Origin of the sequence: Pseudogemmobacter faecipullorum (genome assembly GCF_020539525.1) — a bacterium.
GTDB classification, from domain to species: Bacteria; Pseudomonadota; Alphaproteobacteria; order Rhodobacterales; family Rhodobacteraceae; genus Pseudogemmobacter; species Pseudogemmobacter faecipullorum.
This window is the reverse complement of sequence record NZ_JACDXX010000005.1, coordinates 170,876-225,134: the sequence shown is the minus strand read 5'-3', so window position 1 is coordinate 225,134 and position 54,259 is coordinate 170,876. Positions and strand designations below refer to the sequence as shown.

Annotated in this window: 59 protein-coding genes and 1 pseudogene (2 of these 60 cut by a window edge); 41 read left to right on the top strand and 19 right to left on the bottom strand. The window is 63.3% G+C overall.

Going from position 1 to position 54,259, the window contains the following annotated elements; translation table 11 throughout:
* The 5 genes from H0485_RS07665 to metG form a co-directional block, all read right to left on the bottom strand.
* On the bottom strand, positions 1-43 hold the start of the coding sequence (locus tag H0485_RS07665) for a hypothetical protein (RefSeq protein ID WP_226934774.1). It extends 347 nt beyond the left edge of the window; the window shows 43 of its 390 coding nt (coding positions 1-43); it begins with the start codon at positions 41-43; the stop codon falls past the left edge of the window.
* The gene (locus H0485_RS07660; protein ID WP_226934773.1) at positions 36-338 is read right to left on the bottom strand and encodes a hypothetical protein; all 303 of its coding nucleotides are present in this window, start codon (positions 336-338) and stop codon (positions 36-38) included. The genes H0485_RS07665 and H0485_RS07660 overlap by 8 nt, the downstream gene beginning before the upstream one ends.
* 322 nt (positions 339-660) lie before the next feature.
* Complete coding sequence (locus tag H0485_RS07655; protein ID WP_226934772.1) at positions 661-951, bottom strand: DUF2218 domain-containing protein; 291 nt, start codon at positions 949-951, stop codon at positions 661-663.
* Between the two features lie 113 nt (positions 952-1,064).
* Entirely contained in the window at positions 1,065-1,253 is a 189-nt protein-coding gene (locus tag H0485_RS07650; RefSeq protein ID WP_226934771.1) for a hypothetical protein, read from the bottom strand.
* 418 nt (positions 1,254-1,671) lie between these two features.
* On the bottom strand, positions 1,672-3,390 hold the full coding sequence (gene metG / locus H0485_RS07645; protein WP_226934770.1) for a methionine--tRNA ligase: 1,719 nt from the start codon (positions 3,388-3,390) through the stop codon (positions 1,672-1,674).
* Positions 3,391-3,572: 182 nt separating this feature from the next.
* On the opposite strand from metG, the gene H0485_RS07640 reads away from it, so the two are divergent.
* The 4 genes and pseudogenes from H0485_RS07640 to H0485_RS07625 form a co-directional block, all read left to right on the top strand.
* Positions 3,573-4,613 carry an aldo/keto reductase gene (locus H0485_RS07640; protein WP_226934769.1) on the top strand — a complete coding sequence of 347 codons (1,041 nt, stop codon included), beginning with the start codon at positions 3,573-3,575 and terminating at the stop codon, positions 4,611-4,613.
* Positions 4,614-4,715: 102 nt separating this feature from the next.
* Positions 4,716-5,303: a hypothetical protein gene (locus H0485_RS07635; protein WP_226934768.1), complete on the top strand. Its 588-nt coding sequence runs from the start codon at positions 4,716-4,718 to the stop codon at positions 5,301-5,303.
* Positions 5,300-5,809, top strand: coding sequence for a lipocalin/fatty acid-binding family protein (locus H0485_RS07630; RefSeq protein ID WP_226934767.1), 510 nt, complete (start codon positions 5,300-5,302; stop codon positions 5,807-5,809). Before H0485_RS07635 ends, H0485_RS07630 begins: the two co-directional genes overlap by 4 nt.
* 19 nt (positions 5,810-5,828) lie before the next feature.
* Positions 5,829-6,746 (top strand): annotated as a pseudogene (locus H0485_RS07625) (fatty acid desaturase); the annotation flags it as partial.
* A gap of 135 nt (positions 6,747-6,881) precedes the next feature.
* Here the strand turns inward: H0485_RS07625 and H0485_RS07620 are convergent.
* Together H0485_RS07620 and H0485_RS07615 are read right to left on the bottom strand one after the other, a co-directional pair.
* Positions 6,882-7,478: an NUDIX hydrolase gene (locus tag H0485_RS07620; RefSeq protein WP_226934766.1), complete on the bottom strand. Its 597-nt coding sequence runs from the start codon at positions 7,476-7,478 to the stop codon at positions 6,882-6,884.
* Complete coding sequence (locus H0485_RS07615; RefSeq protein WP_226934765.1) at positions 7,465-7,884, bottom strand: DUF983 domain-containing protein; 420 nt, start codon at positions 7,882-7,884, stop codon at positions 7,465-7,467. The genes H0485_RS07620 and H0485_RS07615 overlap by 14 nt, the downstream gene beginning before the upstream one ends.
* A gap of 276 nt (positions 7,885-8,160) precedes the next feature.
* On the opposite strand from H0485_RS07615, the gene H0485_RS07610 reads away from it, so the two are divergent.
* From H0485_RS07610 to H0485_RS07600, 3 genes are read left to right on the top strand one after another with little or no spacing between them, the layout of a single operon-like run.
* The gene (locus H0485_RS07610; protein ID WP_226934800.1) at positions 8,161-8,769 is read left to right on the top strand and encodes an RNA polymerase sigma factor; all 609 of its coding nucleotides are present in this window, start codon (positions 8,161-8,163) and stop codon (positions 8,767-8,769) included.
* 3 nt (positions 8,770-8,772) lie between these two features.
* Positions 8,773-9,153 (top strand): hypothetical protein, encoded by a 381-nt coding sequence (locus H0485_RS07605; protein ID WP_226934764.1) that lies wholly within the window; start codon positions 8,773-8,775, stop codon positions 9,151-9,153.
* Positions 9,154-9,157: 4 nt separating this feature from the next.
* Positions 9,158-9,676: a periplasmic heavy metal sensor gene (locus tag H0485_RS07600; protein WP_226934763.1), complete on the top strand. Its 519-nt coding sequence runs from the start codon at positions 9,158-9,160 to the stop codon at positions 9,674-9,676.
* Between the two features lie 109 nt (positions 9,677-9,785).
* On the opposite strand, the gene H0485_RS07595 is transcribed toward H0485_RS07600, so the two are convergent.
* Positions 9,786-11,198, bottom strand: a complete 1,413-nt coding sequence (locus tag H0485_RS07595) for a diguanylate cyclase domain-containing protein (protein WP_226934762.1) — start codon at positions 11,196-11,198, stop codon at positions 9,786-9,788.
* A gap of 147 nt (positions 11,199-11,345) precedes the next feature.
* Between H0485_RS07595 and H0485_RS07590 the strand changes: the two genes are divergently transcribed.
* The 3 genes from H0485_RS07590 to H0485_RS07580 all read left to right on the top strand — a co-directional run bounded on the left by H0485_RS07590 (position 11,346) and on the right by H0485_RS07580 (position 14,181).
* A complete protein-coding gene (locus tag H0485_RS07590) occupies positions 11,346-11,627 on the top strand; it encodes a DUF3572 domain-containing protein (protein WP_226934761.1) in 282 nt (93 codons plus the stop codon).
* Positions 11,628-11,795: 168 nt separating this feature from the next.
* Positions 11,796-12,488, top strand: coding sequence for an HAD family hydrolase (locus H0485_RS07585; RefSeq protein ID WP_226934760.1), 693 nt, complete (start codon positions 11,796-11,798; stop codon positions 12,486-12,488).
* A 127-nt stretch (positions 12,489-12,615) separates the two neighbouring features.
* Entirely contained in the window at positions 12,616-14,181 is a 1,566-nt protein-coding gene (locus H0485_RS07580) for a trimethylamine methyltransferase family protein (RefSeq protein ID WP_226934759.1), read from the top strand.
* Positions 14,182-14,186: 5 nt separating this feature from the next.
* Here the strand turns inward: H0485_RS07580 and ribD are convergent, their stop codons facing one another.
* From ribD to H0485_RS07565, 3 genes are all read right to left on the bottom strand, one after another.
* Entirely contained in the window at positions 14,187-15,281 is a 1,095-nt protein-coding gene (ribD, locus tag H0485_RS07575; protein ID WP_226934758.1) for a bifunctional diaminohydroxyphosphoribosylaminopyrimidine deaminase/5-amino-6-(5-phosphoribosylamino)uracil reductase RibD, read from the bottom strand.
* 30 nt (positions 15,282-15,311) lie between these two features.
* Entirely contained in the window at positions 15,312-15,782 is a 471-nt protein-coding gene (nrdR, locus tag H0485_RS07570; protein ID WP_226934757.1) for a transcriptional regulator NrdR, read from the bottom strand.
* A 216-nt stretch (positions 15,783-15,998) separates the two neighbouring features.
* Positions 15,999-16,490, bottom strand: coding sequence for a hypothetical protein (locus H0485_RS07565; RefSeq protein WP_226934756.1), 492 nt, complete (start codon positions 16,488-16,490; stop codon positions 15,999-16,001).
* A 163-nt stretch (positions 16,491-16,653) separates the two neighbouring features.
* Here H0485_RS07565 and H0485_RS07560 point away from each other — a divergent pair, with 163 nt between their 5' ends.
* Positions 16,654-17,559, top strand: a complete 906-nt coding sequence (locus tag H0485_RS07560; RefSeq protein ID WP_226934755.1) for an EamA family transporter — start codon at positions 16,654-16,656, stop codon at positions 17,557-17,559.
* A gap of 58 nt (positions 17,560-17,617) precedes the next feature.
* Here H0485_RS07560 and H0485_RS07555 read toward each other — a convergent pair whose 3' ends face one another.
* A complete protein-coding gene (locus H0485_RS07555; protein WP_226934754.1) occupies positions 17,618-18,577 on the bottom strand; it encodes a ring-cleaving dioxygenase in 960 nt (319 codons plus the stop codon).
* 147 nt (positions 18,578-18,724) lie between these two features.
* Between H0485_RS07555 and H0485_RS07550 the strand changes: the two genes are divergently transcribed.
* Positions 18,725-19,645, top strand: a complete 921-nt coding sequence (locus H0485_RS07550) for a LysR family transcriptional regulator (RefSeq protein WP_226934753.1) — start codon at positions 18,725-18,727, stop codon at positions 19,643-19,645.
* Positions 19,646-19,649: 4 nt separating this feature from the next.
* On the opposite strand, the gene H0485_RS07545 is transcribed toward H0485_RS07550, so the two are convergent.
* The 5 genes from H0485_RS07545 to glmU all read right to left on the bottom strand — a co-directional run bounded on the left by H0485_RS07545 (position 19,650) and on the right by glmU (position 26,227).
* A complete protein-coding gene (locus H0485_RS07545; RefSeq protein WP_226934752.1) occupies positions 19,650-21,152 on the bottom strand; it encodes a VOC family protein in 1,503 nt (500 codons plus the stop codon).
* 64 nt (positions 21,153-21,216) lie between these two features.
* The gene (locus tag H0485_RS07540; RefSeq protein WP_226934751.1) at positions 21,217-21,837 is read right to left on the bottom strand and encodes a glutathione S-transferase family protein; all 621 of its coding nucleotides are present in this window, start codon (positions 21,835-21,837) and stop codon (positions 21,217-21,219) included.
* Positions 21,838-22,052: 215 nt separating this feature from the next.
* Positions 22,053-22,736 (bottom strand): DNA alkylation repair protein, encoded by a 684-nt coding sequence (locus H0485_RS07535; RefSeq protein ID WP_226934750.1) that lies wholly within the window; start codon positions 22,734-22,736, stop codon positions 22,053-22,055.
* A 313-nt stretch (positions 22,737-23,049) separates the two neighbouring features.
* On the bottom strand, positions 23,050-24,873 hold the full coding sequence (gene glmS, locus H0485_RS07530; protein ID WP_226934749.1) for a glutamine--fructose-6-phosphate transaminase (isomerizing): 1,824 nt from the start codon (positions 24,871-24,873) through the stop codon (positions 23,050-23,052).
* Positions 24,874-24,877: 4 nt separating this feature from the next.
* Positions 24,878-26,227: a bifunctional UDP-N-acetylglucosamine diphosphorylase/glucosamine-1-phosphate N-acetyltransferase GlmU gene (gene glmU / locus H0485_RS07525; protein WP_226934748.1), complete on the bottom strand. Its 1,350-nt coding sequence runs from the start codon at positions 26,225-26,227 to the stop codon at positions 24,878-24,880.
* A 97-nt stretch (positions 26,228-26,324) separates the two neighbouring features.
* Here glmU and H0485_RS07520 point away from each other — a divergent pair, with 97 nt between their 5' ends.
* Positions 26,325-27,017 carry an HAD family hydrolase gene (locus H0485_RS07520; RefSeq protein ID WP_226934747.1) on the top strand — a complete coding sequence of 231 codons (693 nt, stop codon included), beginning with the start codon at positions 26,325-26,327 and terminating at the stop codon, positions 27,015-27,017.
* A gap of 14 nt (positions 27,018-27,031) precedes the next feature.
* Here H0485_RS07520 and H0485_RS07515 read toward each other — a convergent pair whose 3' ends face one another.
* The gene (locus H0485_RS07515) at positions 27,032-27,388 is read right to left on the bottom strand and encodes a hypothetical protein (RefSeq protein WP_226934746.1); all 357 of its coding nucleotides are present in this window, start codon (positions 27,386-27,388) and stop codon (positions 27,032-27,034) included.
* 259 nt (positions 27,389-27,647) lie between these two features.
* On the opposite strand from H0485_RS07515, the gene H0485_RS07510 reads away from it, so the two are divergent.
* The 26 genes from H0485_RS07510 to H0485_RS07385 all read left to right on the top strand — a co-directional run bounded on the left by H0485_RS07510 (position 27,648) and on the right by H0485_RS07385 (position 51,064).
* Positions 27,648-28,895: a DegT/DnrJ/EryC1/StrS family aminotransferase gene (locus H0485_RS07510; protein WP_226934745.1), complete on the top strand. Its 1,248-nt coding sequence runs from the start codon at positions 27,648-27,650 to the stop codon at positions 28,893-28,895.
* 657 nt (positions 28,896-29,552) lie between these two features.
* On the top strand, positions 29,553-29,768 hold the full coding sequence (locus H0485_RS07505) for a hypothetical protein (protein WP_226934744.1): 216 nt from the start codon (positions 29,553-29,555) through the stop codon (positions 29,766-29,768).
* A 71-nt stretch (positions 29,769-29,839) separates the two neighbouring features.
* Positions 29,840-30,205 carry an NADH-quinone oxidoreductase subunit A gene (locus H0485_RS07500; protein WP_226934743.1) on the top strand — a complete coding sequence of 122 codons (366 nt, stop codon included), beginning with the start codon at positions 29,840-29,842 and terminating at the stop codon, positions 30,203-30,205.
* On the top strand, positions 30,196-30,729 hold the full coding sequence (locus H0485_RS07495) for a NuoB/complex I 20 kDa subunit family protein (RefSeq protein WP_226934742.1): 534 nt from the start codon (positions 30,196-30,198) through the stop codon (positions 30,727-30,729). The genes H0485_RS07500 and H0485_RS07495 overlap by 10 nt, the downstream gene beginning before the upstream one ends.
* Before the next feature lie 5 nt (positions 30,730-30,734).
* Positions 30,735-31,340: an NADH-quinone oxidoreductase subunit C gene (locus H0485_RS07490; protein WP_226934741.1), complete on the top strand. Its 606-nt coding sequence runs from the start codon at positions 30,735-30,737 to the stop codon at positions 31,338-31,340.
* Positions 31,340-32,593 carry an NADH-quinone oxidoreductase subunit D gene (locus tag H0485_RS07485; RefSeq protein ID WP_226934740.1) on the top strand — a complete coding sequence of 418 codons (1,254 nt, stop codon included), beginning with the start codon at positions 31,340-31,342 and terminating at the stop codon, positions 32,591-32,593. Before H0485_RS07490 ends, H0485_RS07485 begins: the two co-directional genes overlap by 1 nt.
* A complete protein-coding gene (locus H0485_RS07480) occupies positions 32,590-32,871 on the top strand; it encodes a hypothetical protein (RefSeq protein ID WP_226934739.1) in 282 nt (93 codons plus the stop codon). Before H0485_RS07485 ends, H0485_RS07480 begins: the two co-directional genes overlap by 4 nt.
* Positions 32,871-33,926: an NADH-quinone oxidoreductase subunit NuoE gene (gene nuoE / locus H0485_RS07475; RefSeq protein WP_226934738.1), complete on the top strand. Its 1,056-nt coding sequence runs from the start codon at positions 32,871-32,873 to the stop codon at positions 33,924-33,926. Before H0485_RS07480 ends, nuoE begins: the two co-directional genes overlap by 1 nt.
* 22 nt (positions 33,927-33,948) lie before the next feature.
* Positions 33,949-34,173 (top strand): DUF5337 domain-containing protein, encoded by a 225-nt coding sequence (locus H0485_RS07470; protein WP_226934737.1) that lies wholly within the window; start codon positions 33,949-33,951, stop codon positions 34,171-34,173.
* Positions 34,174-34,183: 10 nt separating this feature from the next.
* On the top strand, positions 34,184-35,482 hold the full coding sequence (gene nuoF, locus H0485_RS07465) for an NADH-quinone oxidoreductase subunit NuoF (RefSeq protein WP_226934736.1): 1,299 nt from the start codon (positions 34,184-34,186) through the stop codon (positions 35,480-35,482).
* 68 nt (positions 35,483-35,550) lie between these two features.
* Entirely contained in the window at positions 35,551-35,898 is a 348-nt protein-coding gene (locus tag H0485_RS07460; protein WP_226934735.1) for a hypothetical protein, read from the top strand.
* Positions 35,899-36,011: 113 nt separating this feature from the next.
* Positions 36,012-36,425 (top strand): DUF5333 domain-containing protein, encoded by a 414-nt coding sequence (locus H0485_RS07455; protein ID WP_226934734.1) that lies wholly within the window; start codon positions 36,012-36,014, stop codon positions 36,423-36,425.
* 84 nt (positions 36,426-36,509) lie between these two features.
* Positions 36,510-38,519 carry an NADH-quinone oxidoreductase subunit NuoG gene (gene nuoG / locus H0485_RS07450; RefSeq protein WP_226934733.1) on the top strand — a complete coding sequence of 670 codons (2,010 nt, stop codon included), beginning with the start codon at positions 36,510-36,512 and terminating at the stop codon, positions 38,517-38,519.
* Positions 38,520-38,521: 2 nt separating this feature from the next.
* Positions 38,522-38,923, top strand: coding sequence for a YNQ4 family lipoprotein (locus H0485_RS07445; RefSeq protein ID WP_435531485.1), 402 nt, complete (start codon positions 38,522-38,524; stop codon positions 38,921-38,923).
* Between the two features lie 62 nt (positions 38,924-38,985).
* The gene (gene nuoH, locus H0485_RS07440) at positions 38,986-40,023 is read left to right on the top strand and encodes an NADH-quinone oxidoreductase subunit NuoH (RefSeq protein WP_226934732.1); all 1,038 of its coding nucleotides are present in this window, start codon (positions 38,986-38,988) and stop codon (positions 40,021-40,023) included.
* Positions 40,024-40,027: 4 nt separating this feature from the next.
* The gene (nuoI, locus tag H0485_RS07435; protein WP_226934731.1) at positions 40,028-40,522 is read left to right on the top strand and encodes an NADH-quinone oxidoreductase subunit NuoI; all 495 of its coding nucleotides are present in this window, start codon (positions 40,028-40,030) and stop codon (positions 40,520-40,522) included.
* Between the two features lie 29 nt (positions 40,523-40,551).
* The gene (locus H0485_RS07430) at positions 40,552-41,034 is read left to right on the top strand and encodes a hypothetical protein (RefSeq protein ID WP_226934801.1); all 483 of its coding nucleotides are present in this window, start codon (positions 40,552-40,554) and stop codon (positions 41,032-41,034) included.
* Positions 41,031-41,441 carry a carboxymuconolactone decarboxylase family protein gene (locus tag H0485_RS07425; protein WP_226934730.1) on the top strand — a complete coding sequence of 137 codons (411 nt, stop codon included), beginning with the start codon at positions 41,031-41,033 and terminating at the stop codon, positions 41,439-41,441. The genes H0485_RS07430 and H0485_RS07425 overlap by 4 nt, the downstream gene beginning before the upstream one ends.
* Positions 41,438-42,046, top strand: a complete 609-nt coding sequence (locus H0485_RS07420) for an NADH-quinone oxidoreductase subunit J (RefSeq protein ID WP_226934729.1) — start codon at positions 41,438-41,440, stop codon at positions 42,044-42,046. Before H0485_RS07425 ends, H0485_RS07420 begins: the two co-directional genes overlap by 4 nt.
* 188 nt (positions 42,047-42,234) lie before the next feature.
* On the top strand, positions 42,235-42,540 hold the full coding sequence (nuoK, locus tag H0485_RS07415; RefSeq protein ID WP_226934728.1) for an NADH-quinone oxidoreductase subunit NuoK: 306 nt from the start codon (positions 42,235-42,237) through the stop codon (positions 42,538-42,540).
* A 4-nt stretch (positions 42,541-42,544) separates the two neighbouring features.
* On the top strand, positions 42,545-44,788 hold the full coding sequence (nuoL, locus tag H0485_RS07410; RefSeq protein ID WP_226934727.1) for an NADH-quinone oxidoreductase subunit L: 2,244 nt from the start codon (positions 42,545-42,547) through the stop codon (positions 44,786-44,788).
* Between the two features lie 15 nt (positions 44,789-44,803).
* The gene (locus H0485_RS07405; RefSeq protein WP_226934726.1) at positions 44,804-46,351 is read left to right on the top strand and encodes an NADH-quinone oxidoreductase subunit M; all 1,548 of its coding nucleotides are present in this window, start codon (positions 44,804-44,806) and stop codon (positions 46,349-46,351) included.
* A gap of 12 nt (positions 46,352-46,363) precedes the next feature.
* The gene (nuoN, locus tag H0485_RS07400) at positions 46,364-47,821 is read left to right on the top strand and encodes an NADH-quinone oxidoreductase subunit NuoN (protein WP_226934725.1); all 1,458 of its coding nucleotides are present in this window, start codon (positions 46,364-46,366) and stop codon (positions 47,819-47,821) included.
* A complete protein-coding gene (locus tag H0485_RS07395) occupies positions 47,811-48,542 on the top strand; it encodes a biotin--[acetyl-CoA-carboxylase] ligase (RefSeq protein ID WP_226934724.1) in 732 nt (243 codons plus the stop codon). Before nuoN ends, H0485_RS07395 begins: the two co-directional genes overlap by 11 nt.
* Positions 48,543-48,617: 75 nt before the next feature.
* Positions 48,618-49,391 (top strand): type III pantothenate kinase, encoded by a 774-nt coding sequence (locus H0485_RS07390; RefSeq protein WP_226934723.1) that lies wholly within the window; start codon positions 48,618-48,620, stop codon positions 49,389-49,391.
* A complete protein-coding gene (locus H0485_RS07385; protein WP_226934722.1) occupies positions 49,388-51,064 on the top strand; it encodes a ribonuclease J in 1,677 nt (558 codons plus the stop codon). Before H0485_RS07390 ends, H0485_RS07385 begins: the two co-directional genes overlap by 4 nt.
* A 128-nt stretch (positions 51,065-51,192) precedes the next feature.
* On the opposite strand, the gene H0485_RS07380 is transcribed toward H0485_RS07385, so the two are convergent.
* Positions 51,193-52,155 (bottom strand): hypothetical protein, encoded by a 963-nt coding sequence (locus H0485_RS07380; protein ID WP_226934721.1) that lies wholly within the window; start codon positions 52,153-52,155, stop codon positions 51,193-51,195.
* A 662-nt stretch (positions 52,156-52,817) separates the two neighbouring features.
* Between H0485_RS07380 and H0485_RS07375 the strand changes: the two genes are divergently transcribed.
* Both H0485_RS07375 and H0485_RS07370 read left to right on the top strand, forming a co-directional pair.
* A complete protein-coding gene (locus H0485_RS07375; RefSeq protein ID WP_226934720.1) occupies positions 52,818-53,591 on the top strand; it encodes an ABC transporter ATP-binding protein in 774 nt (257 codons plus the stop codon).
* A 7-nt stretch (positions 53,592-53,598) separates the two neighbouring features.
* Positions 53,599-54,259: the 5' portion of an ABC transporter permease gene (locus tag H0485_RS07370; RefSeq protein WP_226934719.1), read on the top strand. It continues 65 nt past the right edge of the window; the window shows 661 of its 726 coding nt (coding positions 1-661); its start codon is at positions 53,599-53,601; the stop codon falls past the right edge of the window.

The window sequence follows — 54,259 nt, the reverse complement described above, 5'->3', positions numbered from 1 at the left end:
TGCCCTGAACCGGGGCGGAATAGCGGTGAAGGTGCTCAGCCATATTTGCGCTTCCTTCTGGCTGCCCGCGCCTCGTCGAGGAAGCGGATGTCGAGCCCGTACATGAAGTCACGGTCCTCGCGGTAATGGCCGAGCATGGCGACGATTGCGGCGGTGTTAAACATCAGCACCACCGCGCCGCCGACCAGCAGCGCACTGCGCGCCGCAGTGCTGGGGGCGAGGTGCCAGGTCCCGAGCGCAACGAAGATAATGGCAAACCACAATCCTAGAACGAAGGCCCAGGCCACCGTCGTGTCACGCCGGTGCATGGCCTCGATCCGCTTTGACAGATCAGACAAAGTCATTCCTCCCTGAGGCCCTTTTTTAAGAAGGGCGACCCCGGGGCCGTCGGGGGCACCTCGTGGACGTAAGAATATCTTTTTCCCCACAGTGAGCGCAGGCAGTGACATTCTGTCAATAAATCTTTGCGGAGTTTTCCCTGTTTTTATTGGGGAAACCGGCCGTTTTTCCGGCCAGAGCGCTGACAAGACGCTGGGGAATATGGGGAATTCCGGCAGTACCCGCCAAAAATAAAACACCGCCAGCCGGGACGGCGGGCGGTGTTCACAGGCGGTTCAGGGCATATACGCCGGGCGCGGGGCTGTTGCGGCGCGCATGGCTTCAGGCGTCGAGCGTCCAGCTGAAACCTGAAAATCCGTCGCGGAAGGCAAAGGTGACCAGGTGTTTGTCGATGACATAACGCGCTTCGATCACCGCGCGCAGATCCCCGCCCGAGACCTGAACCGTCAGCGCCCCGGCATCGGCCTTCAGCACAGCCGGGCCCTGGTTCAGCATGGCCTGGCCCTGGCTCTCATCATAGCTGACCTCAATTTTATGACCAAAATGCTTCAGCAGCTGCTGCAGATAACGCGAGGCATTCTGCGTCTCAAAACGTGCGGTTGAGGTGAGCATGGCATAATCCTTCTGATTTACTCAGGAATTATGCCGGCAGCGCAGGATTTTCAAGGGGAAGGGGGGCAGCGAAGGGCAGCGGGGCGATCCTTGCGCGGACCGCCCCGCCACGATCAGGGGGCTTCGCTGAAAACCGCCGGGGCTGGTTCCGGTCTGAGGATCTGGCCGGGCAGGGTGCCGGTGATCATATCGCGGGGCATCAGGATCAGCACCATCAGCGAGACCCAGGCGATTGCGAAGAGTAAAATCCCAAGGGAAACAGAGCGCGATGGCGCTGCTGGGATCCGGACTGGTTCGGACATCATCTTCTCCCGTTCTGGCAGCTTAGGGATTCGAGGCCGTGGCCGGATCATGACAGAGAATGGCCGGTCTGTCCTCCCTGGTTCGGCCTTTTGGGCGGAAAATATTCCGGCAGCGGCAGCCTCAGGGGAATTTGTGCCGGGATTACCTTTGGTAAAGCTTAATGCCAGAATATTCTTCGCAGGCGCAGCATATGACATGCAGCCCGGCCGGGACTGATATGGCCGGATAAATCCGCGGCCTGCAGCCGCCGCGGGCGGTGCTGATCCTGCGGCATAGCCTTCCTGTGCTGGCTTTGTGCCGCGAGAGGGGGCCGGGACGCCAGCGCTGTGACCAAAGAAAACCCCGGCGCAGCAACTGCACCGGGGCGATGATCATCGGCTCTCTGGCCTGCAGGATTTCGGCAGGCTGCGGTGTGGATCAGCTGCGGATGCCGGCGAATTGTTCGGCCCAGGCGGCGCGTTCCTCATCGGTGATTTTGCGGAACAGGTTTTCCGGCACGGTGAAATCGTCACCGGCCTTAATCACCGACAAGGCTTCGGCAATATCGCCCGGCCAGGCGCTGTCGTGATTGCCCATGGCCTGCATCATGGCCGCCGAGGCATCGGGGATGAAGGGCGCCGAAAGCACCGCATAGAGCCGCACGAGGTTCAGACCAAAGCGCACGATGGCCTCAGCCGCCACCGGATCGGTCTTGATCACCGACCAGGGCGCAGCCGCCTGCAGATATTCATTGCCGGCAACCCAGATCGCGCGCAGTTCCGCTGCGGCTTTGCGGATCTCAATCGTCTCCATCAGCCGCTCATATTCGCGGATGCGGGCGGTCAGATCCGCGATCAGCGCCGCCTCACGCTCGCCATAGCTGCCGCCGGCAGGCACGGTCTCGCCGCATTTCGATTTGGCGAATTTGGTGATCCGGCTGACGAAATTGCCCAGAACATCGGCGAGGTCCTTGTTCACCGAGACCTGGAAATTATCCCAGGTGAATTCGCTGTCTGCACTTTCGGGCGCATGGCTCAGCAGCCACCAGCGCCAGTAATCCGAGGGCAGGATCGACAGGGCCTGGTCCATAAACACGCCGCGCCCGCGCGAGGTCGAGAATTGGCCGCCATCATAATTCAGATAATTGAACGACTTAAGGTAGTCGACCATCTTCCAGGGCTGACCCGAACCCAGAATGGTGGCCGGGAAGGACAGGGTGTGGAAGGGCACGTTATCTTTGCCCATGAACTGGTAATAGGTGACATCTTCGGCACCTTTGTCGGTGCGCCACCAGCTTTGCCATTCGGCCTCAGCCTTGCCGTTCTTCTCAGCCCATTCGGCGGCGCAGGCGATATATTCAATCGGCGCATCGAACCAGACATAGAAGACCTTGCCCTCCATGCCCGGCCAGGGCTGATCGCCCTTCTGCACCGGAATGCCCCATTTCAGATCGCGGGTGATGCCGCGATCCTGCAGCCCGTCGCCATCATTCAGCCATTTCTTTGCAATCGAGGTGGTCAGGACCGGCCAGTCGGTCTTGCTGTCGATCCAGGCCTCGATCTGATCCTTCATTGCCGACTGGCGCAGGTAGAGATGGCGGGTCTCGCGCAGCTCGAGATTGCCCGAACCCGAGATGGTCGAGCGCGGATTGATCAGATCGGTCGGATCGAGCTGCTTGGTGCAATTGTCGCACTGATCGCCGCGCGCCGAGTCAAAGCCGCAGTTCGGGCAGGTGCCCTCGATATAGCGGTCGGGCAGGAAGCGGGCATCGTCGATCGAATAGAACTGCTGCTCGGAAACCTCGCGGATATAGCCCTGATCGGCGAGAGCGGCGGCGAAGGCCTGGGTCAGTTTATGGTTCTGCGGGCTCGATGAGCGGCCGAAATGATCGAAAGACAGGCGAAAGCCCTTGGCCAGTTCCGCCTGAACCTCATGCATCTCGCGGCAATAGTCCTCAACCGGCTGACCGGCTTTGGCCGCGGCCAGCTCGGCGGGCGTGCCGTGCTCATCCGTGGCGCAAAGGAACATCACCTCATGGCCGCGTCCGCGCATATAGCGGGCGAAAAGATCCGCCGGCAGCTGCGAGCCGACCAGATTGCCCAGATGCTTGATCCCGTTGATATAGGGGATCGCAGAGGTGATGAGGATCCGTGACATGGATGCGCCTTTCGACCGATGTGGCGAGCGGTTTAGCGTGGCTTGACTTAAAGGGCCAGAGCCTGGCTGGTGCCGGGGCGGGTGAAACTGACGCAGAGGGGCGCGCATGGCGGCGATGCCGGCCGCCCGGGGCTTGCCAGCACCGCACCGAGAACCCAAGGCTTGGGCTGAAAGGAAATGATATGCGTATGATTCCCCTTGGCCGCAGCGGCCTGACTGTTTCAGAGATCTGCCTCGGCACCATGACCTGGGGCAGTCAGAACACAGAGGCAGAGGGCCATGCTCAGGCCGATCTGGCGTTTGAGCGCGGCGTGACCTTCTGGGACACGGCTGAAATGTATCCGGTCAATCCGGTGCTGGCCGAGACCGCAGGGCGCAGCGAAGAGATTATCGGCAGCTGGCTGGCGGCACGCGGCGGACGCGAGCGGCTGGTGCTGGCCACCAAAGTCACCGGCAAGGGGCAGATCCTGCGCCCGGGAGAGCCGGTCACCGCCGCCAGCCTGCGCGCAGCGCTCGAAGGCTCGCTGCGGCGGTTACAGACCGATTACGTCGATCTCTATCAGATCCACTGGCCGAACCGTGGCTCATATCACTTCCGGCAGAACTGGGATTTCGCCCCCGAGGGCATCGACCGCGCCGCCGAAACCGCGGCGATGACTGCCATTCTGACCGAGGCGCAGAAGCTGATTGCCGAGGGCAAGATCCGCGCCATTGGCCTGTCGAATGAAACCGTCTGGGGCACGGCGCGCTGGCTGCATCTGGCCGATACGCTGGGTCTGCCGCGCATGGTCAGCAGCCAGAATGAATATTCGCTGCTCTGCCGCCAGTTTGACACCGATCATGCCGAGCTGTCTCTGGTCGAGGATATGCCGCTTCTCGCCTATTCGCCGCTGGCCACCGGGCTTTTGTCGGGCAAATATGCCGGTGATGTGATCCCCGAAGGCAGCCGCCGCGCCCGGGTGCCGGAACTGGGCGGGCGGGTAACGCCGCGGGTCTTCCCGGCGGTGGCGGCCTGTCTCGGCATTGCCGCGCGCCACGGGCTTGATCCCTGCCAGATGGCGATTGCCTTCTGCCGCTCGCGCCCCTTCAGCACCATTCCGATCATTGGTGCCACCACGCTGGCGCAGCTGGAGACCAATATCGGTGCCGCCGGGCTGCACCTCAGCCCGGAAGTGCTGGAGGAAATCGCCATCAGCCATCGCAGCCATCCAATGCCGTTCTGAGGCCGATGCGGCTTGCCCCGGCACAGGGTTTCGGGGCAAGCTGGCGGGGTTGTGAGCAGATCCGGACGGCGGGATAAGCCGGTGTCAGCAGGAAGTGATATCATGCGCTTATGGCGTTGCGCGGCTTACGGGCTGCTGCTTGTCTCTCTGGCGGGCTGTCTTGGCAGCGGCGGAGGATCGGGCGGGGGATCGGGCGCATCCCCAGGCCGCGGCAATCCAATCACCGGCGATGCGATTGCAGTGAGCGCGCTCGGCGCTCCGCCACCGGCTCAGCCTGCCTCTGCAGCGGCCCCGGCTGCGGCACTGGTCGCGCCAGCGCAGGCAGTGGCAGGGCAACCCGGGGCCGGGGCGCCAGCCGCTGAGACCCCTGGCAACGCCCAGACCCCTGGCAAAGCTGAGCCCCCTGGCAAAACAGCGGCGGATCCGGCCCCGCTGCCCGAGGATGCTGCAGTCAAAAGCCCGGGCCAGCTCGCCTGCGAAAAGCGCAAGGGCCAGTGGTCGGGAACCGCCAGCGGCTTTGGCACCTGTGTCAGCTATACCAAAGATGCCAGCAAAAGCTGCAGCCGCTCGGGCGATTGCCAGGGCGAATGCCTTGCCCGGTCCGGCAGCTGCTCTCCGGTGACGCCGCTTTACGGCTGTCATGAAATTCTCGATGCAATGGGGCGGCTTATGACGCAATGTCTGCAATGAAACACAGGATTGCACTGCTGGTGCTTGCGGCTTTGCTGGCGGGCTGCGCCCCTGGCCCCCAGGGGGTGACCCGCACGGTTTACCGCAACAGCGCCACGCCGATCTGGTCAGCCGCTGCCTTCCTTCCGGCCCGGATCGAGGGCGAATGGCGCCAGGTCGCCGCCTTCAGCGCCGGGGAGACCCCGGGCTGCCGTCCCGGCGCTTTGCGCTTCCAGCGCGGCGCATCGGGGCTGGAGGTGAGCGGCCAGCTCTGCCTGAACGGCGCGCTGAGCCGGGTCTCGGGCCCGGTCAGCAGCACCGGCCCCGGGCGGCTGGCGGTGCCTGGCATGGGCGAATGGTGGGTGATCTGGGTCGACAGCGGGTATCGCACCCTCGCCATTGCCACGCCGGGCGGTGAGTTTGGCTTCGTGCTCGACCGCGGCGCGATCAGTGGCGACCGGCTGCGCGCCGCCGCCGAGATCTTTGATTTCAACGGCTATCCAAAATCCCGGCTGCGCAGTTTCTGACGGGGCGGAGCGGCGCTGAATGCGGCCGGGCGCGGGCCGTATGAAAATCCGTTTTGCGCCACCCCGGGCTTTGGCTAATCTCAGCCTGGATTTGAACCGGGGGCAGGGTCTGATGCTGGCGGATCACGAAGGAGAGGGCGGCGCGTGCGGCAGCGGCAGTGGCAGCGGTGGTGGGGCCTGGCGCGAGGAGGGGCCGACGCTGCTTTTGCTGGCGCTGACCTATGCGCTCTGGCTCTGGGCCATCAGCGGGCTCTGGCAGGTCTCGCCGCTGCTGGCGGTGTTGCTGGCCGCGCTTTGTGCGACGCAGCATTCTTCGCTGCAGCATGAGGCTCTGCATGGCCATCCCACGCGCTATGAGGCGCTGAACCATCTGCTGGTCTTCCTGCCGATCGGGTTTTTCTACCCCTGGCTCAGGTTTCGTGACACCCATCTGGCGCATCATTTCGACCCGGCGCTGACCGATCCCTGGGATGATCCGGAATCCAATTACCTGGACCCCGGGGTCTGGCAGGCGCTGCCGCGCTGGCGGCAGGCGCTGCTGCGGCTGAACAATACCCTTGCCGGGCGGATGCTGCTCGGGCCGCTTATCGGCTGGCTCAGCTTTATCGCCGGCGATCTGCGGCTGATCCGGGCCGGGGATCGCCGGGTGCGGCTGGGCTGGATGCTGCATGGCGCGGGTCTTGTGCTTGTGCTGGCGCTGCTGTGGTCTCTGGGCGGAATGGGGGTCTGGCCCTGGCTGATCTCCTGCTACCTGGCGGCGGCGATCCTGAAGATCCGCACCTTTCTTGAGCACCGCGCACATGCGGCGTTTCGTGCCCGTACCGTGGTGGTCGAAGATCGCGGCCCTCTGGCTTTTTTGTTCATGAACAATAATTTACACGTTGTTCATCACATGCATCCGAGCCTGCCCTGGCACCGGCTGCCCAAAGTCTATGCCGGGAAAAAGCAGCATTACCTGCGCCGCAATGAGCAGTATCTCTATCAGAGCTATGCCGGGATTTTCCGCCGCTATTTCCTGCGGGCCAAAGATCCGGTGCCGCATCCGGTCTGGCCGGTGCTGCCGGGGCGCGGCTCAGAGGATGCGGTGAAACTGCGGTCGGCTGCCGGAATTGTCGAAGAAGGGCACGCCGGGCTGGCTGCCGCCGCGGAGCAGATTGCCGACCTCGCTGAGCACGATCTCGGTGATGAAGGGCAGATCAAGCGCCCGCGCCTCGGTCAGACCTATCCAGTGCAGATGTGACAGCTCATCCTCGGCCTGCGAAAAATCCAGCGGATCGGTCTGCAGCGCCGCAGCATCGGCCAGGAAAAACCGCGCGTCAAAGCGGCGGGTATCGCCGGGCGGGGTAATGGCGCGGAAAATATAGCGCAGCCGCACCGCGCCGGGGTGAAAGCTCTGCCCGGTCTCTTCCTCCAGTTCACGCAGCGCGGCAGTGACCAGAGCGCCGGGGCTGTCAGAGCCGCGGGCGAGCCGCGCCGCGCAGAGCGGCGCCAGCGGAGAAAGATCGCCCGGCAGATCCTCAGCACCGCTGGCGCCGCCGGGGAAGACATATTTTGAGGGCATGAACACGGCCCTGGCACCGCGTTGTCCCATCAGAACCTGTGCGCCGGTTGCTGAGGGGCGCACAAGAACCAGGGCTGCAGCGTCGCGTATCTGCTCAGCCGCGCTCATTATCGCCGAAACCATGCATGCGGCGTGACCATTGCAGAGCTACAAAAGCCCCTTTGAGGCGCGGCAACAGGTAGAGCGACATGACGATACAGGCCACCGAAAGCGCAATGCCGGTCAGCAGCGGATCGGGATCCCAATGGGTCCAGAGCATCAGCATGATCGGGCCAATGATATGGCCGACAATGAGAATGGTCATATAGGCCGGGCCGTCATCGGCACGCTGGTGGTGCAGATCCTCTTTGCAGACCGGGCAGCTGTCGCGCACCTTCAGATAGCTCTTCAGGATCGGACCGGCCCCGCAGGCCGGGCAGCGGCAGCGCCAGCCCCGCAAAATAGCAGGCCAGAGCGGCCGCTCTTCGCTTACGGGATGGTCAGTCGCAGCAAGTGTGGCTTCAGTCGTGGGCATAGAAATACCTATCAGACACAGATTCTGTTTGCCCGGGTAACCTAGGCAATCGCCCTGAGCCTTTACAGTGGTCTTTCCGTCGCAGGGCGCAATTTCATTACCGGGATCGCGCAAATTTTTTTCACTCTTTTCAATTTTTTGCGACGGAAACCGCGGGGCTTCACGTTTCAGCTGTAATCAAAGCGGCCTGTGCGGATGCTGCTGGCGGTGCTTTCAGGTAATGGGTGAGGCAGTTTTGGCATTGGTGATAATCCGGGTTAACAGTTTGGGGTGAGCATGGCCCGGGATATGCAGAATGAGCCGGATGACGCCGCATTGCTGGCGCTTTACGGCAGCGGAGACCCGCAGGCGGCGCGGCTGCTTGCGGCGAGGCTGCTGCCGCGTGTGCTCGGCTTTGCCACCCGGATGCTGGGCGGTGACCGGGCCGAGGCCGAGGATGTGGCCCAGGAGGCCATGCTCCGGCTCTGGCGGGCGGCGCCTGGCTGGCGCAGCGGCGAGGCTCAGGTCAGCACCTGGCTCTACCGGGTGACGGCCAATCTGGTGACCGACCGGCTGCGCAGCCGGCAACGGCGGCGGCTCAATGCCGGCGGCGGAGAACTCAGCCTCGACGAGGCGGTGGATCCGCCCGATGACAGCCCCGGTGCCGAGGCGCGGCTGATCGCCGCCGAGCGGCTGGCGGCGCTGGATCAGGGCCTCGCGGGCCTGCCGGAACGGCAGCGTCAGGCCCTGGTGCTGCGCCATATCGAGGGCCTCTCCAACCCCGAGATTGCCATGGTGATGGGGCTGGGGGTGGAGGCGGTGGAAAGTCTGACGGCGCGGGCGCGGCGCGGCCTTGCCACCTTGTTGCAGGACCGGCGCGAAAGCCTTGGATTTGAGGGAGATTAAGCGATGAACGATAAAGAGACAGATCGCCTGTTCGCCCTCGGCCGCAGCGCAGACCGGGATCCATCGGCCGATCTGATGGCGCGGGTTTTGCAGGCAGCGCAGGAAAATCAGCCGCGCCTCCCGCAGGCCGGGACCGCGGCGCCGCTGCGGCGCAGGCCGGTTTTGCTGCAGTTCTGGCGCAGTCTGACCGCCGGGATCGCCGGCGGGCCGGTGCTGGCCAGCCTCGGGGCGCTGGCGATTGCCGGGGTTTTTCTCGGCTATTCCGCCAGTGCGGGGATGAGCGAGGGGCTTCTGGCCGAAACGCTGCTGACGCTTGAGTTTGACAGCGATACCACGGGCTATGAATTTTTCCCGGTGGTCGAATTATTTCTGAGTGAGGGCTGAGCCAATGCGCGAAAGCAAAGAGATGGCGACAGAGAGCGCAAAAGCCCCCGCCGGGCGCGGCCCGGGCTGGGTGCGACTGGTGCTGGTGGCCTCGCTGGCGCTGAACCTGGTCGGGGCGGGGCTGCTGGCCGGGGCCTGGCTGGGTCATGATCCGAAGGCCGGTCCGGGCCGGTGTGACCTGGCCATGGGGCCCTTGACGGCCGCGATGACACCAAAGGACTGGCGGGCGATGCGCCCGGCCTTTCTGGCGCGCCATCCTGATCTCGGGCGCGGCCCCGGCGCGCTCGAGCAGGAATATCAGCCGCTGCTTGCAGCTTTGCGCCGCGATCCGGTGGATCCGGCGGCGATCAGTGCGGCTCTGGCCCTGCTCACGGCGCATAATGAACAGCGCATGGGGTCGGCCAGCGAGGTGATCGGCGCCTATCTGACCGCGCTGCCTGCCGCCGAAAGGGCGAAATATGTCGCGCGGCTTGAGGAGGTTCTGGCCAAAGCGCGGGCGCGTCAGGCCAGAAAACACGGCTGACCCCCGGCCCTGTACCGGCCCGGTGCCAGACCTGTGCCGGGCCTGCACCTGATCAGTGCCGACCCCCCGGCCGGTCCGGGGCAAAGCCGGTCAGGGCGGGCCCTGGCTTTCAGCCGTGGCTCTGGCACAGGGTGACGAGATTGCGTCCGGCGCGTTTTGATTCGCGCAGCGCCCCGTCGGCGGCCTCTGTCAGCACCAGGGCATCATCCTGGCCGGTGCTGATCCGCAGCCCCATCGAAATTGTCAGATCCAGACGGCCCGGAGCACGGTCCGGCCCCTCCTCGCCCAGTTCAAACGGCCGGTCACTGATCAGCCGCCGCAGCCGCTCGGCCACGCTGCTGGCCTCTCTGGCGCCGGTCCCCGGTAAAGCGATCAGAAATTCCTCGCCGCCGATCCGGGCCAGCAGATCCCCGGCGCGCAATGTGGCGCTGAGCCTTTGCACCACTTCGGTCAGCACCAGATCGCCCGCCGCATGGCCATGGATGTCATTCACCTGTTTAAAGCGGTCGATATCAAGCACAAGCACCGCCAGCGGCTGGCCGGTGCGGCGGGCTTCGCTGCACAGACTGGTAAGGCGCGGCATGGCGTAGCGGCGGTTCCAGGCGCCGGTCAGCGGGTCAATCAGAGCCAGTTTCAGCCCTTCGCGGATCCGCTGCTGATCGCCGTCGCGCTGCGCTTTGCGCCGCAGCATATTGGTCAGGCGCAGCGCCAGCTCGGCGCCGCTGATATCGGCGGCCAGCACATCATCGGCCCCCAGATCATAGGCCAGCGCCACCACCGTGGCATCGGGCTGCGCAAGGATAAGCGCGCAGAGGCTGTCGCGGCTGGCCTGGCCAGAGGCAAGCTGTGACATCAGACGAAAACCGCTGCCAGGCTCTTCGCCGCTGTCATCGCGGGCGGCGCAGATCAGATAGACATCATGCAGCCGGGGCGGGCCAGCGCCATTGCCCGGCGTCTGCACATGCGCCTGCAGCCGCAGCCCGGCGGGGATATGATGCCGCCAGGCATGGGCCGTCTCGCTGCTGGCGGCGATCACCCCGATACTGCCGCCGATACTGCTCATATGCTGAAAACCGGCGAGCTGTTCGGCAAAGCCCGAGAGGGCGGGCTGTTCCAGCCCCCAGGCCTCGGCCAGAAGGCTGGTGGGCTGGCCCCGCCGCAACAGATTGCGGATCCGCGCCAGCAGGACCGAGAGGTCGGGGCTGCGGGGGATCACATCATCGGCCCCGGCCTCCAGCCCCGCCAGCCTGGCCGCCTGATCCTGCGGCTCGCAGAGCAGGAGCAGCGGCAGGCCTGCGGTCAGCGCCTCGCTGCGCAGCTGGTGCAGCAGCGCGGTGGCATTTGGCAGCCCGCCGAGCCGGGCGTCGATCACGATCAGGGCCGGGCGGGCGCTGACCGCCAGCTGCAGACAGGCACTGCCATCGCAGGCCATCAGCGGCTGATAATGCGCCTCGCTGAGGCGCGAGCGCAGGATGAGACGACTGGCTGCATCTGGATCGGCGATCAGGATCGTCTCACGCATGGCGGGCAGCTCCTTAATTTACCTCTCGTTAAAAAATGCCATTAAGAAGGTTAAAAATTCCTTTCTGAAACCGGGAAATTCTGTGGATCCTGGCAAAATTATGGCGCAAAACCCGCGAAATTTGGGATGATACAGAGGGTTTGGACCATGGCTGCACAGGATTTTGGAATGACGCTGGCGCTGCAGGGCCTGGCCTGGCTGGCTGCGGATGAAGACCGCATCCTGCCCTTCCTCGCGCAGTCGGGGCTGCTGGCCAGTGAATTGCGCAGTCGCGCCGGCGAGCCCGAGGTTCTGGCGGCGGTGCTCGACTTTCTGCTCAGCGATGAGGCGATGCTGCTCAGCTTTTGTGGCGATCTCGGCCTGAACCCGGCGGAGATTGCACCAGCCCGGGCACAGTTGCCGGGCGGGGATGTGCCACACTGGACCTGAGGCCCGGTGGGCGCGCGCGAGGCTCTGCTGAGGTCCGGATCCGATCCGATCTGGTCTGGCGGCGTGGGCCACGGCGGCGGCATTTATCTCCGGGGCGGCGGTGCAGATCCTTGAAGGCTGCGCCGGAATCTGCACAGTCGGTGGCAACACGGCCAGAGGGGATCTGTGATGATCGATGCTATCCTGTTCGATAAAGACGGTACGCTGTTTGATTTTCATAAAAGCTGGGGCGCCTGGGCACGCCAGCTTCTGGCGGATCTGACCGTCGATGAGGCCCATGCCGCGCGTCTGGCCGCAGCGATTGGCTATCTGCCGGAGGAGGGGCGTTTCCTTCCCGGTTCGCTGGTGATCGCGGGGACGCCGTCTGAGATCACCGCCGCCATGCTGCCGGAACTGCCGGGCTGGAGCGCCGGGCAGCTTGAGGCGCGGATCAATGAGGTGGCGGCGAAAGCGCGGATGGTCGAGGCCGTGCCGCTGGTGCCGCTGTTTGAGGCCTTCCGCGCCCGCGGGCTGAAACTGGCGATTGTCACCAATGATGCCGAAGCCCCGGCACGGGCGCATGTGGCGGCGCATAACCTGGGCGGGCTGGTCGATTTCGTCGCGGGCTATGATTCTGGCCATGGCGCCAAGCCCGGGCCGGGTATGCTCAATGCTTTCCTGCGGGCCGAGGGGCTGGATCCGGCGCGGGTGCTGATGGTCGGCGACAGCCTGCATGATCTTGAGGCGGGCCGTGCGGCTGGCACCAGGCGGGTGGCGGTGCTGACCGGGGTGGCAAAGGCTGCCAGCCTCGCGCCTCATGCCGATGTGGTGCTGGAAAATATCGGAGAAATTCCGGCCTGGATCGACAGTCTGAGCGCCTGACCCCTGGCGTTTTCGCGGCTCATCCCGGGTAAACGATAAAAAACGACGCTTTTGTGTCGCCAGAGAGGCTCGCATCCCGGCGGGCCTCGGTCATCCTTGTCACAGGGATGAACGGGAGCGACAGCAGATGAGCGATCCGGGACTGACTGATGCGGGGCGCAGAAAGCGCGGCGGTGGCAGAGCTGCCATGATGGGGCGCAGCGCCGGGGTGATTGATCAGATGCCATGGCGCATCCCGGTCAATCCCGACCGCCCGACCGAGCCGCTGGATGGCGACGGGGTGGCGCGTATCCATCAGACGGCGATGCGGATCCTGCGCGAGATCGGTATCGAAATTCTCAATCCCGAGGCGGTGGCGATCCTGAAACAGGCGGGCTGCCTGGTCTCGGGCACCAATGTCCGCTTTGATGAAGATTTCATCATGGAAATGCTGGGCGATGCACCGGCAGAATTCACCATGACGCCGCGCAATCCGGCGCGGGAGGTGGTGATCGGCGGGCGGCATATGGTCTTTGTCAATGTCTCCTCGCCGCCCAATTCCTGGGATATCGAGCGCGGCAAACGCTCGGGCGATTTCGAGACCTTCAAAGATTTTATGAAGCTGACGCAGTATTTTAACTGCATCCATATTGCCGGCGGCTATCCGGTCGAGCCGATTGATATTCACCCTTCGGTGCGCCATCTCGACTGTCTTTATGAAAAGCTGATCCTGACCGATAAGGTCTGCCACGCCTATAGCCTCGGCGCCGAGCGGGTTGAGGATGTGATGGAGATGGTGCGCATTGCGGCCGGGCTGAGCCATGCCGAATTCGATGCCAGGCCGCGCATGTATACCAATATCAATTCGGTCTCGCCGCTGAAACATGATTACCCGATGCTCGACGGCGCGATGCGACTGGCACGGCGCGGGCAGCCGGTGGTGGTCACGCCCTTCACCCTCGCGGGGGCCATGGCGCCGGTCACCATGTCTGGCGCGGTGGCTCTGTCGCTGGCCGAGGCTTTGTCGGCCGTGGCTTTACTGCAATATATCAATCCCGGCTGCCCGGTGGCGATCGGCACATTCACCTCAAATGTCGATATGAAATCCGGCGCCCCCGCCTTTGGCACGCCGGAATATATGCGCGCGACGCAGATGACCGGGCAGATGGTGCGCTCTTACGGCGTGCCGATGCGGGCCTCGGGGGTCTGCGCCTCAAACATTCCCGATGGCCAGGCGATGTGGGAGACCTCAAACTCGCTCTGGTCGGCGGTGCAGTCGGGCACCAATATAGTCTATCACGCCGCGGGCTGGCTGGAGGGCGGGCTGATCGCCAGTACCGAGAAATTCGTGATGGATTGCGAAGTGCTGCAGATGATCCAGCGCTATTTTGAGCAGGCGACCTTTGCCACCGGCGAGGAGGATCTGGCTTTTGACGCGATTAAGGAAGTGGGGGCGGGCGGGCATTTCTTTGGCTGCGCCCATACCCAGGCCCGCTATCAGGAGGCCTTCTATCAGCCGATTGCCAGCGACTGGCGCAATTATGAGGCCTGGGCAGCCGATGGCGGCATCTGGACCTCGGAACGGGCCAACCGCATCGCCAAACAGATCCTCGCCGAATTCGAGCCGCCGGAGATTGACCATAATGCCCGGGAAGAGCTGAACCGCTTCGTGGCGAGGCGCAAACAGGAGGGCGGCGCGCCAACCGATTTCTGAGCCGCTCAGAACCGCCAGCGGCTGAGAAGATCCGGCCCGCTGGGGCGCTGCGAGATCAGCCGGGGCCGGGGTGCATCGGCCAGATGCTCCAGCCCCAGCGCGCCAAAGGCGGCGCGGCCCTCGGCGCCGATCAGCGCGCCCGCGCTGAACAAAGCCAGCTCATCCACCAGCCCGGCGCTGACCAGCCCGGCGGCCAGCGTGCCGCCCCCCTCGCAGAAAATCCGGGTAAGGCCCTGATCGGCCAGCAGTTTCAGCGCGGCTGTCAGATCAATCTGGCCATTGCGCAGCGGGCAGGGGATCAGCATGGCCCCGGCCTCGCGCCAGGCCTCCTGCGCCCCGGTGCTGGCCTCAGGCCCATGCAGCAGCCAGACCGGCACTTCGCGCGCAGTCTGGCCGAGGCGGCTTTGGGGGCTGTGGCGCAGCAGGCGGTCGATCACGATCCGCACCGGCTGGCGCAAAGCCCCCATATCGCGCACCGTCAGATCGGGATCATCGGCCAGAGCCGTGCCCGAGCCGACCAGAACCGCATCATGGCTCATCCGCATCGCATGGACGGCCCGGCGCGAGTCCGGCGCGGTGATCCAGCGGCTCTCGCCCGAAGCGGTGGCGATGCGGCCATCGAGCGTCGCGCCGAGTTTGAGGGTGACAAAGGGCAGGCCACGGCTGACGCGTTTCAGGAAGCCCGCGGTTACCTCCAGCGCCTCTGCCGCCAGCACGCCCTCGCTGACCGCAATTCCGGCCTCGCGCAGAATGGCATAGCCGCGCCCGGCGACGCGGGGGTCCGGATCGGTGATCGCGCCCACCACCCGCGCCACGCCCGCCGCCACCAGGGCCTCGGCGCAGGGGCTGGTTCTGCCGTGATGGGCGCAGGGTTCAAGCGTGACATAGGCGGTGGCCCCCCTGGCCTGATCACCGGCCTGGGCCAGGGCCATGCGTTCGGCATGGGGGCGGCCCCCGGGCTGGGTGGTGCCGCGCCCGATGACGCGCCCCTCTTTGACCAGCACCGCGCCGACCGCCGGATTGGGCCAGCAAGAGCCATTGCCCCGCGCGGCAAGGCGCAGGGCATGGGACATGTGATGCTCATCAGTTTCGCGGGTCATGCGCGGCTCCGGGGCTTTGGGCCTCCGGGATTATTCTTCGCCCCTGTCGCCGGCGGGCCGCAGCTCGCTGACGAAACGGTCGAAATCACCGGCAGCCTGGAAGTTCTTGTAAACGCTGGCAAAGCGAACATAGGCCACGGTGTCGATCCGCGCCAGGCTTTCCATGACAATCTCGCCAATGGTGCGCGAGGGCACATCGGTCTCGCCCATGCTTTCGAGGCGGCGCACGATGCCCGAGATCATCTGATCGATGCGCTCCGGCTCAATCGGGCGCTTCTGCATGGCGATACGGATCGAGCGTTCCAGCTTGTCGCGGTCGAAATCCTCGCGTTTGCCATTGGATTTAACCACGACCAGATCGCGCAGCTGGACGCGCTCATAGGTGGTGAAACGCCCGCCACAGGCGGGGCAGAAACGGCGACGACGGATCGATACATGGTCCTCGGCGGGACGGCTGTCCTTCACCTGGGTGTCGATATTGCCGCAGAACGGGCAGCGCATCGCGCCCTCCTTGCTTGTTGTTATTGGCCTGCCTCAAGACCGGGTGTTCCCCCCGGTTCACAACGCAGACTATAGCGGCAGCTACCGGATGACGACCAAGAAGAAAAGTGCTCCACAGTATATTGTGGGGCGCGACTGTGGCCGCGAAGCTGCAACCACCGGTCAGGCGGTTGCGCGGCAAAGCCAGGCGGGGTGGTCAGGCTGGCGGGGCCAGGCTCAGCCGCAGCCCCCCTCCTGCCAGCGGAATTTTTGGTAATTCCAGCATTGTCCGGCCTGCTCTTTGGCCTGCCAGAGCAGATCGAGCCCGGCCTCCATCCGGCCGGAGGCGCAGTTCAGCTGGGCCAGCAGCTGTTCATTGCGCTCTACCAGCACCCCTCCGGTCGCCGGTTCATCGGGCAGCTGGCGGTCAAAGCTGCTCCAGACCCGGTAGAAAACCCCGTCATTCTCGAACACCGCTGCCTGATGAATGGCGCGCCCGACCCCGGACCAGGGCTGATAATCAAGGCTGCGGATGCTTTCGCTCAGGGTGATTTCGGGCCTGCCGGCCGGGCCGAATGTATAGGTCACGCTATTGCCCTGACGGCAGAGCTCCAGTTCCTTCTTACCGATCGGGCAGTGAAACAGGCTCTCACCGCTGCAAAGGGCTAAAGCAGGGGCGGCAGTCAGCACGAGAAGCGGCAGGCAGGCGGCAGCGGCAAGTCTCAGCATCGGGAAATGTTCCATTAAAACAGTCATAACCTGGCCCGAAACGCGGGCTGGGGCGAAACTGACCTGAAAGCTGATCTGCCGCAAGTATGGCAAAGCGTCGGCTGGTGTGCGGGCGGCGGTCCTTCGCTTGCCAGATCGCCCGGGCTCGCTTAGGGCTGGCGGCATGGCACTCTGGATCCCGATCACCCTTCTCGCCGCTTTCCTGCAAAATCTGCGGTCTGCGGCCCAAAAACACCTCAAAGCGGCGATGGGCACCACCGGGGCCACTTTCGTACGCTTTGGCTTTGGCCTGCCTTTCGCGCTGGTCTTTCTCAGCCTGCTGCTTGTGACCGGAGATCGCAGCCTGCCGGTGCCGGATCTGCGCTTTTACAGCTTTGCCACACTTGGCGCATTCGCGCAGATCGCCGGAACCTTCCTGCTGATCTACCTGTTTTCCTTCCGTAATTTCGCGGTCGGCACCGCTTACTCGCGCACCGAACCCGCCCAGGCGGCTTTGTTTGGCCTGATCTTCCTGTCCGAGGGGGTCAGCATCGGGGCGCTCACCGCGATTGCCATTTCGGTTCTGGGGGTGATGCTGATCTCGATCGCGCATCTGAAGATGAGCGCGCGCAATCTGCTGGCCTCGGTGCTGGCGCCGAATGCGCTGCTGGGGCTGGCCTCGGGCATGGCCTTTGGTGTCTCGGCAGTCTCATACCGCGCCGCCTCGCTCAGCCTTGGCGGGCCTGATTTCATGACCCAGGCGGCACTGACCCTGGTCGCGGCGCTGGTGGTGCAGGTTACGGCGATGGGGCTCTGGATGCTCTGGCGCGAGCGCGGTGAATTTGCCCGTATCGCCCGGGCCTGGAGGGTCTCGCTGCTGGCGGGGGCGGCCGGGGCCACGGCCTCATTTTGCTGGTTCATGGCGATGACCTTGCAGAATGCGGCGGTGGTCAAGGCGCTTGGCCAGATTGAAATGCTGTTCACCTTTGCCGCGACCGTCTTTTTCTTCCGCGAGAAAATCACCGGCCGGGAAATCGCGGGCTGTCTGCTGATCTCGCTGGGGATCGTGGTTCTGCTCTTCCTCGGCTGAGGCCTGGCGCATAAAAAGGGCCGGAGCGGCAGACTCCGGCCCTTTTCGTCTGGTGATCTCAGTCCAGAGGCTTCAGCCTTGCCTCAATCTGCGCGCGCCTGGCTTCAAGGAAGGGCGGCAGTGACAGGCTTTCGCCCAAAGTTTCCAGCGGTTCATCCACGGTGAAACCGGGGCTGTCAGAGGCGATCTCAAACAGATTGCCGCCCGGTTCGCGGAAATAGAGGCTGCGGAAGTAATAGCGCTCGACCTCGCCCGAAGAGGGGATACGAAATTCGCGCAGCCGGGCCGCCCAGTCCTGAATGCCCTGGGCATCGGGGGTGCGGAAGGCGACGTGATGCACCGCGCCCGCGCCCTGACGGGCGGTGGGCAGGCCAGGCTGCACCGCCACATGCAGCTCGGCCGCCGGACCGCCAGGCCCCATCGAGAAGATATGCACCACCCCCTCGCCATCCGGGCTGGGATAGCTGCCGGTCTCCTCCATATGCATCACCGCTTCCAGCACCGCCTTTGTCGGGGCCAGCTCAGGCACCGAGATGGTGATCGGGCCAAGGCCGCGGATCTGATGCCGGGCGGCAATCGGGCTCTTCTCCCAGGGATTGGCAGGGCCTGGCTGATCGGCGGTCAGCCGGAAGCGCTGCCCCTCGGGATCCTCAAAATCGAGGCTGGTCCGGCCGTCGGTCGCCGTGATCAGCCCCGAAGAGAGCCCGGCGTCTTTCAGCCGCCCGGCCCAGAAGTCGAAACTGTCGGGCGCGATGCGCAATCCGGTGCGGCTGATCGAATGTGTGCCGCGGGTCTCGCGTCCGACCGGCCAGTCGAAGAAGGTCAGATCGGTGCCAGGTGTGGCCAGACCATCGGCATAAAACAGGTGATAGGCCGAGGTATCGTCCTGGTTCACGGTTTTCTTGACGAGGCGCAGCCCGAGGGTCTCGGTGTAAAAGCGCTTATTGGCGGGGGCATCGGCGGTGATCGCGGTCAGATGATGAATGCCGCCGAGCGAGAGATCTTTGATATCAGCCATAACGGCCTCCTTTCGTTGCAGCCAATATGCGCCGCGCGGGCAAAGCGATCCAGCCAGCAGGCGCCGCAGGCAGCGTTCGCTCTTTTCGAACGACTTTTGCTCTGGCACAGTGGCGCGCAGCAGGATCAGCGAACGGGCAGGGCGGCGATGCATTATACGCTTGAGGAGATCGACACCTTTCTGACGGTGATGGATCTGGGCACGGTCACCGCGGCTGCGGCCCGGCTGAACCTGTCAAAATCGGTGATCTCGAAACGGCTCAGTGATCTGGAAACCGGGCTGGGCGTGGCTTTGTTTCGCCGCAATGCCGGGCGGCTCAGCCCCACCGAGGCGGCGGAGGGGCTGGCCGGGCGGCTGCGCCCGGCGCTGGCCGATCTGCGTGCGGCGGCGGAATCGGCGGCCTGGGGCGGGCGGGGCGAGGTCTTGCGCGGCAGGCTTTCGGTCGCGGTGCCGATGAGCTTTGGCACTTTGCATCTGAGCCCGGTGATCGCGGCTTTCGCCCGCCAGCATCCCGAGCTGGAGCTGCGCATCGATTATGACGACCGCGCCCGTGATCTGGCACGGGAAGGCTTTGATGTCGGGGTGCGGCTGGGCGAGCTGACCGGCGGCGCCCTGAAAAGCCGCAGGCTCTGCGAGGACCGGCGGCTGATCTGCGCCAGCCCGGAGTTTCTGTCACGCCATGGCAGGCCGGAAACTGTGGCGGATCTGAATGGCCTCGCCTCTGTCGGTTACAGCCATGTCGCAAACGCCGATCTGTGGCAGCTCAGTGAAAACGGCCGCCTCGTGCAGCCTCAGCTGATGGAAAGGATCAGTGTCAATAATGGCGAGGCCATGCGTGAGCTGGCGCTGGCCGGGACCGGCATTGCCATTCTGCCAGGCTTCATTGCCGCAGAGGCGGTGAAACAGGGAAGGCTGGTGCAGCTTTTGCCGCAGGTCGAGACCCGGCATCTGCCACTGGTGGTGGTCTGGCCGCCGGTCACGCCGATGCCGCTGAAACTGCGGCTGTTTATCGACCATCTGGTCGCGTCATTTCAGGGCGAGGCCCCCTGGCTCGAGGGCCTCGGCTGAGGTTTTAGCGCGCGGCGAGCCAGGCCGCGGCCTCGCTCAGATCCTCCGGGGTCAGCTCATGCCCGGCCGCAAGCGTTTTCGCCGTCAGATCCGCCCCGCCTGCCTTCAGCGCCGCCTCCAGCACCGGGGTCATCCGGCCATAGGGGTCGCGCGCGCCGTTCAGCATCAGCACCTCTGTGCCCTGCAGATCGGCAGCGGGCGGCTCTTCCAGCGCCTCAATGCCGCGCAGCAGCACCGCGCGGCGGATCACCCCGGGATGCAGCCGCAGGATCGCCGCCAGCAGATTGGCGCCGTTGGAATAGCCGAGGAAGGACAGGCTCTCGGGCGCGATGCCATAGCCCTTGACCGCGCCTTCGACGAAACCGGCGAAAGCTTCGGCCTCATTGCGGATATCCTGCTGATCATAGGTCACCGCGTCAAAGCGGCGGAACCAGCGGTTGATCCCCTCCTCGGACGAGCGGCCGCGGACCCCAAGCAGTGTCGCGCGCGGGTTCAGCTTATGCGCCAGCGGCATCAGATCGGTTTCATTGCCGCCAGTGCCATGCAGCAGGACAATCGTTGAGCCATCGGCATTTTCGGGCCGGTGAAAGCGGTGAATGAAGGGCAGGTCACGCATCGGATACCTTTCCTCGCCCGGCAGGGCGAATTGTGGCAGCATGACCCGCAGGTCATCCGCCCGGGCCTGTTCACTTTCGGGCAGGAACAGGATTTTGCCAAGCGCCTCCGGGGCCTCATCAACGCTCATCCCGGGCGCATCGGTTGCATATTCGATCAGGCTACCCCCCGGTTCACGAACGTAAAGTGACAGGAAGTATTTGCGGTCATGCACATGGGTCGGGCCGTAATCTTTCAAAGACAGCCGCATCGCGCGCAGCGCCGCGGCATCGGCGGCGCGCAAGGCCAGATGATCGGCCACCCCCGCGCCAGGGATCGAGGGCACGAAGCCGCTGACACCGCGAATATCGACGACATCACTGTCCGAGGCGAGGCGGAGGGTGGCCCCCTCGCGGGCGATCTCACGATAGCCGAAACGGGCGACAAAATCGGCCGTCGCCTCCGCCTGATCGCTCAGCAGCGTGACCGCGCGGATCCGGGCCGGGGGGATGCCGCTCACCCCGGGCGTGCCGACCAGTTTGACGATCATGCCATCGGGGTCTTTCAGCCGCAGCACCGGCTCGCCGAATTCGCGGTTCGGGCCTTCAACCGGGATCCGGGCCGAAAGCGCGCGGGTCAGCCATTCGCCGATGGCCTCGGGCGCGACAGCGAAGGCGACCTCCGAGACCTGACCAAGTCCGGTCCGGCCCCGGCCCGCCGCCTCCCAGACCAGAAAAGAGATCAGAGAGCCCGGGCTGCCCGCCGCATCGCCATAGAACAGATGCAGCTGTTCGGCATCCTCATAGCCGCCGGTCTGTTTGACCAGATGCAGGCCTAGAAAGCCGAGGTAGAAATCGACATTGGCCTGAACATTGGCGGTAATGCCGGTGACGTGATGAATGCCGGTGGTCATGAAACGAACTCCTGAAACGGGCGCGGGCGGCCGTAACAGCCCGCGCGGGTTTTACCATTGCAGCTCAGGCCCTGGCCTCATCAGCCAGGACTTTCTGCACCGCCGGATCGGCGGCGAGCCGGTCATGCAAAGCGGCGATCTGCGGATAATCCTGCAGCCCGCCCGGCAGTTTCGCCTTGCCCCAGCGGATCATCGGGAAAGCATAGGCATCAATCACCGAACGCCCGCCGGCAAGGATCCAGTCACGGCCCTCAAGATGCGCGTTCAGAATGGCGAATTTCTTCTTCACCAGCTCCAGCCCGGCCTCGGTCACTTTTTTCTGCGCCTCAGCCGAAGGATCACTGGTGAAGCGACCCGCCATAAACACCGGCCAGAACGAGGCATGCAGATCCGAGGTCAGAAAGGCCGACCATTTATGTGCCTCGGCCTTGCCGCGCAGGCTGTCCTCGCCTGCCAGACCGGCTTCGGGATGTTTGGCGGCAAGATAGTCGAGAATGGCCCCGGCCTGGGTCAGGATCCAGCCGTCCTCCTCGATCAGGGTCGGCACGGCGCCGGTCGGGTTCACCGCCAGCAGCTCGGGTGAGCCATAGCCGACCTTCACCGCCTTATAGGGCGCGCCGATCCATTCCAGCACGATATGGGGTGCGAGCGAGCAGGCACCGGGCGCAAAATACAGGGTGGGCATGGAAAACTCCTCACGATCAGATGTGAGGGTTATAGGCCAGGGCCCCGGGCAGAGCCATCACCGCGGCAGTGTAAGCGGTGTTCGCAGATTGCGAACGACAGAGAGCCGCGCAGTTCCCGGGCCGGATCGGGCCAGGCTTGTAGCGGGTCGTGCAGAGGGGCGGAGACACTGCCCGGGGGGGCAGGGGCGGCGCGCGCCCGCTGCCCGGGAGGGGTTCAGTCCTGCAGCCAGGTTTTCGCCAGTTTGCGGGCAAAGCTCTTCAGCCCGGTTCCCGGGCCAGTGAGGAAATCACGCGCCCGTGCCGCATCATGTTTCGACAGATCGCGGATCCACAGGCCAAGCGCCTTTTGCATATTCCAGTCGCGGTCGGCCACCAGCTCGCCCGCCCAGCCAAGGATGCGCTCGCGCGCCTCCAGATCGGCGGGTTTGAGATGGTTCATCTTGGCCCAGGGCAAAGTGAAATCCAGCGCCGCGCGGCGGGTCCAGAGATGCGGGCTTTTCACCCAGCTCTCCACCTCATCGAGCCGCGCCGGATCGGCACTGACCCGGCGTGCCCCGGCATCGCCGAGCTGATCGGCCAGCGCCCCGATATCAAGCGCGGGCAGCCAGGAGGTGATCAGGGCCCAGACCGCCGCATCCGGGGTGATCCGGGCCTGAACCAGCAGGCGGCAGGCGGCAATCCGGGCCTCGTGAATATCGCTCTGCCATAAAGCATCGGCGAGGCTGAGGCGCGCGTCGAGGCTGATCTCATCGCGCCAGGCCTTGGCCAGGGCGCTGATCTCGGGCACGGCGACGCCAAGAAAGACCCGGTCCGATTTATGGCTGACCGCGGCTGCGGCGGCACGCTCTGCATTGCCAAGCGCGGTCAGGGCCGCAAGCGCCTCGGTGCTGGTTACCATCTGGGATCATCCTTCTGCGCAGCCGGTCTGCCAGGGCGGGCCGGTCATTCCATCAAGGCCAGGCCCCGTCCGGGCCAGAGGGATCTGGCCGCACAACAGCATGGCAAACCTTCTCCTTGCGGATCGGGGCCGGGGGATCAAGGGGGGAGGGCGTGGATTTCATCGGCAAAAGCGCTGGCTCAGGGTGAAAACCCCCGGATTGCACCAGCAGCGGAACGGTCGCCCCGCTGCCACCGTTGATGAAAAAGGGGAGCGGCCCTGCAGCTGCTCCCCTGATCCCTGGCGGTCCGGGGCGGACCCGGCGGGCCGGTGTTTACTCGACCGTCACCGATTTCGCGAGGTTGCGCGGCTGGTCGACATCGGTGCCTTTGGCAATCGCGGTGTGATAGGCCAGAAGCTGCGCCGGGACGGCATAGAGGATCGGTGCCCAGACCGGCTCGACCGCTGGCAGCGCCAGCTGCGCCCAGGTGCCTTCGCCCGCTTCTGCCAAACCCTTCGCATCCGAGAGCAGCAGCACCTTGCCGTGGCGCGCCATCACCTCCTGCATATTCGACACCGTCTTATCGAACAAAGCATCCATCGGGGCCATAACGATGACCGGCACTTTCTCGTCGATCAGCGCGATAGGCCCGTGTTTCAGTTCACCCGAAGCATAGCCTTCGGCATGGATATAGCTGATCTCTTTCAGCTTCAGCGCACCTTCCAGCGCCATCGGATACATCGGCCCGCGTCCGAGGAACAGAATATCCGAGGCCCTGGCCAGTTCATTGGCGATCTGGGCGATGCTGTCCGAGCTCGCCAGCGCCGCATTGAGCAGGCCCGGCATGGCGCGCAGGCTTTCCAGCCTGGCGCTCAGATCTGCGGGCGAGAGCCTGCCCCGGTCGGCGGCGGCTTTCAGCGCCATCAGCGCCAGAACCGTCAGCTGGCAGGTAAAGGCCTTGGTCGAGGCCACGCCGATTTCCGTGCCAGCCAGGATCGGCAGCGCCAGATCGCTTTCACGCGCGATCGAAGAGGTCGGCACATTGACCACAGAAACCACTTTCGCGACCTTGCTCTTCACATAGCGCAAAGCGGCGAGTGTATCGGCGGTCTCGCCCGACTGGCTGACGAAAATCGCCATGCTTTTTTCCGAGAGCACCGGCTCGCGGTAGCGGAATTCGCTGGCGACATCGATCTCGGCGGGCAGGCCAGCGATCTGTTCGAACCAGTATTTCGCTACATGGGTCGCATAGCTCGCGGTGCCACAGGCCACCATCACCACCCGGTCAATGCCGGTGAAATCAAGGCCCTCGGGCAGGTTCAGCGCCGGGGCGGCCGAAGAGCCGGTGTAATGGCGCAGAGCATCGGCCATCACCACCGGCTGTTCGGCAATCTCTTTGGCCATGAAATGTTTGAAGCCGCCCTTTTCGACGCGGGCTGCATCAAGCTGGATCCGGGTCTCGGCCCGGCTGACCGGATTGCCCTCGGCATCATAGATCTCGGCGCCCTTGCGGGTGATCACCGCCCAGTCGCCCTCGTCGAGATAGGTGATGCGGTCGGTCATCGGCGCCAGCGCAATGGCGTCTGAGCCGACGAACATCTCGCCCTCGCCACGCCCGATCGCGAGCGGGCTGCCCTTGCGGGCGCAGATCATCAGATCCTGCTCGCCCTCAAACAGGATGCAGAGCGCGAAAGCGCCCTCGAGCTGCTGCAGCGTCCGGCGTGCGGCTTCGACCGGCGCCGCGCCCCGGTCGCGCTCGCGCTGCAACAGCAGGGCCACGGTCTCGGTATCGGTCTCGGATTCCTGGTGATAGCCATCCCCGGACAGGGCCTCACGCAGGCTGCGGAAATTCTCGATAATGCCATTATGCACCACTGCCACACCGCCGGCGCGATGCGGATGGGCATTGGTGACGGTCGGCGCGCCATGGGTGGCCCAGCGGGTATGGCCGATGCCGGATTTCCCGGCCAGCGGCTGATGCACCAGCAGGTCAGAGAGATTGACCAGCTTGCCCACCGCGCGGCGGCGGTCGAGCTGGCCATCATTTACCGTCGCGATACCGGCGGAATCATAGCCGCGATACTCAAGCCGTTTCAGCCCCTCGACCAGCAGGGGCGCAGCTTCATGACTGCCCAGGACGCCAATAATGCCACACATGAAATTATCCTTTATTTCCTGTGGCCTTAATGGCCCTGAGTCTGGTGAAGATCTTTTCTGCAAGACCGGGTTTATTGACCTGACGCGCCCGGGCCAGGGCCAGGGCACCGGCGGGCACATCGCCGGTGATGACCGAGCCCGAGCCGGTCAGCGCGCCATCGCCCAAAGTGACCGGCGCCACCAGCATCGTATCCGAGCCGATGAAAGCGTTTTTGCCGATCCTGGTGCGATGCTTCATCACCCCGTCGTAATTGCAGGTGACGGTGCCCGCGCCGATATTGGTAAACTCGCCCACATCGGCATCGCCGATATAGGTCAGATGGCCGACCTTAACGCCTTCATCAAGGATGGCGTTTTTGATCTCGACGAAATTTCCGACATGGACATTCTCGGCCAGCTCGGCCCCGGGACGCAGCCGGGCAAAGGGGCCGACATCAGCCCCGCGCGAGATATGGCAGCCCTCAAGATGGCAAAAGCCCTTGACCTCGGCCTCGCTCTCGATGGTCACACGGGTGCCAAACAGCACATGCGGGCCGATGATCGCATCGCGCCCGATCACGGTATCCAGGGCGAAGAACACGGTTTCCGGCGCGGTCAGGGTGACGCCATTCTCCAGTGCCTCGGCTCGGGCCCGGGCCTGGAAAGCGGCTTCGGCCCCGGCCAGTTCGGCGCGGGTGTTCACCCCCAGGGTCTCGGCCTCGTCGCAGATCACCACCCCCGCCGAAAGGCCACGGGCGCGGGCGAGGGCGACGATATCGGTCAGATAATATTCGCCGCTGGCATTTTCATTGCCGATCTCGCCGACCAGCGAGAACAGGTCGCGCGCCGAGGCGCAGATCACGCCGGAATTGCACAGAGTAATGGCGCGCTCGGCCTCGCTTGCGTCTTTATATTCGACGATCCGCTCAAGGCTGGCACCTTCGACCACCAGCCGGCCATAACGGCCCGGATCGGCGGCCTCAAAGCCCAGGACCACCACTGCATGGCGGGCGCGGGCCTCGAGCATGGTCTCCAGCGTCTCGGCCCGGATAAAGGGTGTGTCGCCGTATAGCACGATCACGTCGCCCGCAGCATCCGCCAGCAGGCCGCGCGCCTGATCGACGGCATGGCCGGTGCCGTTCTGCTCGGTCTGCAGCACGATCGAGACCTCGGGGTCAAAGCTGATCGCAGCGGCAGAAACCGCATCCGAGCCATGGCCCGTCACCACCACCACCTGCTCGGGGGCAAGCGCTGCACCAGCGGTCATCGCATGATGCAACAGCGGTGCCGCCGCGACTTTATGCAAGACCTTGGGCAGGTCCGAATTCATGCGGCTGCCCTGGCCTGCGGCCAGGATGATGAGGGAGACCGGCATTCTGGCCCTTTCAAATGATGCCGCGTCGTTCTACGCGGGACAGGACCAGTCGCCAAGGGGGGGATCGGTCACAGAGGATTGCCGGATGTTGCAGAATATGACGGATATCAGAAAAGCCACCGGCGATTGCGTGGTTTTCGACCTGGACGGCACCCTGGTCGACACCAGTGCCGATCTTCTGGCGGCGGCAAATGCCTGTTTTTCGGCTATGGGCCAGGGCAGCCCTCTGACCAGCGCGGATTCGCTGACGGCGTTTCATGGCGGGCGGGCGATGTTGCGGCTGGGCTTCAGCCGGATCGGCGAGCTGGTGGATGAGCCGGGGATCGACCGCTGGTATCCCGAACTGCTGCGTCATTACCGCGAGGCGATTGCCGTTCACAGCCGCCCCTATCCCGGCACGGTTGAGGCGATCTCTGCGCTGCATGATCTGGGCTATATCACCACGGTCTGCACCAATAAGCCCGCCGCCCTGGCCGAGGCTTTGCTGCGCGAACTGGGGATCCGTGATCTCTTTGCCGCGCTGGTCGGTGCAGATACCCTGCCGACCCGTAAACCCGATGTCGCGCCCTATCGCCTCGCTGTCGAAAGCGCCGGGGGCAGGATGGCACGCTCGGTGCTGATCGGCGATACCGAGACCGACCTGCTGACCGGACGCGCCGCAGGGGTGCCGGTGGCGCTGGTCACTTTTGGCCCCGAGGGCGAGGGCATCGCCCGGCTGCAGCCCGAGGCACTGCTGGCGCGCTATGAGGATCTGCCCGATCTGGCAACCCGCCTGCTGGCCCGGAGCTGAGCCCGGGCAGGCGGTCAGAGAAAGGTCTTCTGGCACCAGGGCGCGGTTTTGTCGAATTCGCTCAGCAGCTCGGGCAGGGTCTTGCGGCTGAGCAGTTTTTCGAAGCGCTGGCCCATGGCCTGAACCTTCTGCTCATCGCTGCCCGGCACATAGGTCAGCATCACCAGGGCGGCTTTCTGGGCGTAGTTATAATCGCGCACCGGCAGATAGCCTGCCTCATGCAGCTCTTCCGAGGCGATAAACAGCAAGGCGGCGCAATGCAGCGCCTGGGCGGCGCGGCCCTCGATCACCAGATCGGCGCGGGCCGGCAGAGCAAAGCCGAAAGCCAGCGAGGCTGAGGCTATGGCGGCGGCAAGAAGCGGGAAACGCATGGGAGGGGCCTTTCGGTCTGGAGCGAGCTGCCCCTGTTCTGCCGGGAAGCGGGCCGCAGGGCCAATGAATAAAGCTGTCATCTTGCCGGCGCGCCTGGTCTCGCCAGTCTGTGGGCCGGGCGCTTCTGTCATGTTACTCTGTTCATTGCGGCAATCCTGGGGCATGTCAGGCAGAGCGCTGCCGGGGCGCATCTGGCTGACCCTGAGGCGGGCGGCAGAGCGGGCAGGCGGGCGGACAGAAACTGTGAAGGACAGGGTTTTGGAAGATCTGCGATCCGGAGTGACATTCACCGGCAATTTCACCCAGCAGGAGCCGATCCCGGAGGCAGGGATTGCAGCGGCTCTTGAGGTGCTACGTCACGGGCGGCTGCACCGCTATAATACCGTGCCGGGGGAGGCGGGCGAGGCCTGTCTGCTGGAAGAGGAATTCGCCGCCTTCACTGGGGCGCGCTATTGTCTGGCGGTGGCCTCGGGTGGCTATGCCATGGGCTGTGCTTTGCGCGCAGCCGGGCTGGAGCCGGGCGAGGCGGTGCTGACCAATGCCTTCACCCTTGCCCCGGTGCCCGGCGCGATTGCGGCGGCGGGCGGGCGGCCGGTCTTTGTCGAGATTACCGATGATCTGGTGCTGGATTTTGCCGATCTGGCGCGCAAGGCCGCGGCCAGCGGGGCAAAGCTGCTGCTGCTGTCGCATATGCGCGGCCATGTCTGCGATATGCCGGCGCTGATCAGGCTCTGCGATCAGCTGGGGGTGAGGGTGATCGAGGATTGCGCCCATACGATGGGGGCAGAATGGGAGGGGGTGCCCTCAGGACGGCACGGTCTGATCGGCTGCTATTCCACCCAGACCTATAAGCATATGAATTCGGGTGAGGGCGGGCTGCTGATCACCGATGATGCGGAAATGGCGGCACGTATGGTGCTGCTCTCAGGGTCTTATATGCTTTATACCCGCCACCGCGCCGCACCCGGGCCCGAGGCATTTGAACAGCTGAAGCTGGATGTGCCGAATGTCTCGGGGCGGATGGATAATCTGCGCGCGGCGATTCTGCGCCCTCAGGTCGCTTTGCTGCCCGCCCGCGCCGCCGCCTGGACGGCGCTTTACCGGGCGATGGAACAGGGGCTGGCGGATGTGCCCGGGCTGCGGCTGATCGGCCGCCCCGAGGCCGAGCGCCATGTCGCCTCGTCCTTCCAGTTCCTGTTGCCCGGCTGGGAAGAGGGCCGGATCACCGCTCTCATGGCGCGCTGTGTGGCGCGCGGGGTTGAGCTGAAATGGTTTGGCGCTGAGGATCCGGTCGCCTTCACCTCGCGCTATCCGCACTGGCGCTATGCCGGGGCGCAGTCCTGCCCGGCAACCGACCGCATCCTGGCGGGGCTGATGGATATGCGCCTGCCGCTGAGTTTCAGCCCCGAAGATGCGGCTCTGATCGCCCGGATCATCCGCGAAGAGGTGCTGCTGCTGGGGCAGGCGGAAGAGTTTGAGCCCGCCGCCGCGCCGGATATCGACTGACAGACCCGCTGTCGCGCCCCCGATTATCTGCCAGGGCGCGGCAGGTTTTTTTGGATTTACCGCTGACAGCGGCTCATTCCGCCCGGCGCAGCACTGCTGTGCGGGATCGACGCGGTGCAGGGGCAGGCTGCAGTGGTGTATGGGGGGCGGATCAAGATAAGCCTCTGATACCGTGGTGAATTTTCGTGGGACTGGCCTGGCTTTCCTGGTATTTGACCAGGTCTGGCGGAAGGCCATAAGACTCAGATCTGCCATGGCCCGGAACTGCTGTTCGGCCCGCATCATGACTGCGCAGAGCGTCTGGCTGGGCAGTGAAGGCGGGCGCAGGGCGTCAGCGCTGCCCTGGCCGATCCGAAGACCTCAGGGAGAGGGCTGGAAGCGCGCCCGGAGAGCAGCGGCGCAGGGGTGAGGGCAGGCCAGAGGCAGGGCAGAGCAATCGCGCCCAGGGCGTCGGTACAGCCAGGCAGGGCATTTAAATTCCTTTCAGACAGCCAGGCGGCAGAGCAGGGCTTGGGGACGGCTGGCGCCGGGCCCTGCGCCCGCTCCCGGATGCGCTGCCGCACCAGTACCGCGCTGCCGCGAAAGCCCGGTCCGGGGGGCATGCGCCCGGGCGGGTTTTTGTCTGCAATCCGTTCCTGCGCGCAAGATAATTTCTGAGTGTTTTTCAAGGTTATGGCGACAGATTGCCGCGCGGCGATTCTTTCCGGATTTATTTCCGGCCATGCCATGCTGCGTTTGCATAAAGCCGGGCGGGGCTTTGCCCTTTGTTTCGGGCAGATAGCGGTAATTGCACTGAAAATGCCAAAAAAACCGGCGGGCAGAACGGCTAAAACCAGAGTGCGATTGGTTGACCCCGCCAAGGGGCAGGGGTAAAGCCTTGCCAGAGTGCAACGGGGTTTCATAATGGGCCCCGGGCTCGCTGACGCCAGCTGAAGGAGCATCTCGTGGACCCGTATTTCCGAGAGTATCTTCCGATTGTCATTCTGCTTCTGATCGCGGTGGGGCTTGGCCTCGTCCTGATCCTTGCGGCAGCAGTGATTGCGATCCGGAACCCTGATCCGGAGAAGGTCTCCGCCTATGAATGCGGTTTCAACGCCTTTGACGATGCGCGGATGAAATTTGACGTGCGGTTCTACCTCGTGTCGATCCTGTTCATCATCTTCGATCTTGAGGTTGCCTTCCTCTTCCCCTGGGCCGTGACGTTCAGCGAAATCTCGATGACCGCTTTCTGGTCGATGATGGTCTTCCTTGGTGTTCTGACCATCGGCTTCGCCTATGAATGGAAGAAGGGAGCTCTCGAATGGGAGTGATGACCGGAGCCAATACGGTCGGTCTGGACCGTGACGGCGATGTTGCCGCCTTTTCGCGCGATCTGCAGGATAAGGGCTTTCTGCTGACCTCGACCGAGGATGTCATCAACTGGGCGCGGATCGGCTCGCTGCACTGGATGACCTTTGGTCTGGCCTGCTGCGCGGTCGAGATGATCCAGATGTCGATGCCGCATTATGACGTTGAGCGCTTTGGCATGGCGCCGCGCGCCTCGCCGCGCCAGTCGGACCTGATGATCGTTGCCGGCACGCTGACCAATAAAATGGCCCCGGCGCTGCGCAAGGTCTATGACCAGATGCCCGAGCCGCGCTATGTGGTCTCGATGGGCTCCTGCGCCAATGGCGGTGGCTATTACCATTATTCCTATTCGGTGGTGCGCGGCTGTGACCGTGTGGTTCCGGTCGATGTCTATGTGCCGGGCTGCCCGCCCACGGCTGAGGCATTGCTCTATGGCCTGCTGCAGCTGCAGCGCAAAATCCGCCGCACCGGCACCCTGGTGAGGTAAGAAATATGACCGAAGCACTCCAGGAACTGGCTGCCACCATCACCCTGAAACAGGCTGATCTGGTGCTGTCGAGCGCCATCGCTTTTGATGAGCTGACCCTCACCACCAATGCGGCCCATCTTGCGGCGCTGGTAGAATATCTGCGCGATGATGCGACCTGCCAGTTTTCGACCCTGATCGATATCACCGCCGTTGATTACCCCGAGCGTCCGGCCCGGTTTGAAGTGGTTTACCACTTCCTGTCGATGTACCGGAACCAGCGCATCCGCCTGAAGCTGGCTCTGCGTGAAGATGAGATGGTGCCCTCGCTGGTGCCGCTCTTCCCGGCCGCCAACTGGTTCGAGCGTGAGGTCTTTGACATGTTCGGGATCCTGTTCTCGAACCATCCCGACCTGCGCCGCATCCTGACCGATTACGGCTTCCGCGGCCATCCGCTGCGCAAGGACTTCCCGACCACGGGCTATGTCGAGCTGCGCTATGATGAAGTGCAGAAGCGCGTGGTCTATGAGCCGGTGAAGCTGGTGCAGGAATACCGCCAGTTTGATTTCATGTCCCCCTGGGAAGGTGCTGAATATATCCTTCCGGGCGATCAGAAAGCGGAGGCGAAGTGATGGACGGCTCGCAAACCGAAGATATGCGCCGCAACCATTACGATGATGGCTCGATGGATATCGAGACATCCGAGCAGCGCATCCGTAACTTCAACATCAACTTCGGTCCGCAACACCCTGCAGCCCATGGCGTTCTTCGTCTGGTGCTTGAGCTGGACGGCGAGATTGTTGAACGCGCTGACCCGCATATCGGCCTGCTGCACCGTGGCACCGAGAAGCTGATGGAAAGCCGCACCTATCTGCAGAACCTGCCCTATTTCGACCGCCTCGATTACGTGGCGCCGATGAATCAGGAACATGCCTGGTGCCTGGCGATTGAAAAACTGACCGGCACTGTGGTGCCGCGCCGTGGCCAGCTGATCCGGGTTCTGTTCTCGGAAATCGGCCGGATCCTGAACCATCTGATGAACGTCACCACCGGCGCGCTTGATATTGGTGCGCTGACGCCGCCGCTCTGGGGCTTTACCGCCCGCGAGGAACTGATGCAGTTCTATGAGCGTGCCTGTGGTGCCCGTCTGCACGCCGCCTATTTCCGCCCCGGTGGCGTCCATCAGGACCTGCCGCCGAAGCTGATCGATGATATCGAGGCCTGGTGCGAGACCTTCCCGCAGCTGATCGATGATATCGATACGCTGATCACCGAAAACCGGATCTTCAAGCAGCGCACCGTCGATATTGCCGTGGTGTCGCAGCAGGATGCTCTGGCCTGGGGCTTCTCGGGGGTGATGGTGCGGGCCTCGGGCATGGCCTGGGATCTGCGTCGCGCGCAGCCCTATGAATGCTATGACGAATTCACCTTCCAGGTGCCGGTTGGCAAAAACGGCGACTGCTATGACCGCTATCTCTGCCGCATGGCCGAAATGCGGGAATCGGTGAAAATCATCCAGCAGGCGATTGTGAAACTGCGCGAGCCGGCCGGTCAGACCGATGTTCTGGCACGCGGCAAGCTGACGCCGCCGAAGCGTGGTGACATGAAAACCTCGATGGAGGCGCTCATCCACCATTTCAAACTCTATACCGAAGGCTTCCACGTCCCGGCGGGCGAGGTCTATGCCGCGGTTGAGGCCCCCAAGGGCGAGTTTGGCGTCTATCTGGTGGCAGATGGCAGCAATAAACCCTACCGCGCCAAGATCCGCGCGCCGGGTTATGCCCATCTGCAGGCCATGGACTACCTCGGCAAAGGCCATCAGCTGGCCGATGTCTCGGCGATCATCGCGACGATGGATATCGTCTTCGGTGAGGTGGACAGATGAAGCGCCTCGCTTCTGTTCCGGGGCTGATGGCACTGGTGCTTCCGGCGCTGGCTTTCGCTGCTCCGCCGGAGGGGACTGACTGGAATGCGCTTCTGATCGAAACGATCGAAGCCAATGATTGTGTGATGACTGAGGCTGATGCCGACGACATCCTGCCGGGCCTTGGGTTTGAGAAAGACTGGATTGCCACCGTCGTTTTCGAGCTGATGGAAGCCGGGCAGGCTGAGTTTCGTGACGGCGATGGCGCTCTGATCGTCAAGACGGAGAAGTGTCAATAATGTTGCGTCGCCTTCACCCTGAGCAGCCGGCCTCCTTCGCCTTCACGCCCGCCAACCTTGACTGGGCGCGGGGCCAGATCACCAAATATCCCGAGGGCCGTCAGGCCTCGGCGGTCATTCCGCTGTTGTGGCGTGCCCAGGAGCAGGAGGGCTGGCTCTCCAAGCCGGCGCTTGAATGCGTCGCGGATATGCTGGGCATGGCCTATATCCGTGTGCTGGAAGTCGCGACCTTCTACTTTATGTTCCAGCTGCAACCGGTTGGTTCTGTTGCTAATATCCAGATCTGCGGCACCACGTCCTGCATGATCTGCGGCGCCGAGGAACTGATCGAGGTCTGCAAAGAGCTGATCTCGCCGCAGCCGCATAGCCTGTCGCAGGACGGGAAATTCTCCTGGGAAGAGGTGGAATGTATCGGCGCCTGCGCCAATGCGCCTGCGATCAATATCGGCAAGGATTATTACGAGGATCTGTCGCCCGAGAAGCTGCGCGCGCTGATCACCCGCTTCCGCGCCGGTGAGGTGCCGGTGCCTGGGCCGCAGAATGGCCGCTATGGCTCAGAGCCGGTCAGCGGGCTGACCTCGCTGCAGGAGTTTGATCAGAACCGCGCACCCTATAATGCCTCGGTGCAGCGCGCCGTGGATCTGGGCGAGACCGTCAAGCGCATCGACGGCACCGAAGTGCCGCTGAATCTGTCCTGGCTGCGCAAAGAGGATCAGCCGGTGGCGCAGGAGCAGGCGGCTCCGCTAAGCGACAGCCCGGCAGCGCCAGCAGGCGAGCAGCCCAAAGGGCTGGAAGCCGCCCGCAATGGCGAGGCCGATGATCTCAAGGAACTCGAAGGCGTCGGACCGGCGCTGGAAAAGCTGCTCAATGAGCTGGGCTTCTTCCATTTCGACCAGATCGCCGCCTGGTCTGAGGCCGAGATTGCCTGGGTTGACCAGAATCTCAAAGGCTTCAAAGGCCGTGTGACCCGTGACAAATGGGTGGCGCAGGCGAAACTGATTGCCAGCGAGGGGCTTGAGGCCTTCCGCATTAGGGCTAAGAGCAACGATTACTGACTGCAACAGGACTGACAGAACCATGAGTGCCAATAAGGGCAAACAGAAACCGGCGGATATGCGGCAGGCCCGGCTTGCCGCCTTCGTGATCGCCGGGACCATGCTCTTGTGGATCCTCGTGCAGCTGATCGGTGCCGAGATGGGCTGGCCGCCGCGCTATGTCTTTCTCGCCGATCTCGCCGCTATCGCCGCCTTTGTCTGGGCGCTGGTAGTGATCTGGCAGATCTGGCGCGCGCGCCGGGGTTAAGGAGAGCATCATGCTCAAGGATCAGGACCGCATCTTTACCAATCTCTACGGGATGCATGACCGCAGCCTGAAGGGCGCGCGGGCACGCGGCCACTGGGATGGCACGGCCGCCATCATGGAAAAGGGCCGTGACTGGATCATCGATGAGATGAAGAAATCCGGCCTGCGCGGTCGTGGCGGCGCGGGTTTCCCGACCGGGATGAAATGGTCTTTCATGCCGAAGGTCTCGGACGGGCGTCCGGCCTATCTGGTGGTCAATGCTGACGAATCCGAGCCCGCGACCTGTAAGGACCGCGAGATCATGCGCCATGATCCGCATACGCTGATCGAAGGCTGCCTGATCGCCGGTTTCGCGATGAATGCGGTTGCGGCCTATATCTATATCCGCGGCGAATATGTGCGCGAGAAAGAAGCGCTGCAGGCAGCGATTGACGAGGCCTATGATGCCGGTCTCATCGGCCGCAATGCCTCGAAATCGGGCTATGATTTCGATGTTTACCTGCATCACGGTGCCGGTGCCTATATCTGCGGCGAGGAAACCGCGCTGCTGGAAAGCCTTGAGGGCCGCAAGGGTATGCCGCGGATGAAGCCGCCGTTCCCGGCCGGTGCCGGTCTTTATGGCTGCCCGACCACGGTGAATAACGTGGAATCGATCGCGGTTGCGCCGAGCATTCTGCGCCGTGGCGGTGAATGGTTCGCAGGCTTTGGCCGCCCCAATAATGCGGGCGTGAAGCTGTTCGCGATGTCGGGCCATGTGAACACGCCCTGCGTCATCGAGGAATCGATGTCGATCCCGATGAAAGAGCTGATCGAAAAGCATGGCGGCGGTGTGCGCGGCGGCTGGAAGAACCTGAAGGCGGTGATCCCGGGCGGGGCAAGCTGCCCCATTCTGACCGCCGAGATGTGCGAAGATGCGATCATGGATTATGACGGCATGCGCGAGCTGAAAAGCTCGTTCGGCACGGCCTGTATGATCGTGATGGATCAGCAGACCGATGTGATCAAAGCGATCTGGCGTCTGTCGAAATTCTTCAAACATGAGAGCTGCGGCCAGTGCACGCCCTGCCGCGAAGGCACCGGCTGGATGATGCGCGTGATGGAGCGGATCGTGACCGGCGATGCCGAGCTCGAAGAAATCGATATGCTGTTCAACGTCACCAAACAGGTCGAGGGTCACACGATCTGCGCCCTTGGCGACGCGGCTGCCTGGCCGATCCAGGGGCTGATCCGCAATTTCCGCAATGAGATCGAGGACCGGATCAAGGCCAAGAAAACCGGCCGGATCTCGGCAGCTCTGGCGGCTGAATAATCATGCAGCTCCGCCCCTCCCTCAGCGCCTGTGCAGGATCCTGCGGCCGCCCGGCCGCCGGTCTGGTCATGGCCGCGTTTCTGGGGGCCTGCGTCGCCGGCAATGGCGGCCAGGGGGCGGGGGGCGCTGGCGCGGTGGCGGGCAGCTATCAGGCCTCGGTTAAGGGCAATGATTTCAGCGGTAAGCTGCGCCCGGGCGCGGCAGGCAAGCGGCTGACGGCTTCCGGCGCCCGCGCGGTTACTGGCCATGCGGTTCTGGTGCGCGGCGTTTCGCTTTCGCTGGGCCAGGATCGCGGATTGCTGGCCAAAGAGGGCGCGCGCGCCCTCTGTCAGCAGGCAGGCGGGCGGTTTGAAGAAACCGCGCTTGGCCAGTATCAGGCGCCATCGGCCTGGATTTTCCGGGGGGGCTGCGCATGAGGCTTCACCGCTCACAGATCACGCACGGATCCGTGCATTCCGCTCCCACTCTGCCTCAGGCAGACTGGACTGTCGGCCCCCGGCGGGCCGCAGTGCAAGAGGGAGTGAAGCTGATGAAACGCGTTAAAACCGCCCTGATCGCCGCTGTTCTGGCCCTGCCGCTGGCGGCGCCGGCCCGGGCGCTGGAACCGATCCGCCAGGATGCGCATATCAATTCGGTGCTGCTGCAGGGCTTTATCGCCGATGCGATGACCGACAATTGCCCGACGCTGAGCCCGCGCCGGATGGCGGCGCTGCATGAGCTGACCAAACTGCGCGATTATGCGCTGAAAAAAGGCTATAAAGCCGCCGAGATCCGCAGTTTTGTCGAGAGCAAAACCGAGAAAGCCCGTGGCAAGGCCGAGGCTGCGGCCTGGCTGAAAGCCAATGGCGCGGTGCCGGGCAAAGCCCAGGCCTATTGCGCGCTTGGCGAAGCTGAAATTGCAAAGAAAAGCCTGATCGGCCGTCTTCTGAGGTCCAGCAAATGACCCGGATGGCTGCAGGAATGACAGATTTTACGGGCGGCGCGACTATCCGCGTCTCTCCCGTTGTGACGGAAGGACAGGAAGCACATGTCTAACCTGCGGAAAATCAACATTGATGGCGTCGAGCTGGAACTCGACGGCTCGATGACGATCATCCAGGCAGCCGAGCTGGCCGGGATCGAAATCCCGCGTTTTTGCTATCATGAGCGGCTGTCGATTGCCGGCAACTGCCGCATGTGTCTTGTCGAAGTCGTCGGCGGCCCGCCGAAGCCTGCCGCCTCCTGTGCGATGCAGGTCAAAGACCTGCGTCCGGGCCCGAATGGCGAGGCCCCGGTGGTGAAAACCAAATCGCCGATGGTCAAGAAAGCGCGCGAAGGGGTGATGGAGTTTCTCCTGATCAACCACCCGCTCGATTGCCCGATCTGCGACCAGGGCGGCGAATGCGACCTGCAGGACCAGGCCATGGCTTACGGCGTCGATTTCTCGCGCTACCGCGAGCCGAAGCGCGCCTCGGATGAGCTCAACCTGGGTCCGCTGGTCAAAACCGCAATGACCCGCTGCATCTCCTGCACCCGCTGCGTCCGCTTTACCTCGGAAGTCGCGGGCATCACCCAGATGGGCCAGACCGGCCGGGGTGAGGACAGCGAGATCACCACCTATCTGAACCTGACGCTGGATTCGAACCTGCAGGGCAATATCATTGACCTCTGCCCGGTCGGCGCGCTGACCTCGAAACCCTATGCTTTCACCGCCCGTCCCTGGGAGCTGACCAAGACCGAAACCATCGATGTGATGGATGCGCTTGGCTCAAACATCCGGGTCGATACCAAGGGCCGCGAAGTGATGCGCATTCTGCCGCGCAACAATGACGGGGTGAATGAGGAATGGATCTCGGACAAGACCCGCTTCATCTGGGATGGTCTGCGTCGCCAGCGTCTCGACACGCCCTATATCCGTGAAAACGGCCGGCTTCGCAAAGCGGGCTGGGGCGAGGCGCTTGCCGCTGCTGCCGCCGCGATGAAGGGCAAAAAAATTGCAGGTCTGATCGGTGATCTGGCTCCGGTTGAGGCGATCTACAGCCTCAAACAGCTGGTTGAGGGCCTGGGCGGTAAGGTTGAGGCCCGCACCGATGGCGCACGTCTGCCCGCTGGCAACCGTTCGGCCTATGTCGGTACTGCCTCGATTGCGGATATCGACAGCGCGAAAACCATTCTGCTGATCGGTACCAACCCGCGTGTCGAGGCTCCGGTGCTGAACGCCCGGATCCGCAAGGCCTGGACCAATGGCGCCACCATCGGCCTGATCGGTGAAGCCGTCGATCTGACCTATGACTATAAACATATGGGCGCTGATCGTGCGGCGCTGACCGAGCTGGTCGGCAAAGTCACTGAAAAGCCCGATACGCTGGTCATCATTGGCCAGGGCGCGCTGAATGAGGCCGATGGAGCGGCTGTGCTGTCGCAGGCCATGGCCTATGTTCAGGGGGCAGGGGCAAAGCTTCTGGTTCTGCATACCGCCGCTGCCCGCGTTGGCGCGATGGATGTGAATGCGGTGACCGAAGGCGGTCTGGCGGCGGCGACCGAAGGCGCAGAGGTGATCTATAACCTCGGCGCGGATGAGGTTGAGATCGCCCCCGGTCCCTTCGTCATCTATCAGGGCAGCCATGGCGATCGTGGTGCCAACCGCGCTGACATCATCCTGCCGGGCGCGGCTTTCACCGAGGAGAACGGTCTCTTCGTCAATACCGAAGGCCGGCCGCAGTTGTCGTTCCGCGCTGGTTTCGCCCCGGGCGAGGCCAAGGAAAACTGGGCGATCCTGCGCGCGCTTTCGGCTGAACTCGGCGCAAAACTGCCCTGGGACAGCCTTGGCGGTCTGCGCGCTGCCCTGGTGGCCGCGCATCCGCATCTGGCGGCAATTGATGAGGTTGCGGTGAATGACTGGCAGCCGCTGGAGCTGAAAGCCCCGGCCAAAGCCAGTTTCCGCAATGTGATCAGAGATTTCTATCTGACCAACCCGATTGCCCGCGCCTCGGCGGTGATGGCAGAGCTTTCGGCAGGGCAGAAGGCCCGGGCGGCGCAGCCGCTTGCGGCAGAATAACAATGACCAGATCTCCGGCTCTGGCAGCAGCACTGATGGCGCTTCTTGCCATCGGGGCTTGTGCGCCCGAGGCGGAGATGAGAGCAGAGGGGCAAAAGCCCGAGTATCTGGGGATCCGGACGGCTTTGCTCGAAGGCGATATGGTCAGCTTTCGCGTTACCCTGAAGGGCGATGCGACGGCAAAAGAGATTGAGGATTATGCCCGTTGCGCGGCTGCGCAATATGCACTGATCCGGGGTGCCGGTTTTGCCCGCCATGTGCGGACCAATGTTGCAAAATCCGGCGGAACGACACGGGGTGATGCGGTCTGGGTGATCTCGGCCGCCTTGCCCCTGGGCTTGAAGACAATTGATGCCGAGGTGACGGTGCGCGATTGCGGAGAGCTTGGGATACCGACGGTTTGAAACACGCGGTCTGACGAAACGGACGGTCCGAATACGGGCGGTTTGAAGGGACGGGAAGAAAGATGGACGGATTTTTCAGCACGGGCCTGGGCACGGCGGTCATTCTGATCGCGCAATGCCTTGCGGTGGTTGCCTTCGTCATGATCTCGCTGATTTTCATGGTCTATGGCGACCGGAAGATCTGGGCGGCGGTTCAGGTGCGGCGCGGCCCCAACGTGGTTGGCCCCTGGGGCATTTTGCAGACTTTCGCTGATGCGCTGAAATATGTGCTGAAAGAGATCGTGGTTCCGGCCGGGGTTGACCGTCCGGTCTACTTCCTCGCGCCGCTTTTGTCTTTCGTACTGGCGCTGCTGGCCTTTGCGGTGATCCCCTTCGATTACGGCTGGGTTCTGGCCGATATCAATGTGGCGATCCTCTTCGTCTTCGCCGTCTCCTCGCTTGAGGTTTACGGCGTGATCATGGGCGGCTGGGCCTCGAACTCGAAATACGCCTTCCTTGGCGGGCTGCGCTCGGCGGCGCAGATGATCTCTTATGAGGTCTCGCTCGGCCTGATCATCATCGGTCTGATCATCTCGACCGGCTCGATGAATATGTCTGACCTGGTCCGGGCTCAGGACACCGGCTATGGTGCGCTTGGCTGGTACTGGCTGCCGCATTTCCCGATGCTGGTTCTGTTCTTCATCTCGACGCTGGCCGAGACCAACCGTCCGCCCTTCGACCTTCCGGAAGCGGAATCGGAACTGGTTGCCGGTTTCATGGTCGAATATTCCTCGACCCCCTATCTCTTGTTCATGGCCGGTGAATATATCGCCATCTTCCTGATGTGCGCTTTGCTGTCTTTGTTCTTCTTCGGTGGCTGGCTCTCGCCGATCCCGGGCATCGCTGATGGCTGGTGGTGGATGGTTGCCAAGATGTGGGCCTGGTTCTTCATGTTCGCCATGGTGAAGGCGATCGTGCCGCGCTACCGCTATGACCAGCTGATGCGGATTGGCTGGAAAGTCTTCCTGCCGCTGTCGCTGGGCTGGGTCGTGCTGGTGGCCTTCCTTGCTAAATTCGAAGTCCTCGGTGCCTTCTGGGCCCGCTATACTCTGGGGGGCTGATCTGATGGCCAATATCGACTGGAACCGCGCCACCCGCTATTTCCTGATGGTTGATTTCATCAAGGGTTTTGCCATCGGCATGCGCTATTTCTTCAAGCCCAAGCCGACGATCAACTACCCGCATGAAAAGGGGCCGCTGTCGCCGCGTTTCCGGGGTGAGCATGCTCTGCGCCGCTATCCGAATGGCGAAGAGCGCTGCATTGCCTGCAAGCTCTGCGAAGCGATCTGCCCGGCTCAGGCCATCACCATTGATGCCGAACCGCGCGAGGACGGCTCGCGCCGCACCACGCGCTATGACATCGATATGACGAAATGCATCTATTGCGGTTTCTGCCAGGAAGCCTGCCCGGTGGATGCCATCGTCGAGGGGCCGAATTTCGAGTTTTCGACCGAGACCCGCGAAGAGCTGTTCTACAATAAAGACAAGCTGCTGGAAAACGGCGCGCGCTGGGAAGCCCAGATCGCCCGCAACCTCGAGCTTGATGCGCCCTACCGCTGAACCTTTCCCCCCGGAGACCTGAAACCGCCATGCGTCAGATCACATCAGCCGTTTTCGGAGCCGCAGGGGGCGCAGCCGTGCTGGCCCTTGCCGTTCTGCTGGGCGGTGATCTGTTGCGCGGCGGCCCGGGTCATGCCGGGGCGCATGGTCCGGCCGGTGAGGCCGGTCCGGCGGGGGCTGATGGTGCCCAGGGTGAGGCGGGGCCGCAGGGCCTTGCCGGTCCGCCGGGTCCGGCAGGCCCTCAGGGTCTGAAGGGCGAGCCGGGAACGCCGGGTCCGGCAGGGGCAGGGGATCTGGGGCCTGAGGCGGTGGTGCTGGTGCGCCGCCCCGGTGGCTGCCCGACCGGCTGGCTGTCGGCGGGCGAGGTGGTTCTGGCCGCCTCGCCGGATTATGTGCCAGGCGTCGCGCAGGAGCGTTCGGAACCGGCGGCGGTGACCCCGGCCACCGAGGGCTTTGCCAATGTGAATTTTTTCCTGTGTCTGCAGGTTCAGTCCGCGGAGGGTGGCGAATGAACGAAGCCTATAACCGGATGATCCAGCAGATGATGGAAAGCGGCCAGGAGATGCTGAAAAGCTTCAATCCCGGCCTTGAGGGCATGAAGGCGGGCAGCTTTGACAAGCTGTTCCCGACCATGCCGGCCGATCTCATGGAGATGTGGTTCGGCAAGACTTTTAACCGTGAGGGGCTGGATGCGCGCACCCGGCTTCTGATCACGCTGGCCGGTTTCTGCGCCCAGGGCGCGCTGGCCGAGCCGCAGATCAAGCTGACCATCCGCCATGCCCTGGAGGCGGGGGCCACGGAACGCGAGATTGCGGAAGTGATCTGGCAGATGAGCATGTTCGGCGGCTTGCCCGCGATGAGACAGGCGCTGGAGCTTGCCCAGGCCGTCTTTGACGAGAAGAAGGAAGGATCCTCATGACCGGCGTTGCACTCGCCTTTTACGTCTTTGCGGCGGTGACCGTGGCCTCGGGGCTGATGGTGACGATCGCGCGCAACCCGGTTCATGCCGTGCTCTGGCTGATCGCGGCCTTTTGCGGCGCGACCGGGCTTTTCGTCATCCTCGGCGCTGAATTCGTCGCCATGCTGCTGCTGATCGTCTATGTCGGCGCGGTGGCGGTGCTTTTCCTGTTTGTGGTGATGATGCTCGATGTTGATTTCGCCACGCTCAAGGGCGAGATGGCGCGGGCCATGCCGCTGGGTCTGCTGATCGGGCTGGTGCTGCTCATGCAGCTGGCCATCGGTCTGGGCGCCTGGAAAAGCGCCGAACAGGCCACGGCGCTGCGCCAGGCGATCAGTGTTGAGGGGGTCGAGAATATCCGCGCCATCGGCCTGATCCTTTATGACAAATATCTCTATCTCTTCCTCGCCTCGTCGCTGGTGCTGCTGGTCGCAATGATCGGCGCGATCCTGCTGACTTTGCGCCACCGCACCGGCATCAAGCGCCAGAATGTGCTTGAGCAGATGTGGCGCGATCCGGCGAAGACGATGGAGCTGAAAGACGTCAAACCGGGCCAGGGTCTCTGACCTGCCGGGCGCCCCGGGTCCGGCCTCGGCGGGCCGGACCCGGGGCACGAAATGCCGGCAGACGGCCAGACGCGCGGGCAGGGGTCCGCAGAATATTTCGTTGCGCTGCTCCTGCCGGCCCCAGGCCCGGAAGCGGCGCAGACACACGGAACAATAACAGGCAAACGAGCGCCTGAGGGACGGATGAGATGGTAGGACTTGAACATTACATTACGGTGGCGGCGATCCTCTTCGTCATCGGCATCTTCGGGATCTTCCTCAACCGGAAGAATGTGATCGTCATTCTGATGTCGATCGAACTCATCCTCCTGTCGGTGAATATCAACCTTGTGGCCTTTTCGTCCTTCTCGGGCGATCTGACCGGGCAGGTCTTCACCCTCTTCGTGCTGACAGTGGCAGCGGCAGAAGCTGCCATCGGTCTCGCGATCCTGGTCGTCTTCTTCCGCAACCGCGGCACGATCGACGTGGAAGACGTGAATGTGATGAAGGGCTGAGAGCATGGTTCAGGTCATCTTTTTTGCACCCCTGATCGGGGCCATCCTCTGTGGCTATGGCTGGAAGCTGTTCGGTGAGAGACCGGCGCAGATCCTGACCACGGCCACGGTATTCCTTGCCGCCGCGCTGAGCTGGGTGATTTTCCTCGGCTTTGACGGCACCACCCAGCAGGTGCAGATCCTTGACTGGATCCAGTCCGGCACGCTTTCGGCCGACTGGTCGATCCGCGTTGACCGGATGACCGCGATCATGCTGGTGGTGGTGAACTCGGTCTCGGCCCTCGTGCATCTCTATTCCTTTGGCTATATGGCCCATGACGACAACTGGACCGAAGACGAGAGCTACCGCGCCCGTTTCTTCGCCTATCTGTCGTTCTTCACCTTTGCGATGCTGACCCTTGTCACCGCCGATAACCTCCTGCAGATGTTCTTCGGCTGGGAAGGGGTGGGCGTGGCCTCCTATCTGCTGATCGGCTTCTATTATAAGAAGCAATCGGCCGGTGCGGCGGCGATGAAGGCTTTCATCGTCAACCGGGTCGGGGATTTTGGCTTCCTGCTCGGGATTGCCGGTCTCTATCTGCTGACCGACTCGATCCGCTTTGATGAGATCTTTGCCGCCATTCCGGCGCTGACTGAGACCACGATCCGCTTCCTCTGGACCGACTGGAATGCCGTCAATCTGATCGCCTTCCTGCTGTTCGTCGGCGCGATGGGCAAATCGGCACAGCTGTTCCTGCACACCTGGCTGCCGGATGCGATGGAGGGCCCGACCCCGGTCTCGGCGCTGATCCATGCTGCAACCATGGTGACCGCCGGGGTGTTCCTCGTCTGCCGCATGTCGCCGGTCTATGAATATGCGCCCGACACCACCGCTTTCATCACCTTCCTTGGCGCCACCACCGCCTTCTTCGCCGCGACCGTGGGTCTGGTGCAGAATGATATCAAGCGCGTGATCGCCTATTCGACCTGTTCGCAGCTCGGCTATATGTTCGTGGCGGCCGGCGTGGGCGCCTATCCGGTGGCGATGTTCCACCTCTTCACCCATGCTTTCTTCAAAGCGATGCTGTTCCTTGGCGCCGGTTCGGTGATCCATGCGACCCATCACGAGCAGGATATGCGCTGGTATGGCGGTCTGCGTAAAAAGATCCCGCTGACCTTCTGGGCGATGATGATCGGCACCCTCGCCATCACCGGCGTCGGGATCCCGCTGACCTATTACGGCTTCGCCGGCTTCCTGTCGAAAGATGCGGTGATTGAGAGCGCCTGGATCGGCTCGACCTATGCCTTCTGGATGCTTGTTATCGCCGCCGGCATGACCTCGTTCTATTCCTGGCGTCTGATGTTCCTGACCTTCTACGGCGAAAACCGTGCAGATCAGAAACCGGCTGAGGATCATGGTCACGGCCATGGCCATGACGATCACGGCCATGATCACCACCACGAGCCGCATGAAAGCCCGGCTGTCATGCTGATCCCGCTTGGGGTTCTGGCGCTTGGCGCGCTGTTCTCGGGCATGATCTGGTACAAGGTGTTCTTCGGCGATGAGGTGAAGCTGCGCGACTGGTTCGGCATGGACCAGCTGGCCTCGGCCCATCATGAGGAAGCCGCCCCGGCTGCCCCCGCTGCTGATGCGACATCCGGCACCGAAGCTGCGCCGGAAGCTGAGGCTGTCGAAGCCGGGGATCATGCTGCCGCTCCGGCTCCGGCTCATGGCGTGGCTCAGGCTCCGAAAGGCGCGCTGCTGATGCTGCCCTATGGCGCGGAAGAGCAGGCGAAAGTCGATGCCCGTGTCGATGCCGCCAAGGTCGAGGCTTCGGGCCATGCCCCGAATACCATCATCGCCGCCGCCCATATGGTGCCGGACTGGGTGAAGGTTGCCCCCTTTATCGCCATGCTGACCGGTCTGATCCTGTCCTGGCTGTTCTACATCAAAAACCCCTCCTGGCCGCGCCGTCTGGCCGAGAACCAGCGTCCTTTGTACCTGTTCCTGCTGAACAAATGGTATTTTGACGAGATCTATACCTTCCTCTTCGTCCGCCCGGCCCAGGCGCTTGGCCGTCTGTTCTGGAAATTCGATATGAAAGCCATCGATGGCACGATCAACGGGGTGGCTATGGGCATCGTGCCCTTCTTCACCCGCCTCGCTGCCCGCGCTCAGACGGGCTTTGTCTTCCACTATGCCTTCGCAATGGTGCTCGGGATTGTTGCCCTGGTCACCTGGATGACGCTCTTCAGCGGCGCCAAATAAGGAGGCCCGGGATCCATGGCACAACAACTTCTCAATATCATCCTGTTCCTGCCGCTGGTTGCGGCAGTGATCATGGCTTTGTTCCTGCGCGGCGATGATGCTGCTGCGCGCTCCTCGGCAAAATGGCTGGCGATGTTCGCAACGCTGGCCACCTTCCTCGCCTCGCTGTTCCTGCTGGCCGAGTTTGATCCCGCCAATACCGGCTTCCAGTTCGTCACTGAGGCCGAATGGGTCATGGGGCTGAAGTGGAAGACCGGCGTCGACGGGATTTCGATCCTGCTGATCATGCTGACCACCTTCCTGATGCCGCTGGTGATCTGGTCGGCCTGGGAGGTGGATAAGCGCCTCAAGGAATATATGATCGCCTTCCTGGTGCTCGAGACGCTGATGATCGGCGTGTTCTGTGCGCTGGATCTGGTGATGTTCTACCTGTTCTTCGAGGCAGGTCTGATCCCGATGTTCCTGATCATCGGCATCTGGGGCGGGGCGAACCGCATCTATGCCGCGTTCAAATTCTTCCTCTATACCTTCCTCGGCTCGGTGCTGATGCTGGTGGCGATGATCGCGATGTATGCAATGTCGGGCACCACCGATATTGTGGCTTTGCTTGATCCGGCCCGTGCGGCCTTCCCCTCGGAAGAGTTCCGCCTGCTGGGCTTCACCGTCGTCGGCGGCGTGCAGACTTTGCTGTTCCTTGCCTTCTTCGCCAGCTTCGCGGTGAAAATGCCGATGTGGCCGGTGCACACCTGGCTGCCCGATGCCCACGTTCAGGCGCCCACCGCAGGCTCGGTGATCCTGGCGGCGGTGATGCTGAAGATGGGCGGCTATGGCTTCCTGCGCTTCTCGATCCCGATGTTCCCGGTGGCGACCGATCTGCTGGCGCCACTGGTGTTCTGGATGTCGGCAATCGCGGTGGTCTATACCTCGCTGGTCGCCATGGTTCAGACCGATATGAAGAAGCTGATCGCTTATTCCTCGGTCGCCCATATGGGCTATGTGACCATGGGGATTTTCGCGATGAACCAGCAGGGCCTTGATGGTGCGATTTTCCAGATGATCTCGCATGGCTTCATCTCGGGCGCGCTCTTCCTCTGCGTTGGCGTGATCTATGACCGGATGCATACCCGTGAGATTTCGGCCTATGGCGGTCTGGTGTCGCGGATGCCGGCCTATGCGATGGTCTTCATGTTCTTCAGCATGGCCAATGTCGGCCTGCCGGGCACTTCGGGCTTCGTTGGCGAATTCCTGACCATCATGGGCATGTTCCAGGTCAATACCTGGATCGCCTTCTTCGCCGCCACCGGGGTGATCTTCTCGGCCTCCTATGGCCTGTGGCTCTACCGCCGCGTGGTCTTTGGCGCGCTGACCAAGGACAGCCTGAAGCTGATCACCGATATGACGGCGCGCGAGAAGCTGATCTTCGCCCCGCTGGTGGCGATGACGCTGCTGCTCGGCATCTATCCGAGCCTTGTCACCGATATCATCGGGCCGTCGGTTTCCGCCCTGATCGAAAATTACCAGGCTGCTCTGCCCGCTGTGGCAGATCAGGCTGCGTTGCACTGAGGAAGCAGGGTCATGACTGCAGTTGATTTTAACATCGTCCTGCCCGAGGTGATCCTCGCGCTCTATGCGATGGCCGCGCTGATGTTCGGGGTCTATACCAGCAAGGACAAAGTGGCCGTGCCGCTGGTCTGGGCCACGGCGGGGGTGTTTGTCGCCCTTGCGCTCTGGATCGGCATCGCGGGCGAGGGCGCGCGTCCGGCCTTCGGTGGCATGTTCATCGATGATCCTTTCGCGCGCTTCACCAAAGTGCTGATCCTGCTCTCGGCTGCCGCTGCGATGGTGGTCGGCCAGGATTATATGAGCCGCTGGAACATGCTGCGCTTTGAATATCCGGTGATCCTCTCACTGGCGGTTCTGGGCATGATGATGATGGTCTCGGCCGGGGATCTGATGGCGCTTTATCTCGGCCTCGAGCTGCAGTCGCTGGCGCTTTATGTCACCGCTGCGATGCGCCGCGATTCCGCGCGTTCCTCGGAAGCGGGTCTTAAATATTTCGTGCTCGGCTCGCTGTCTTCGGGGATGCTGCTGTTCGGCGCCTCGCTGGTTTACGGCTTTGCCGGTACCACTTTGTTCTCGGGCATCCTGACCACCATGTCGGGTGAGATCCCGCTGGGCCTGCTGTTCGGTCTGATCTTCATGCTGGCCGGTCTGGCCTTCAAAATCTCGGCCGCGCCCTTCCATATGTGGACGCCCGATGTTTACGAGGGCTCGCCGACCCCGGTGACCGCCTTCTTCGCCACCGCACCGAAAGTGGCGGCCATGGCGCTGATCGCGCGTTTGGTCTGGGATGCTTTCGGCGCGATCCCGATGCAATGGGGCCAGGTTCTGGCGGCCTTTGCCGTGGCTTCGGTCTATCTCGGCTCGGTCGCGGCGATCGGTCAGAAAGACATCAAACGTCTGATGGCCTATTCCTCGATCGCCCATATGGGCTATGCGCTGATCGGTCTGGCAGCGGCGACCACCGGCAATGCCGAAGTGGCAGCCCAGGGCGTGCAGGCAATGCTGCTCTATATGGCGATCTATGTCACCACCGGCATCGGCGCTTTCGCTTTTATCCTGTCGATGGAGCGCGACGGCCGCCCGGTCACCGATATTGCCAGCCTGAAAATGATCTCGAAAACCGAGCCGCTGAAAGCGCTTGGCCTGTTGATGGTGTTCTTCTCGCTGGCCGGTGTGCCGCCCTTCATCGGCTTCTTCGCCAAGCTGGCGGTGCTGAAATCGGCGGTGGATGCGGGGATGGTCTGGCTGGCTCTGGCCGGGGCGGTGGCTTCGGTGATCGGTGCCTTCTACTATCTGCGCGTGGTCTATTTCGTCTATTTCGGCGACAGCGAAAGCCCGGCACAGATCCGCATGTCGCCGGTGCAATGGGTGATCTTCGTTGCGGCAGCTGCGGTCATGCTGCTCGGCGCGATCAACCTCTTCGGCATCGAAGGCCCGGCGCTCACCGCGGCTCAGGCCCTTGTGCGCTGATCTTATCCCGGCCCGGCTGGAACTGACCACGGTCGATTCCACCAATGCCGAAGCCTTCCGGCAGGCCCCCGAGCTTCGGGGGCCTCTGTGGATTCTGGCGGCTGAGCAGAGCGCTGGCCGGGGCAGAAGGGCGCGGGAATGGGTCAGCCCGCCCGGGAATTTCTACGCCAGCCTGGTGCAGAAGATCGACGAGCCGCCGGTTCTGCTCGGGCTGCGCAGTTTCACCACAGCTCTCGCCCTTTATGATGCTTTCTCGGCGCTGACCGGGCTCTCACCGGCTTTCGCGCTGAAATGGCCGAATGATGTGCTGCTCAATGGCGGCAAGCTGACCGGCATTCTGCTTGAGGCCCAGGGCCCCTGCCTGGTGATCGGTATCGGCGTCAATCTGATCGGCGCGCCACCCCCGGCACGGGTAGAGCCCGGGGCGGTGCCGCCGGTCTCGCTGCTGGGGGAAACCGGGTTGCGGATCACGCCCGCGCATTTCCTCGATGCGCTGGCCCCGGCCATGAGCGAATGGGAAGGGCGGTTCCGGCACGAGGGTTTTGCGCCTTTGCGCAAAGCCTGGCTGGCGCGTGCGGCCCGGCTCGGTGAGCGGATCATTGCCCGTACCGGCACGCTGAGCCGCGAAGGCACCTTTGAGACCATTGATGATCAGGGCAATCTGATGCTGCGCGAGGCGCATGGCCTGACCGCCATTCCGGCTGCCGAGGTTTTCTTCTGAGCGGGACGGCGCGCTCTCTTTGCGCCCGCGGTTCCGGCCCCGGGGCAGATTCATCCCTACCAAGCGGAGCCTCTCATGCTTCTCGCCATTGACTGCGGCAATACCAATACCGTTTTTGCTGTGCAGAACGGCAGTGAAACCCTGGCCACCTGGCGCATTGCCACGGATCACAAACGCACGGCCGATGAATATTACGTCTGGCTCTCCTCGCTGATCCTGCTCAACCGGCTCGAGGTGCAGATCAGTGAGGTGATCATCTCCTCGACCGTGCCGCGGGTGGTGTTCAATCTGCGGGTGCTGGCGGATCGCTATTTCGACTGCCGCCCGCTGGTGGTGGGCAAGCCTGAATGCCGCCTGCCGCATGAGCCGCGGGTCGATAAAGGCACCACGGTCGGGCCGGACCGGCTGGTCAATACCGCCGGGGCCTTTGACCGCCATGGCGGCGATCTGATCGTGGTGGATTTCGGCACCGCCACCACCTTTGATGTGGTCGATCATGACGGGGCCTATATCGGCGGGGTGATTGCCCCGGGGGTGAACCTCAGCCTTGAGGCGCTGCATATGGCAGCGGCGGCTTTGCCGCATGTTGACGTGACAAAACCGGCAAAGGCCATCGGCACGAATACGGTAGCTTGTATGCAGTCAGGCGTGTATTGGGGCTATATCGGCCTGGTCGAAGGCATTGTGCGCGCCATCCGCAATGAACGCGGGCGCGCGATGAAGGTGATCGCCACTGGCGGCCTGGCTTCGCTCTTCGCCCAGGACACTGCAATTTTCGAGTCGGTTGAGGACGATCTGACCATGCATGGCCTCGTTCTGATCCATCAGTACAATAAGGATAACCAATGAAGAGCGAGAGGCTGATCTACCTTCCCCTCGGGGGCGCCGGCGAGATCGGTATGAACGCCTATGTTTACGGCTGGGGTGCTCCGGGTAAGGAACGTCTGATCCTGATTGATATGGGCGTGACCTTCCCCGATATGGACGGAGCGCCCGGCGTCGATGTCATCATGCCGGATATGACCTGGCTGGAGCAGCGCGCTGACCGGCTTGAGGCGATTTTCATCACCCATGCCCATGAGGATCACATCGGGGCGCTTGGCCATCTCTGGCCGAAGCTTAAGGCGAAAGTCTATGCCCGCAAATTCACCGGCACCATTGGCCGGCTGAAGCTTGATGAGATGGGCCTGCCGCTGGATGCGATCACCATCGTCGAGCCGCGCCCGGCAGTGGTCGAGGCCGGGCCGTTCCAGGTGCAGTTCGTGCCTTTGTCGCATTCGGTGCCGGAATCGGCAGCGCTGATCATCGACAGCCCCGGCGGCCGGATCGTGCATTCGGGCGATTTCAAACTCGACCGCTCGCCGGTGGTGGGTGAACCCTGGGATGATGCGGCCTGGGAGGCGATTGCGGCGGAAAAGCCGGTCAAGGCGCTGATGTGCGACTCGACCAATGTCTTCTCGCTGCATCCGGGCCGCTCGGAAGCCACCCTGGCTGAACCGCTGGCCGAGCTGATCCGCAATTCGCATGGCATGTTTGTCGCCACCACCTTCGGCTCCAACGTTGCACGTCTGAAGACCCTGGCCGAGGCGGCGGTGGCGGCAGACCGCACCATCTGCGTCATGGGCCGCTCGATGAAGCGGATGCTGCAGGCGGCGCGCGAGACCGGGGTGATGAGCAGCTTCCCGCGCGTGGTCTCGCCCGATGAGGCGCTGGAGATTCCGCGCCGCAATCTGATGCTGCTGGTCACCGGCAGCCAGGGCGAGCGTCGGGCGGCGGCGGCGGCTTTGTCGCGTGGCAAATATCTCGGCCATGAGATGAAGACCGGCGATACTTTCCTGTTCTCATCGCGCACCATCCCGGGCAATGAGAAAGAGGTGGGCCGGATCTGGAATGCGCTGTCCGAAAAGGGCGTGCGTGTTGTCGATGATGCCGGTGGTCTTTACCACGTCTCGGGCCATGCCAACCGTCCGGATCTGGAACATGTGCACCGTCTGCTGGTGCCCGATATGCTGATCCCGATGCATGGCGAGCACCGTCATCTCTCGGAACATGCCCGCATCGCCACCGAAGGCGGGCTGACCTCGCTGGTCACGGTGAACGGCATGATGCTGGATCTGACCGGCGAAGTGCCGAAAGTGGCCGAATATATCGAAACCGGCCGGATCTATCTCGACGGTACGATCCTGATCGGTGCGCTGGACGGGGTGATCCGCAACCGGATCCGCATGGCGCTGAATGGCCATGTGCTGGCCACTGTCATCCTTGATGAGAATGACGAGCCGATGGGCGAGCCCTGGGTCGAGATCATGGGCCTGACCGATCGCGGCAAGAACGGCAGCCTGCTGGCCGAGACCATGGAAACCGAGCTTGGTGAATGGATGGAGCGGGCAGGGCGCAAGGTTCTGAAAAACGACGATAAGGTCGAAGAAGAACTGCGCCGCCTGATCCGCCAGATCGCGGTGGAGGAGATCGGCAAAAAGCCAGAGGTGACGGTGGTCATCTCGCGGCTGATGCTCGAGTAAGTCAGAGGGCCGGGGCTGAAATGCCCCGGCCTTTCGCTTTTGCGCGGGCCCGGGCCGGGCCTGCATTCGCGGCAGGCTGCGGTCTCTGCTTGCTATTGTGATTGATGCGGCCTGACGGGCAGCCTGGCTCAGCCGGGGGCCGGCGGTGCCGGGGCGGTAACGGGGTCGGAACCGGTTCTGGCGGCAGCGACGGGCGGATCTGGCGCGGGCACCGGCCCCAGCAGCGCCGCCTGGTCCTGGTGCCACAGCGCGTCGAGTTCCGGGCGCAGCTGCGGCGGCAGGACCTGGAAGGCGGGCGAGGGGTGTTCTCTGAACCCCTGGTCGAGCAGGGCCCGCAGCTGAGCCTGGTCTGCGGCTGAGAGCTTTGGCATGGTGAAAGCGGCGATCTCCATTGCCTCACGCGGCCAGGCCCGGTTGACCCGCAGCGGGGGCAGGGTCGCGGTGATCTTTGGCGGCAGGCCATATTCTCGCAGCAGGCTGTGAACCATGCCTTCGGGCTGATAGCCGGTCACATGCACATTCGCGGCGCCAAATCCGGCGCGCAGCCGGGCGATCAGCGGCTGCCAGCTCAGATCGGCGCGGCTGCACCAGGCAATATAGGGCTCTGGCTCAAGGCTGCGGCCCATTTTCTGCAGCTGCTGATACCAGGAATTCAGAAAGCCCCACTGATCGCGCAGGGTATAAAGAATGCGCACCGGCAGGCCGTGCAATATCGCCTGCAGCGCTGCGATTGCGGCGGCGGCCCCGGGATAGAAATCCTCCGAACCGGCCCGCCAGGGCTCGCCGAGGTAAATCTCCCAGGGGATGAGATAGGCCTTCACCCCAGGCTGTTGCAGCTGCTGTTGCATCGATTTGCGCAGAATGGCGATGGCCGCGCTCTGGTCTGGCGGCGCGCACTCGCCCCGCGCCGCTTCGCAGGCTGTGCGCAGGATACGGTAGGCCGAGCGCTCACGCAGGGTATGGCCACAATAGAGAAAGCCGTTCTCAAGCAGCAGCCCGGCATTGCTCTGACACCAGTGCTGCACCGAAGTGGTCGCGGTTTTATGCGCGCCGAGATGGAGCAGAACAGTTTTCTGACCCGTTTGTGCCATCCACCTCACACCAGCGCTTTCTCAGCCAGACTAGCGGATCAGGGGCCTGGTGTCGCCCTGGCTGAGGGGGGCGTGATTTTATCACGGCACTTGTGTCATTTTGGCTGAGCCTGGGCTGTGGCCCTTACCCCGGCTGCAAAGCAGGTCGCCGCCCTGATGCCCGGAGAGCCAGCCGCCGCTGCCGGGATAACTCACCCGCAGGATAATCCTTTGCCTGATATTTCAGATTTCAGTTGAAATATATAACAGCAGATTGCACGGTTGGATAAACGTGGGTGATCACCTGACTCGTAAGGCTGTTTTCTGCCGAAGGCCGGGTGGGACGACGCCTGCCGATCTGCTCCGCACCACGGCCAGATTGCAGTCTGTCCCTGCGGGAAGCCTGTTGAGTGAATTCTATTGGCTGCGGTTTCGGATGCGGCCAGGTTTGGCGGAAGAGATGGATATCAGCAGGCTCCGGATGGTTTCCGGCACAGGGCCAGGCCCTGGTGGCAGGTGGCAGCACAGCCAGCCGCAGGTGGCGCGAGGGCGGCATCATCCCGTCTCTGGCTGAGACTATTTCTCACAATCACAAAAAGCGGCCGCGCCACAGCCGGCCCGGAGCGCAATTGCCAGAGCCGGAGCGGCTTACGGCAAGGCCAATGACAGGAGAGGGGCAGAGGATGACGGAAAGAAAGGTCGCGATTCAGCTTACCGGGCTGCATAAGCGTTTCGGCGATCTGGAAGTGCTGAAAGGGGTGTCACTGACCGCACATTCCGGCGATGTAATTGCGATTATCGGCGGCTCGGGCTCGGGCAAGTCGACCATGCTGCGCTGTATCAATTTTCTCGAGACCCCAACCGCGGGCGAAGTGCGCCTGCATGGCGAGCTGGTGGCGATGCAGCCTGACGGGCAGGGCGGAATGCGGGCCTCGGATCCGGCGCAGCTGAACCGGCTGCGGGCGCGGCTCGGCATGGTGTTTCAGGCCTTTAATCTCTGGCCGCATCGCACCGTGCTTGAAAATGTGATTGAGGCGCCGGTACATGTGCTGGGCCAGAACCGCGATGCGGCGATTGCCACTGCCGAGCGGCTGCTGGACCGGGTGGGTCTGCTGGCCAAGCGTGACACCTATCCCGAAAGGCTCTCGGGCGGGCAGAAACAGCGCGCCGCCATCGCCCGTGCCCTGGCGGTGGATCCCCATGCCATGCTGTTTGACGAGCCGACCTCGGCGCTTGATCCCGAACTGGTGGGTGAGGTTCTCTCGGTGATCGCGGATCTGGCGCGTGAGGGGCGCACCATGATCCTCGTGACCCATGAAATGCAGTTCGCGCGCAGTCTGGCCAATAAAATCGTCTTTCTGCGCAATGGTCTGGTCGAGGAAGAGGGGCCGCCGGCCGAGCTGTTCGACCGGCCGAAATCCGATGCGCTGCGCGCATTCCTCGCGCCTAAATACTGAGGCAGCCATGGATTTTCTGAATATCACCGACTGGAGCCTGTTGGCGCTCAGCCCGCCTGGATGGGGCGGGGCGCTGCTCTGGGGCGCGGTCAAAACCGTGCAGATCGCTCTGGGTGGATATCTCCTTGGCCTGCTGATCGGTATCTGTGGCGCCATGGGCAAGGTCTATGGCCCGCCCTGGCTGAAGGAATTGCTGGCGATCTATACCACGGTGATCCGGGCGGTGCCGGAGCTGATCCTGATCCTGATCCTGTTTTACGCCGGAACTGCGGTGCTCAACGGCCTTGCGGCGCAGCTGGGCCTTGGCCCGGTGGATGTGAATGGCGCGGTGGCGGGGGTGGTGGTGATCGCGACCGTGCAGGGGGCCTATAGCACCGAAGTGTTCCGGGGCGCGCTGCAGTCGATCCCGCCGGGCTGCCATGAGGCGGCCTCGGCCTATGGCATGTCGGGCCGGACCTGTTTTCGCCGCGTGACATTGCCGCTGCTGGTGCCACGGGCTTTGCCTGGCATGTCAAACCTCTGGGTGATTGCTACCAAGGAAACCGCGCTTTTATCGGTGGTGGGCTTTTCCGAACTGGCGCTGGTGGCCAAGCAGGCGGCGGGCGGCACGAAATATTATATGACCTTCTTCCTTGCGGCCTCGGCGATCTACCTCTCTATCACTCTGA

Bases quoted from the DNA above. Each gene is read 5' to 3' on its own strand.
- H0485_RS07620 (WP_226934766.1), bottom strand. From the start codon at position 7,478: ATGAGCGCGGCTGAGCAGATACGCGACGCTGCAGCCCTGGTTCTTGTG.
- H0485_RS07560 (WP_226934755.1), top strand. From the start codon at position 16,654: ATGGCACTCTGGATCCCGATCACCCTTCTCGCCGCTTTCCTGCAAAAT.
- H0485_RS07480 (WP_226934739.1), top strand. From the start codon at position 32,590: ATGAAGCGCCTCGCTTCTGTTCCGGGGCTGATGGCACTGGTGCTTCCG.
- H0485_RS07445 (WP_435531485.1), top strand. From the start codon at position 38,522: ATGACCAGATCTCCGGCTCTGGCAGCAGCACTGATGGCGCTTCTTGCC.
- H0485_RS07420 (WP_226934729.1), top strand. From the start codon at position 41,438: ATGACCGGCGTTGCACTCGCCTTTTACGTCTTTGCGGCGGTGACCGTG.
- H0485_RS07615 (WP_226934765.1), bottom strand. From the start codon at position 7,884: ATGCCCACGACTGAAGCCACACTTGCTGCGACTGACCATCCCGTAAGC.
- H0485_RS07490 (WP_226934741.1), top strand. From the start codon at position 30,735: ATGACCGAAGCACTCCAGGAACTGGCTGCCACCATCACCCTGAAACAG.
- glmS (WP_226934749.1), bottom strand. From the start codon at position 24,873: ATGTGTGGCATTATTGGCGTCCTGGGCAGTCATGAAGCTGCGCCCCTG.
- nrdR (WP_226934757.1), bottom strand. From the start codon at position 15,782: ATGCGCTGCCCGTTCTGCGGCAATATCGACACCCAGGTGAAGGACAGC.
- H0485_RS07375 (WP_226934720.1), top strand. From the start codon at position 52,818: ATGACGGAAAGAAAGGTCGCGATTCAGCTTACCGGGCTGCATAAGCGT.
- glmU (WP_226934748.1), bottom strand. From the start codon at position 26,227: ATGCCGGTCTCCCTCATCATCCTGGCCGCAGGCCAGGGCAGCCGCATG.
- H0485_RS07535 (WP_226934750.1), bottom strand. From the start codon at position 22,736: ATGGTAACCAGCACCGAGGCGCTTGCGGCCCTGACCGCGCTTGGCAAT.
- H0485_RS07390 (WP_226934723.1), top strand. From the start codon at position 48,618: ATGCTTCTCGCCATTGACTGCGGCAATACCAATACCGTTTTTGCTGTG.
- H0485_RS07380 (WP_226934721.1), bottom strand. From the start codon at position 52,155: ATGGCACAAACGGGTCAGAAAACTGTTCTGCTCCATCTCGGCGCGCAT.
- ribD (WP_226934758.1), bottom strand. From the start codon at position 15,281: ATGACCCGCGAAACTGATGAGCATCACATGTCCCATGCCCTGCGCCTT.
- nuoE (WP_226934738.1), top strand. From the start codon at position 32,871: ATGTTGCGTCGCCTTCACCCTGAGCAGCCGGCCTCCTTCGCCTTCACG.
- H0485_RS07430 (WP_226934801.1), top strand. From the start codon at position 40,552: ATGCGTCAGATCACATCAGCCGTTTTCGGAGCCGCAGGGGGCGCAGCC.
- H0485_RS07640 (WP_226934769.1), top strand. From the start codon at position 3,573: ATGCGTATGATTCCCCTTGGCCGCAGCGGCCTGACTGTTTCAGAGATC.
- H0485_RS07635 (WP_226934768.1), top strand. From the start codon at position 4,716: ATGCGCTTATGGCGTTGCGCGGCTTACGGGCTGCTGCTTGTCTCTCTG.
- H0485_RS07655 (WP_226934772.1), bottom strand. From the start codon at position 951: ATGCTCACCTCAACCGCACGTTTTGAGACGCAGAATGCCTCGCGTTAT.
- nuoL (WP_226934727.1), top strand. From the start codon at position 42,545: ATGGTTCAGGTCATCTTTTTTGCACCCCTGATCGGGGCCATCCTCTGT.
- H0485_RS07455 (WP_226934734.1), top strand. From the start codon at position 36,012: ATGAAACGCGTTAAAACCGCCCTGATCGCCGCTGTTCTGGCCCTGCCG.
- nuoK (WP_226934728.1), top strand. From the start codon at position 42,235: ATGGTAGGACTTGAACATTACATTACGGTGGCGGCGATCCTCTTCGTC.
- H0485_RS07590 (WP_226934761.1), top strand. From the start codon at position 11,346: ATGGCTGCACAGGATTTTGGAATGACGCTGGCGCTGCAGGGCCTGGCC.
- H0485_RS07545 (WP_226934752.1), bottom strand. From the start codon at position 21,152: ATGACCACCGGCATTCATCACGTCACCGGCATTACCGCCAATGTTCAG.
- H0485_RS07540 (WP_226934751.1), bottom strand. From the start codon at position 21,837: ATGCCCACCCTGTATTTTGCGCCCGGTGCCTGCTCGCTCGCACCCCAT.
- H0485_RS07630 (WP_226934767.1), top strand. From the start codon at position 5,300: ATGAAACACAGGATTGCACTGCTGGTGCTTGCGGCTTTGCTGGCGGGC.
- nuoN (WP_226934725.1), top strand. From the start codon at position 46,364: ATGACTGCAGTTGATTTTAACATCGTCCTGCCCGAGGTGATCCTCGCG.
- nuoG (WP_226934733.1), top strand. From the start codon at position 36,510: ATGTCTAACCTGCGGAAAATCAACATTGATGGCGTCGAGCTGGAACTC.
- H0485_RS07385 (WP_226934722.1), top strand. From the start codon at position 49,388: ATGAAGAGCGAGAGGCTGATCTACCTTCCCCTCGGGGGCGCCGGCGAG.
- H0485_RS07425 (WP_226934730.1), top strand. From the start codon at position 41,031: ATGAACGAAGCCTATAACCGGATGATCCAGCAGATGATGGAAAGCGGC.
- nuoH (WP_226934732.1), top strand. From the start codon at position 38,986: ATGGACGGATTTTTCAGCACGGGCCTGGGCACGGCGGTCATTCTGATC.
- metG (WP_226934770.1), bottom strand. From the start codon at position 3,390: ATGTCACGGATCCTCATCACCTCTGCGATCCCCTATATCAACGGGATC.
- nuoI (WP_226934731.1), top strand. From the start codon at position 40,028: ATGGCCAATATCGACTGGAACCGCGCCACCCGCTATTTCCTGATGGTT.
- H0485_RS07595 (WP_226934762.1), bottom strand. From the start codon at position 11,198: ATGCGTGAGACGATCCTGATCGCCGATCCAGATGCAGCCAGTCGTCTC.
- H0485_RS07555 (WP_226934754.1), bottom strand. From the start codon at position 18,577: ATGGCTGATATCAAAGATCTCTCGCTCGGCGGCATTCATCATCTGACC.
- H0485_RS07650 (WP_226934771.1), bottom strand. From the start codon at position 1,253: ATGTCCGAACCAGTCCGGATCCCAGCAGCGCCATCGCGCTCTGTTTCC.
- H0485_RS07495 (WP_226934742.1), top strand. From the start codon at position 30,196: ATGGGAGTGATGACCGGAGCCAATACGGTCGGTCTGGACCGTGACGGC.
- H0485_RS07605 (WP_226934764.1), top strand. From the start codon at position 8,773: ATGAACGATAAAGAGACAGATCGCCTGTTCGCCCTCGGCCGCAGCGCA.
- H0485_RS07485 (WP_226934740.1), top strand. From the start codon at position 31,340: ATGGACGGCTCGCAAACCGAAGATATGCGCCGCAACCATTACGATGAT.
- H0485_RS07520 (WP_226934747.1), top strand. From the start codon at position 26,325: ATGACGGATATCAGAAAAGCCACCGGCGATTGCGTGGTTTTCGACCTG.
- H0485_RS07565 (WP_226934756.1), bottom strand. From the start codon at position 16,490: ATGCTGAGACTTGCCGCTGCCGCCTGCCTGCCGCTTCTCGTGCTGACT.
- H0485_RS07405 (WP_226934726.1), top strand. From the start codon at position 44,804: ATGGCACAACAACTTCTCAATATCATCCTGTTCCTGCCGCTGGTTGCG.
- H0485_RS07600 (WP_226934763.1), top strand. From the start codon at position 9,158: ATGCGCGAAAGCAAAGAGATGGCGACAGAGAGCGCAAAAGCCCCCGCC.
- H0485_RS07580 (WP_226934759.1), top strand. From the start codon at position 12,616: ATGAGCGATCCGGGACTGACTGATGCGGGGCGCAGAAAGCGCGGCGGT.
- H0485_RS07610 (WP_226934800.1), top strand. From the start codon at position 8,161: ATGGCCCGGGATATGCAGAATGAGCCGGATGACGCCGCATTGCTGGCG.
- H0485_RS07470 (WP_226934737.1), top strand. From the start codon at position 33,949: ATGAGTGCCAATAAGGGCAAACAGAAACCGGCGGATATGCGGCAGGCC.
- H0485_RS07460 (WP_226934735.1), top strand. From the start codon at position 35,551: ATGGCCGCGTTTCTGGGGGCCTGCGTCGCCGGCAATGGCGGCCAGGGG.
- H0485_RS07585 (WP_226934760.1), top strand. From the start codon at position 11,796: ATGATCGATGCTATCCTGTTCGATAAAGACGGTACGCTGTTTGATTTT.
- H0485_RS07550 (WP_226934753.1), top strand. From the start codon at position 18,725: ATGCATTATACGCTTGAGGAGATCGACACCTTTCTGACGGTGATGGAT.
- nuoF (WP_226934736.1), top strand. From the start codon at position 34,184: ATGCTCAAGGATCAGGACCGCATCTTTACCAATCTCTACGGGATGCAT.
- H0485_RS07515 (WP_226934746.1), bottom strand. From the start codon at position 27,388: ATGCGTTTCCCGCTTCTTGCCGCCGCCATAGCCTCAGCCTCGCTGGCT.